Source organism: Williamsia muralis, assembly GCF_051487485.1.
Classification (GTDB): Bacteria; Actinomycetota; Actinomycetes; order Mycobacteriales; family Mycobacteriaceae; genus Williamsia; species Williamsia muralis_B.
Genome location: NZ_JAHVCV010000011.1, coordinates 112,867 through 161,267, shown reverse-complemented (window position 1 = coordinate 161,267; position 48,401 = coordinate 112,867). Strand labels below are relative to the sequence as shown.

The 48,401-nt window shown below is 63.0% G+C and carries 44 protein-coding genes (1 of these 44 running past the window's edge); 19 read left to right on the top strand and 25 right to left on the bottom strand.

Annotation, left to right across the window (positions count from 1 at the left end; translation table 11 throughout):
• Positions 1-203 precede the first annotated feature (203 nt).
• The 7 genes from KXR83_RS24330 to KXR83_RS24300 all read right to left on the bottom strand — a co-directional run bounded on the left by KXR83_RS24330 (position 204) and on the right by KXR83_RS24300 (position 9,193).
• Positions 204-1,097: a MucR family transcriptional regulator gene (locus KXR83_RS24330; protein WP_437427054.1), complete on the bottom strand. Its 894-nt coding sequence runs from the start codon at positions 1,095-1,097 to the stop codon at positions 204-206.
• A gap of 426 nt (positions 1,098-1,523) precedes the next feature.
• Positions 1,524-2,072, bottom strand: a complete 549-nt coding sequence (locus KXR83_RS24325) for an RNA polymerase sigma factor (RefSeq protein ID WP_116916771.1) — start codon at positions 2,070-2,072, stop codon at positions 1,524-1,526.
• 82 nt (positions 2,073-2,154) lie between these two features.
• A complete protein-coding gene (locus KXR83_RS24320) occupies positions 2,155-2,529 on the bottom strand; it encodes a hypothetical protein (protein ID WP_051406454.1) in 375 nt (124 codons plus the stop codon).
• Positions 2,530-2,660: 131 nt separating this feature from the next.
• The gene (locus KXR83_RS24315; RefSeq protein WP_023957065.1) at positions 2,661-3,422 is read right to left on the bottom strand and encodes a hypothetical protein; all 762 of its coding nucleotides are present in this window, start codon (positions 3,420-3,422) and stop codon (positions 2,661-2,663) included.
• 634 nt (positions 3,423-4,056) lie between these two features.
• The gene (locus KXR83_RS24310) at positions 4,057-5,811 is read right to left on the bottom strand and encodes an Hsp70 family protein (RefSeq protein ID WP_023957063.1); all 1,755 of its coding nucleotides are present in this window, start codon (positions 5,809-5,811) and stop codon (positions 4,057-4,059) included.
• 113 nt (positions 5,812-5,924) lie between these two features.
• A complete protein-coding gene (locus KXR83_RS24305; RefSeq protein WP_023957061.1) occupies positions 5,925-7,340 on the bottom strand; it encodes a GTPase in 1,416 nt (471 codons plus the stop codon).
• Positions 7,337-9,193, bottom strand: coding sequence for a dynamin family protein (locus tag KXR83_RS24300; RefSeq protein WP_116916770.1), 1,857 nt, complete (start codon positions 9,191-9,193; stop codon positions 7,337-7,339). The genes KXR83_RS24305 and KXR83_RS24300 overlap by 4 nt, the downstream gene beginning before the upstream one ends.
• 266 nt (positions 9,194-9,459) lie before the next feature.
• Here KXR83_RS24300 and KXR83_RS24295 point away from each other — a divergent pair, with 266 nt between their 5' ends.
• The 6 genes from KXR83_RS24295 to KXR83_RS24270 all read left to right on the top strand — a co-directional run bounded on the left by KXR83_RS24295 (position 9,460) and on the right by KXR83_RS24270 (position 14,802).
• Positions 9,460-10,725 carry a DUF7373 family lipoprotein gene (locus KXR83_RS24295; RefSeq protein ID WP_023957057.1) on the top strand — a complete coding sequence of 422 codons (1,266 nt, stop codon included), beginning with the start codon at positions 9,460-9,462 and terminating at the stop codon, positions 10,723-10,725.
• Positions 10,726-10,738: 13 nt separating this feature from the next.
• Positions 10,739-11,137: a hypothetical protein gene (locus KXR83_RS24290; RefSeq protein WP_023957055.1), complete on the top strand. Its 399-nt coding sequence runs from the start codon at positions 10,739-10,741 to the stop codon at positions 11,135-11,137.
• Positions 11,134-11,334, top strand: coding sequence for a hypothetical protein (locus tag KXR83_RS24285; RefSeq protein WP_023957053.1), 201 nt, complete (start codon positions 11,134-11,136; stop codon positions 11,332-11,334). Before KXR83_RS24290 ends, KXR83_RS24285 begins: the two co-directional genes overlap by 4 nt.
• Positions 11,335-11,424: 90 nt before the next feature.
• Positions 11,425-11,586: a hypothetical protein gene (locus tag KXR83_RS24280; RefSeq protein ID WP_437427053.1), complete on the top strand. Its 162-nt coding sequence runs from the start codon at positions 11,425-11,427 to the stop codon at positions 11,584-11,586.
• A 764-nt stretch (positions 11,587-12,350) separates the two neighbouring features.
• Positions 12,351-13,829, top strand: a complete 1,479-nt coding sequence (locus KXR83_RS24275) for a flavin-containing monooxygenase (RefSeq protein WP_437427063.1) — start codon at positions 12,351-12,353, stop codon at positions 13,827-13,829.
• Between the two features lie 424 nt (positions 13,830-14,253).
• Positions 14,254-14,802 (top strand): MepB family protein, encoded by a 549-nt coding sequence (locus tag KXR83_RS24270; RefSeq protein ID WP_437427052.1) that lies wholly within the window; start codon positions 14,254-14,256, stop codon positions 14,800-14,802.
• Positions 14,803-14,841: 39 nt separating this feature from the next.
• Here the strand turns inward: KXR83_RS24270 and KXR83_RS24265 are convergent, their stop codons facing one another.
• A complete protein-coding gene (locus tag KXR83_RS24265) occupies positions 14,842-15,525 on the bottom strand; it encodes a TetR/AcrR family transcriptional regulator (protein WP_437427051.1) in 684 nt (227 codons plus the stop codon).
• A gap of 100 nt (positions 15,526-15,625) precedes the next feature.
• Between KXR83_RS24265 and KXR83_RS24260 the strand changes: the two genes are divergently transcribed.
• On the top strand, positions 15,626-17,227 hold the full coding sequence (locus tag KXR83_RS24260; RefSeq protein ID WP_437427050.1) for an MFS transporter: 1,602 nt from the start codon (positions 15,626-15,628) through the stop codon (positions 17,225-17,227).
• Positions 17,228-17,346: 119 nt separating this feature from the next.
• Here KXR83_RS24260 and KXR83_RS24255 read toward each other — a convergent pair whose 3' ends face one another.
• From KXR83_RS24255 to KXR83_RS24225, 7 genes are all read right to left on the bottom strand, one after another.
• Positions 17,347-17,829 carry a DUF4188 domain-containing protein gene (locus KXR83_RS24255; protein WP_437427049.1) on the bottom strand — a complete coding sequence of 161 codons (483 nt, stop codon included), beginning with the start codon at positions 17,827-17,829 and terminating at the stop codon, positions 17,347-17,349.
• A 155-nt stretch (positions 17,830-17,984) separates the two neighbouring features.
• On the bottom strand, positions 17,985-19,025 hold the full coding sequence (corA, locus tag KXR83_RS24250; protein WP_437427048.1) for a magnesium/cobalt transporter CorA: 1,041 nt from the start codon (positions 19,023-19,025) through the stop codon (positions 17,985-17,987).
• Positions 19,026-19,190: 165 nt separating this feature from the next.
• Complete coding sequence (locus KXR83_RS24245) at positions 19,191-19,811, bottom strand: response regulator transcription factor (protein ID WP_437427047.1); 621 nt, start codon at positions 19,809-19,811, stop codon at positions 19,191-19,193.
• Complete coding sequence (locus tag KXR83_RS24240) at positions 19,808-20,965, bottom strand: sensor histidine kinase (RefSeq protein ID WP_437427046.1); 1,158 nt, start codon at positions 20,963-20,965, stop codon at positions 19,808-19,810. The genes KXR83_RS24245 and KXR83_RS24240 overlap by 4 nt, the downstream gene beginning before the upstream one ends.
• Entirely contained in the window at positions 20,962-21,780 is an 819-nt protein-coding gene (locus tag KXR83_RS24235; protein ID WP_437427045.1) for an ABC transporter permease, read from the bottom strand. The genes KXR83_RS24240 and KXR83_RS24235 overlap by 4 nt, the downstream gene beginning before the upstream one ends.
• Positions 21,777-22,718, bottom strand: coding sequence for an ABC transporter ATP-binding protein (locus tag KXR83_RS24230; RefSeq protein WP_437427044.1), 942 nt, complete (start codon positions 22,716-22,718; stop codon positions 21,777-21,779). Before KXR83_RS24230 ends, KXR83_RS24235 begins: the two co-directional genes overlap by 4 nt.
• On the bottom strand, positions 22,715-23,026 hold the full coding sequence (locus KXR83_RS24225; protein ID WP_437427043.1) for a hypothetical protein: 312 nt from the start codon (positions 23,024-23,026) through the stop codon (positions 22,715-22,717). Before KXR83_RS24225 ends, KXR83_RS24230 begins: the two co-directional genes overlap by 4 nt.
• Positions 23,027-23,264: 238 nt before the next feature.
• Between KXR83_RS24225 and KXR83_RS24220 the strand changes: the two genes are divergently transcribed.
• Positions 23,265-23,654, top strand: a complete 390-nt coding sequence (locus tag KXR83_RS24220) for a hypothetical protein (protein WP_437427042.1) — start codon at positions 23,265-23,267, stop codon at positions 23,652-23,654.
• Positions 23,655-23,771: 117 nt separating this feature from the next.
• On the opposite strand, the gene KXR83_RS24215 is transcribed toward KXR83_RS24220, so the two are convergent.
• Entirely contained in the window at positions 23,772-24,959 is a 1,188-nt protein-coding gene (locus KXR83_RS24215) for a serine hydrolase domain-containing protein (protein ID WP_437427062.1), read from the bottom strand.
• A gap of 228 nt (positions 24,960-25,187) precedes the next feature.
• Between KXR83_RS24215 and KXR83_RS24210 the strand changes: the two genes are divergently transcribed.
• Positions 25,188-25,625 (top strand): hypothetical protein, encoded by a 438-nt coding sequence (locus tag KXR83_RS24210; RefSeq protein ID WP_437427041.1) that lies wholly within the window; start codon positions 25,188-25,190, stop codon positions 25,623-25,625.
• 220 nt (positions 25,626-25,845) lie between these two features.
• On the opposite strand, the gene KXR83_RS24205 is transcribed toward KXR83_RS24210, so the two are convergent.
• The 8 genes from KXR83_RS24205 to KXR83_RS24170 form a co-directional block, all read right to left on the bottom strand.
• Positions 25,846-26,628 (bottom strand): SDR family oxidoreductase, encoded by a 783-nt coding sequence (locus KXR83_RS24205; protein WP_437427040.1) that lies wholly within the window; start codon positions 26,626-26,628, stop codon positions 25,846-25,848.
• A 61-nt stretch (positions 26,629-26,689) separates the two neighbouring features.
• Positions 26,690-27,499 carry a hypothetical protein gene (locus KXR83_RS24200; RefSeq protein ID WP_437427039.1) on the bottom strand — a complete coding sequence of 270 codons (810 nt, stop codon included), beginning with the start codon at positions 27,497-27,499 and terminating at the stop codon, positions 26,690-26,692.
• Positions 27,496-28,461, bottom strand: coding sequence for an LLM class flavin-dependent oxidoreductase (locus tag KXR83_RS24195; RefSeq protein ID WP_437427038.1), 966 nt, complete (start codon positions 28,459-28,461; stop codon positions 27,496-27,498). The genes KXR83_RS24200 and KXR83_RS24195 overlap by 4 nt, the downstream gene beginning before the upstream one ends.
• Before the next feature lie 3 nt (positions 28,462-28,464).
• Positions 28,465-29,241: an ester cyclase gene (locus tag KXR83_RS24190; protein WP_437427037.1), complete on the bottom strand. Its 777-nt coding sequence runs from the start codon at positions 29,239-29,241 to the stop codon at positions 28,465-28,467.
• Positions 29,242-29,337: 96 nt separating this feature from the next.
• Complete coding sequence (locus KXR83_RS24185; protein WP_437427036.1) at positions 29,338-30,981, bottom strand: AMP-binding protein; 1,644 nt, start codon at positions 30,979-30,981, stop codon at positions 29,338-29,340.
• A gap of 194 nt (positions 30,982-31,175) precedes the next feature.
• The gene (locus KXR83_RS24180; protein WP_437427035.1) at positions 31,176-31,400 is read right to left on the bottom strand and encodes a hypothetical protein; all 225 of its coding nucleotides are present in this window, start codon (positions 31,398-31,400) and stop codon (positions 31,176-31,178) included.
• Between the two features lie 121 nt (positions 31,401-31,521).
• Positions 31,522-32,385, bottom strand: a complete 864-nt coding sequence (locus KXR83_RS24175) for a nuclear transport factor 2 family protein (RefSeq protein ID WP_437427034.1) — start codon at positions 32,383-32,385, stop codon at positions 31,522-31,524.
• A complete protein-coding gene (locus tag KXR83_RS24170; RefSeq protein ID WP_437427033.1) occupies positions 32,382-33,350 on the bottom strand; it encodes a zinc-binding dehydrogenase in 969 nt (322 codons plus the stop codon). The genes KXR83_RS24175 and KXR83_RS24170 overlap by 4 nt, the downstream gene beginning before the upstream one ends.
• A gap of 579 nt (positions 33,351-33,929) precedes the next feature.
• Between KXR83_RS24170 and KXR83_RS24165 the strand changes: the two genes are divergently transcribed.
• The 10 genes from KXR83_RS24165 to KXR83_RS24120 all read left to right on the top strand — a co-directional run bounded on the left by KXR83_RS24165 (position 33,930) and on the right by KXR83_RS24120 (position 48,295).
• Positions 33,930-34,850: a helix-turn-helix domain-containing protein gene (locus KXR83_RS24165; protein WP_437427032.1), complete on the top strand. Its 921-nt coding sequence runs from the start codon at positions 33,930-33,932 to the stop codon at positions 34,848-34,850.
• 171 nt (positions 34,851-35,021) lie between these two features.
• Entirely contained in the window at positions 35,022-36,473 is a 1,452-nt protein-coding gene (locus KXR83_RS24160) for an aldehyde dehydrogenase (RefSeq protein ID WP_437427031.1), read from the top strand.
• 60 nt (positions 36,474-36,533) lie between these two features.
• On the top strand, positions 36,534-37,463 hold the full coding sequence (locus tag KXR83_RS24155) for an alpha/beta hydrolase (protein ID WP_437427030.1): 930 nt from the start codon (positions 36,534-36,536) through the stop codon (positions 37,461-37,463).
• Between the two features lie 77 nt (positions 37,464-37,540).
• Complete coding sequence (locus KXR83_RS24150) at positions 37,541-39,160, top strand: flavin-containing monooxygenase (RefSeq protein ID WP_437427029.1); 1,620 nt, start codon at positions 37,541-37,543, stop codon at positions 39,158-39,160.
• Positions 39,161-39,278: 118 nt separating this feature from the next.
• Positions 39,279-40,397, top strand: coding sequence for an NDMA-dependent alcohol dehydrogenase (locus tag KXR83_RS24145; RefSeq protein ID WP_437427028.1), 1,119 nt, complete (start codon positions 39,279-39,281; stop codon positions 40,395-40,397).
• 87 nt (positions 40,398-40,484) lie between these two features.
• A complete protein-coding gene (locus KXR83_RS24140) occupies positions 40,485-41,969 on the top strand; it encodes an acyl-CoA dehydrogenase family protein (RefSeq protein ID WP_437427027.1) in 1,485 nt (494 codons plus the stop codon).
• A 36-nt stretch (positions 41,970-42,005) separates the two neighbouring features.
• Positions 42,006-42,581: an acyl-CoA dehydrogenase family protein gene (locus KXR83_RS24135; protein ID WP_437427026.1), complete on the top strand. Its 576-nt coding sequence runs from the start codon at positions 42,006-42,008 to the stop codon at positions 42,579-42,581.
• A gap of 55 nt (positions 42,582-42,636) precedes the next feature.
• The gene (locus KXR83_RS24130) at positions 42,637-44,772 is read left to right on the top strand and encodes an acetate--CoA ligase family protein (protein ID WP_437427025.1); all 2,136 of its coding nucleotides are present in this window, start codon (positions 42,637-42,639) and stop codon (positions 44,770-44,772) included.
• On the top strand, positions 44,772-45,926 hold the full coding sequence (locus KXR83_RS24125; protein ID WP_437427024.1) for a nitronate monooxygenase: 1,155 nt from the start codon (positions 44,772-44,774) through the stop codon (positions 45,924-45,926). The genes KXR83_RS24130 and KXR83_RS24125 overlap by 1 nt, the downstream gene beginning before the upstream one ends.
• The gene (locus tag KXR83_RS24120) at positions 45,923-48,295 is read left to right on the top strand and encodes an acetyl-CoA acetyltransferase (protein ID WP_437427023.1); all 2,373 of its coding nucleotides are present in this window, start codon (positions 45,923-45,925) and stop codon (positions 48,293-48,295) included. The genes KXR83_RS24125 and KXR83_RS24120 overlap by 4 nt, the downstream gene beginning before the upstream one ends.
• A gap of 60 nt (positions 48,296-48,355) precedes the next feature.
• Here the strand turns inward: KXR83_RS24120 and KXR83_RS24115 are convergent, their stop codons facing one another.
• Positions 48,356-48,401, bottom strand: partial view of a class I adenylate-forming enzyme family protein gene (locus KXR83_RS24115; protein WP_437427022.1) — the 3' portion only. Its footprint extends 1,589 nt past the window's final position; the window shows 46 of its 1,635 coding nt (coding positions 1,590-1,635); the start codon falls outside the window, past its right edge; its stop codon occupies positions 48,356-48,358.

Genomic DNA, 48,401 nt, shown 5'->3' with positions numbered 1-48,401 from the left:
CCGCACCAGCTCAGCTGCCGCCGCCTCCTCGGCCGACGGTGGTGTCGATTTCTTCTTCGTCACATCATCTAGTGTCGTCATCACGGCACCCTTCCCGCTGAGCATTCACCCAGCGTGTCGGGCCAAAACACCGATTAAGAAACAGTCCCGGCGAGAGGCTTGATTTGAGGTCTCTACGCGGCACCGGGGTCGACGTCGGCAGTTTAAAGGGCGCAGGGCGGCGAACCCCGGACTTTGCGCTGCGGTGACGATCGTGGTGATAGCCCCTGAGCTGCTTTGATTCGTTCGGTGGCCCCGGTGCGATGGGCGCGGTCGGCGTAGGTTGCGTGGGTGTTGCTGGCGATTAGCCCCACTGAGCGGTCGATGCCGTGGGTCGTTTTGTAGTCCTCGGTGGTGAGGTCGTGGGTGGCGAGATGGCTGGCGGTGAGTTGGCGCATTCGAGCGCCGCATTCATGGCAGGCGACCGTCTCGCCGTCGTCGTCGAGGATCCCGTATAGGCCGTGGCCAGACCTGGTGGCGATGGGAGGAGTTGTCGTGGCGATCGTGCGCTTGCGTGCGCGTGTATGTACGGGGCACAGCCCGGTGTGCCACGGCCGGTTTGCGCAGTCGGGTACTGCGCAACGCACGAGTCGGCGTGGGTCGGTCGGATCGGTAACGGAGGCTAAGTGGTTGAGAACTTCGGTGGCCGAGATAACTCCGGTGCACGCGTCGGCGATCTCGTCGAGAACTGCGCGGACGGCGACCTGTAGTTGCTGCGCCGAAAGTCTCTGATTCCATCGGTCTGATAGCAGCGCGCTGCTTGCCTGATTTCTGTCGAGCCCGGCTTGAACGGCGAACTCCACCAGCATTTGTCGGATATCGATGTGGCGGACAGAGTGACGGGCTGCGGCGTTTGCGACGGTGTCGAGGAGGGTGTCGTGCTCGATCCCCGCCGAGAGGCAAGTGTGTAGTGCTGCGGCCACGTATTCCAGATCGGGCGGGTTTTGGCGGCTGTTGATGAGGCCGGCGATCGCAGCTGGAATCGTTTGTACGGGTAAGCCATTAACTAGGGCATTGTGGTGCCAGTCCAAATGATGGGTGGACTCGATCACCAGCACTCCGTTGTGACTTTTGCGGGCCTGTTTGGACATGAGGAGCTCGGGTCGGGTCTGCTGGGCTGCGGCGATGCCCAGCACGGTTAGGGCGGTGGAGTGTGCGACCACTGCATCGGGCCGGGACTGTCTGCGACGGTCGCGTGCCCACTGGGTGGGGCCAAGTGCTAGCCACCCGGCGCGGGCCATAATCACCGGATCATCATGGGGGTGGGTATCTCGGGCCCCGTCGTGGGCGAGGTACACCCCGCGCAGCACGGTGGTCAGTGTCCCGCGGTGGTGAAATTGGGCGATGTCCTGGCGATTGATCCCGAGGCGATGGCACTGTCCGGTGGTAATCAACGCCCACTGGTCTTGCGAGGCCTCACACAGCGCGCGGAATTTGACCTCTCGAGGATTCATCGCGTTGCGCTCGCCGCCGTCAGGAATCTGTTACCGGTCGGACGTGGCCGCGAGCTGTGCCAGTAGTTGGGTGCGGGCTCGGTTGAGCCGGGATTTGACGGTCGCGATACCGATGCCTTGGTGTTCGGCGATGTCGACGTAGCTCAGGTCGCCGAACTCGCGCAGCACCAACGCGGCCCGAAAGTCCTCAGGTAGAGCGGCGAGGGCGACGCGAAGTGCGTCGCGGTTAGCGATGTTGTCATCGAACCGCGGGGCTCCGGTGTCGTCGATGAGGGTGGGTTGGTCGGGGTCGTTGAAGTCGACGAGCTGGGTTTGCGCTTTGCGTCGGCGCACGATCATCAGTGAACTGTTGGCGGCGATGCGGTGGATCCAGGTGCCGAAGCGGGCTTCGCCACGGAAGCGGTCGAGGTTTTGCCACGCCGAGACCAGGGTGTCTTGGAGGGCGTCTTCGGCTTCTTGGTGATCGCCGACGATGTGCAGACACACTCCCCAGATTCGTCGGCGGTAGAGCCCGACTAGCTCGGCGAATGCGTGCTCGTCACCCCCGCGCGCCTGCATAAGCAGCACTGATTCATCCACTTGAGTCCCCCGACTTCCCACCCGATCAACTGCGGCGATGGTAGCGACACCCCCCTGCGCGCCGCGGTGTGGGTGCGTGTTTCTACAGATCGATCGCGTCGGTGTCCGCCGCGTTGTGGTGGTGTTGTCCGGCGTCTCCGAGCGAATTGTGGTCTAGCACGGGTAGATCGGCGTCGTCACTCTCAGCCGCACTGTCGAGGTCAGTGTCATGGGATTGGTCGGTGTTTGGGTTGCTACCGGGCTGGTCCTCGGCAACGACCTCGACGGCGAAAGCCTCTTCGTCGTCGGGCACCACGGGTTGATCGTCCATGATCGGGACAGTATCGGCACCGGAGGACCGGGTTGCTGGGTCGAGTGCTGCCGTAATCGCAGCGTCCCAGACGGCGTCGGGAGCGTCGAGGAGTTTGTCATCGGGGCTTAGGCCCAGCGACGCCAGGATCGACTCGTCCTCGGCCATCACGTGCTCCTCATCTATGCATGCCGTGCGGTGGGTGTGCGGCAGGGCGTTAGATGCTGACTGCGCCGGAAATGTTCCCGCCACTGTAAGAGTTTGTCATCCGGACTGCTGGGCCCTGGCCGTGCCCGCGGTTAGCTGTTGATGTCGTCAGCGGCGGTGTCGGGTGCGGGGGCGGCGTAGTCGGCGATGTCGCCCAGGTCGGTGTCGCTGGTCACGGTATCCGCGACACCGTCGAGGTCCTCATCGGAGGCGGAGACGTCGAGCTGTCCATCACCGTCGGTGTCGACGAGCATGTCGTTGGTGACACTGTCGCCGTCGGTGTCGCGGACCACGGTGTCAGCTTGTCCGTTTTGGTCGGTGTCGTACATTGCTACGTCCGGGCTACCGTCTCCGTCGGTGTCGATGAGGGCTTCGACCACCGCACCGTCTTCGATGACCTCGGTGCGGGTTAGATCCCCGTCGGCGTTCAGGTAGGCCGCTTGGTTGACGTAGCCGTCGTCGTCGGTGTCCGTAGCCACGCGCACCGATCCGTCCGCATCCGGGCGCAAGGCCGTCTCGTAGGTGTCGTTGCCGTCGCGGTCCTCCTCGAGCAGGGTGACGTTGCCGTCGGTGTCGACGTGAGCGATCTGGGAGATACCTTCCTCGCTGACAGCGTGGATGACATCGACCAGGCCATCACCATCGACATCGCGGGGCGAAAAATATCCGGCCTGACCGGGTACCGGCTCGGTCGCGACGTCGGCCGGCGGAACAGCCCCGTTGGCCGGGGTGTCGGTGGGGGTGGGCGCGGGAGTCGGTGTCGGGGCGGTGGGTTCGGTACCCGGAGCGCTGGCCGGCACGTACGTGGCAGTTGCGGGGTCGCCGGTCACAGTTGGCTGGCTGGAGTTCGACATGGTGGGCCCTTTCATCAGATGGCCGAGCGGCTCTCGGGGTTGCTGGAGTCTTTGATGCACTGGCCGGCAACAAATGTTCCGGCGCAGTGCGAACAGACAATTGCGTTCGAGAAATGCAGTCAGGCCTCTACCCCCATGGGTGTGGGTGCGGCCCTATGGGATGGTGATGGTGGTGCCCGGCTCACCCCTCGCCAGCGAGCACCAGAGTCCCCGCCGGGAGAGCGAGGAAAGCTCTCGGAGTACTGCTACGTGCCCCGACGTTGGTGCACTCCGAGTGGTAGGGGCCGGTGCCGGGTAGGGTGCCAGCTCGCCGCAAGCGTTGAGTTCTTTGACGTGCTGCTCGGCTTCGAACTGTTTGCGGGCCCACTGCTCTTGGTAGATCAATTGGGGTGGTTTGACCGTCGAGTTGGGATCCGTAGGTGAAAGTTTCGGCTGAGGCGGAGGCAGCACCGGCCCCTACCATCGAGATTGCGACGGCCGCGCCGACAGCGAACACAACTGGCGACAATTCGTTTCATCAATTCTCTTCTGTGCGGTAAACACTTTCCACAGAAATAGTTTCCCGAAATCGATTTGGGGCGCAACAGTGCTCGATGCAGCCACTGCGTCAGGTGTTCGGCGAAATCGGTGAGGGTTAGTTGATGAGTCCGGTGCGGGTGAGGAAGGTCTTGCCGCCGTCGATGCCCAGCAGTGACGTCATCGACACTCGAACCCCGGTGGTGTTGTTGGCGTAAGTTAGGTGTGACCTTCCGCTTGTCTGGGGTGCTGTAATTGACGCGGCGGCAGTACGATTCGTGTTCTCGACCAATTCGCCTTTGTCGTCGCTCCCGAAACCGTCGCGGAGGCCCAGGACGTCCTGTGCGGCCTCGTTCTTATCGATGCTGACGAAGATGCCAGGGTCGGTCGCGACCCCGGCGATGGCTGGGCTGCCATCTTTGAAGGTGCATTGCAGCTCGAGACCGTTATTCTTGGTCGTTCCGTTCGAGCGGCATCGTTCCAAGTCGTCGGCGATCGCGGCGGGAAGTCCGGCGAAGACTTGTTCCCGGGTGGTGGCCACCGTGATCGTCGTGGCCGGTGTTTGACCAGGACCGGAGGGCTCAGGGTTCGCGGTGTCGGTGGGGGAGTTGCCATTTCGGGTCGTAAGGACGACGGTCAAGACCGCGGCGAGCAGCAGGGCTGCGGCCGTGCCCATCGCCGCACGGACAGCTCTCCGCCTGCCAGGTCGAGTGGGCTCGGCGGATGCGGTTGCCTGGGGAGGCAGAAGGTCGGTGGCGGTGGGGATCACCGACTGCATTTGGGTGTCAGCGTACTGCGCGGTGGCAGAAAACGCTGTCAACGCGCCCTGTGCAACCACGGTTTTCGGGTCATCCAGGGTAGCGATCGGACCGAGTTGGGCGAGTTTGTGATGCACCAACGGGATACGTGAGGTGCCGCCAGTCAGATACAGGGCCGATAGTTGTCCGGGAGCTAGCCCTGCGTCGGCCAGGGTCGCGCGGGTGAGCTCCACCGCCCGATCCAGGCCACGGTCGATCATTTCGTCAAACTCGTCGCGGGTGATCTGCAGAGTGTCGTGAAACCCGCCGCCAGCCACGGTGATGTTGGCCGAGGGGGCTTCGGACAACAGCTCCTTAGCTTTGCGGATCGAGTCGTCAAGGTTCTGGCGCACCCCGACCGGTGCCTGGCGCAGATACGCCAGCAGCGCGGGGTTGCTCGATTGAAGTTGATTTTCGACCCAACGACGGATCATGGCGTCGAAGTTCTTGCCACCCAAACCGTTATCGCCGCGGGCGGCCAAAACATCGAAGGTCCCGTTACCGGTCGCGGCCAACACGGCGATGTCGAGGGTGCCGCCACCGAAGTCAAACACCGCGATCTTCGCACCAGGATCGACCGCGTGGCTGCGGCTGTAATGCTGGGCCGCGGCGCGGGGTTCGGAGATTGTGCTGATCCGTGCGGGGTCGGCGCCGGCGTACACCGCGCCATCACGCAGCACCTGGATTTGGGTGGGGGACCACGCTTCGGGGTGGGTCAGCACAAGATGGGCCGGGGGCTGGCCGGCGTGTGCAGCCCCGGCGCGGGCCAGGACACTACGCAGTACCGCCCCGACCAGGGCATAGGCAGGCAGGCTGTAGGCGTTGACCTCGATCATCGACGGGCCACCGATCAACCGTTTCGGGGACGGCACGAACGAGGCCGGGTTGCGCTCTGCACTGTTGATCGCCACATCACCGACCGCGATCCGGTCGGGGGTGTCGACGAACACTGCCGAGGACATCACGTTGCTCGTATGTGAGAGTGCCAACGTCTCCACCGCACCACTGGTGGCACCCGAGTGCGCCGCCGCAGTGTTGGAGGTGCCGAAATCGATACCGAGCAGCCAGTCAGTCATCCGGGTGTCCTTCTCCGCTCACAAGAACCCCACCGAGGGGGCGGGCCGCAGTCTTGGATGCGCCACCCCAGTAAGAAGTTCCCGCCACGGGTGAACCTCACGGCGCTGGGTGCTCACTGCGCCAGGTCGGTGTAGGTGGCGATCAACGTGATCAGGGCGGCGTCTTCGGCCGAGGTCATCGTCGAGAGCGCTTGGGCGTGGGCGTCGGCGAGCTTGCTCCGGGCAACAGCCCGGACTTGCTCGGCAGAGGCGTTCGGCGGCATACCCAGGCGGGCCGCCGGGGTGGTGCCCTGTAGGAGTCGGCGGAGCTCACCGACGAGCGGGGAGGTGGGGTCGGCCTCGAGCATTCGGTGCAGGTCGCCGAACAAGGCGACCGGGCGCAAGGCGGGGTGGGTGCGGGCCTGGTGGGCGATTGCCCGGATATGGTCGCGGGCGGGGTGGGTGTAGGCGAGTTGATCGAACTGCCCGAGGATCCGGGCGGCTCGTTGCAGGCCGGCGAATTGCGCCAATGAGTTGTGCAGCACCTGGGACAGTGCCGCGATGCCGGAGCGTTTGGTGAGCCAGTGGTTCAGTGGGGCGGCGCCCTGTGCGGCGAGGGTGCGGCCGTTGCTCAGTCCGTACTCGCCCACCAGATCTAGCAGCCGATCGCGCACCGGTGGGGTCAGCGGTGCGGGGTGGTCGGCTTCGAGGAGTTCGATCAGCTCCAACGGCCCGAACCTGGTCAGGGCGGCGATCGATTGGGCGTCGGTTTCGGTGAGTGACCCGGTGCGGCTGGTCTGGGCCATCAGCCCGGAGATCGGGATGACGGTGGTCACGGTGTCGGCGAGCTGACGGGCCAGGACGGCGGCATGGTCGGCGGCGTGGGCGAGCGGATCACGCCGACCCAACGCCCCTTCCCCGAACCCATCGGCCCGTGACAACACCCCGAGGGTGTTGAGGGGGGTGAAGCCAAGTTGTTTGAGGAAGGACACCTCATCGACTCTCGGGGTGGAGTCGAACAAGAACACCGCCGCATCGGCATCGACGGAGGCGGTGCGGGTTTGCTCGAACCCATCGATCAACACCCGCCGGGTCGCGGCCTCGTTTTGGGTGGTCAGCGTGGCCAGGCCGGGGGTGTCAATCAAAGTGAGATCCCGAATTGCGGCCGAGGGCAGCCACCGGTGCAAATAAGCTATCTGCTCGGCCGGCACCGGCAGGTCGCTGACCTGACCGCGACCAACCGCGACGGGGTGGCGGTGCCCGTCCAGGTCGACGACCTCGGCGCGTGAGGGTGCACCGTCTTGGTAGACCGCGACCACTCGAGTGGCTTCCAAAGCGGCGGTTTCGGCGACCGGCGCCCCGATCAGAGCGTTGACCAGAGTGGATTTACCGGCTTTGAGGCGGCCGACGATGACCACCCGGGGCGGGGACCACAAGATGCTGCCGATCCGATTGGCTTCGGCAACAAGGTTTCCGCCCAACCCGGCCAGGGCATGCAAACCCTGATCGAGGACCGCAACAATCGGATCCGGACCCCCAGGAGCACTCATGCGGGTTCACCACCAAAACCAGCCGGTGTGGATGGGCCGGTGAGGCAGGCCAGGAGGGTGTCGGCTTCGGCGATGCGTTTGTCGACGATCGCCGCGTTCTGGGTGAGGCGTTGAACGTTCTTCTCACGGGTGGCCGCGTCGGCGGTCGCGGCGTGTTGGGTGGTGGTGATCTGCTGCTGTAGCTGCTCGATGCTGACACGTAGGTGTTCGCGGTAGCGCAGCACGATCTCGGGGCGGGCCTGGGCCATCGCCTGATCAAGCAATCGGGTGGTGGCGATCTTGGTGGTGCCCAACGTTTCCCGCAGCCAAATCAAAAGGTTCGTCTTCCCCGACCGCATCGCCCGAAACCCCAGGTTGACGCCCACCCACACGGTGCCCACGACCGCCCCGACCCCGATCACCGTGGACAAGCCAATCATCCCTCCGATCACCGACGACCCCATTACGCCCATGGTCAGCATCGACGGATCAAACAGCCCTTGGCGTTTCGATGCGACCTGATGGGCCTCGATTCGCCGATCCGATAACGCGTCGAGGATTTGATCGCGGATCTCGCCCCACACGATGGGCGAGTCCAGCCGGGGTGCGACCACCTCGTCGTGGAGAGCGGTGAGGTACCCGGCCAGGGTGTCGGCCATGGCCAGTTGAAGGTCGGTGAGCATGTCGGCGGCGAATTTTTGCGGATGCCGCCGCAGCACCTCCATGCCCTGCTTATTGATGCGGGTGGTCCAGCGGTCGCGGATCTCATCGAGCCGCCGGTCCAAGTCTTCTATGGCGCGGCCGCGTATCATCGTCAGATCCCGCGTCAGATACTGCTCCCACTGGCGCTGATGGTCTTTGAGCTCACCCAACCGGTCGAGTTCAGCGGTCAGGTCCGGAACACTCGCCCCCCGCCCTTCGACGACAGCGAGCTCGGCGGTGATCTGAGCGTGGACGGTGCGCAAACCTTCGACGGTGGTGCGCAGCGCATCGCGGGCCGGGAGATGCGCGGCCACGTGGAGCCGTGCTCTTATCTCGGTACGCAAGGCGGTAATGCCGCACAAATGTTCGGTGTGCTCACGCTGTGGGCCGGGCGGCATCTCGGCGGCGATGACCGCCCGCACACTGGAGACCCCCAGCACCGTGACCTCGCGGTGCAAATGTTCACGCAGCAGCCGCTGGTTATCGGCGACGACGGCCTTCCACCGGCGAATGTTCTTGTCGGTCTTGGTCACTGCCACGATCAGGGCGTCGACCGACGACCCCGCGTCTTTGATGAATGCCATCTCCGGAGCCGTCAACGGAGTGGAAGCATCGCACACCATCACTACCACGCACGCCTGCCGGGCGGAGGACACCGCCAGCTGCGCCGACGCCGGATCCAACCCCCCGACACCGGGGGTGTCAACGACGGTGACCTCGCCCAAGGCGCTGCCGGTGATCGGCAGAACCGCCCGCGTCGGCAACGACTCGACCTGCGGATCGACCACGTGCCGGCCATCGACCGTGGCCCAGTCGACTAGCTCTGCCGCATTCACCTGGCGGGTGTGGTCGGCAAACAACAGGTGCACCTGCCCTGGTGGATTCTCAGCGGTTGACGGAGTCACGGCGACGGGGATGGTGGAGGTGACATCAACGCCCACTGGCGTTAAATCCCGGCGCCCCACCAACGCGTTGACCAGCGAACTCTTGCCGCGTTTGACCTCACCGACCACCACCACCGACCGCACCTGCCGATCGTCGGACAGTTTTCGTTCGGCCAGCTCAGCGATCGCATCCAGTTTGTAGGCGCGCAGCACCTTGGCTGCCGCGGCAATGAACTCGGCAGGGGGGCGGTGGGTCGGTGCCTCAGACGGCGTTGCTGCCCTACTCATAAGCGTCCCCCATGCTTCCCGTTCGGGTCCCCACCAGAACGTCGCCGGCCCCGCGGCGGCAACGGTGGAACCCTAACGCAGCCCGACGGTGGTCCCCGCCAGCGCAGTGGTCCCGCCTTAGAGGGCAGAAAGTCACAGCCCGACCCGGTCGTCGGTGACGTGGCTCACCGCAAGGTGGGGAACCTTTCGGCCACGTCGGTGCATCAGATACCTCGACGCCCTGGCATGACCGGGCTTTGCATGACCCCGAAAGGAACCACCACCTCATGGCGACGACACAACGGGTGCTGCCGATGGCGGCCGCAGTCTTGGCCGCTGGCCTGCTCCTGGGTGCGTGCAGCACCGAAACCTCCGGGACTTCGGTGGCAGCGGCAAGCAGCACGCCCGCCGCACCGCAGGTGGACAAGGCGGCGCTGAACCCCGGGACTTATCCCACGACGCCGGCCGCCCCTTACGGGACAGCCACCACCGATACCATCCTCGAGATCGAGGGTCAGCGCCTCGCTGAGTTTGTGGTCGTTCCGTTCGAGGTCGACCCAGAGCTGACCGAGGTGAAAATGCCCACCCAGGTGCTACGCACCTACAAAAATCTGTCGATGACCCTGGGGGAGGGACAGATCAATGTGCCGGCAAACAAAGAGATGCTCTACGGTTTCGTCTCCACCGCCGCCACCGCGACCGCCACAGCCAAAGAAGTAGGCCGCTCGCTGGTGCAGATGGTGTTGCGGTACAAGGACTCCGGCCAAGCCACTGCAGCCGCGCAGCAGATGCACGATTCGCTGATCGACGAACCCGATCCGGCACTGAAAGAAAAGGCTGAAAGGATCGACGTCCTACCCAAGACCCTGGTCTCAACCGGCGACACCGCTGAGGGTGGGGTGTCGGTCAACGCGTTCACTGCACACGGCGACTACGTCCTCTACACCTGGGCATCAGCGCCGGCCGCCGGCAGGGGCTGGACCGCACAGTCTGTCGCCACTGCCCTCAAGTTGCAGGAGCCGTTGATCGACAAGTTCCCGGCCACCCCAACCAGGGAGCAAAACGGCGGTACGGCGGCGCCGCTACCGCAGGTCGATCAAGACAGCATTCTGATCTACGCCATCCCCGAGGAAGACCCCGACGCCCAGGGTGGCAGCGACATGGCCGTCTACGGTCCCCGCGGGATGACCCACCGCTCCACCAACCCGCCGTTGACCTACAAAACGCTCACCGATGCCGGTGCCCTGCACAACGCCAGCTACAAAACCACCGTCTACCGGGCCGCCACCACCGTCGACGCCCAAAAGATCGTGGATGTGTTCATCGGGGACCTGATCAGCTCCGACGGCTTCACCCCCGCACCGTCCCCGCCTGGGCTGCCCAACGCCAGCTGCGCCACCAAAGACACCGCTGACGGCACAAAGGACTACTGCATGGTCGTCAACGGCCGCTACGTCGGCGAAGCATCTGGCATAGACAACAAAACCGATGTCGACCGACTCATCTCAGCGCAATACCTGACCCTCGATCACGCCGACCAAGACGCCGAATAGAGTGGCCGGGAGTATGGCGAGCGCACTGCACTACCGGCCATCGCAGGTCAGCGCCGAGCTTCAGCACACCACCCTCGCGGTGGCCTGGAAAGCAGCCGACATTTACGCCCTCGAACCGGCCAGCACCGACGCCATCGCCGAGGCCGGCACCGCTCTTACTGGCGATACGGCCCAGATTGCACTGTTGGTGGCGGTCGTTAACGATGCCGCCTGCCACCTGGCCAACGACCGGATCCGGGCGTCTGCGCGGCCGGCCGACCCTACCCGCTGGGCGAATTGGCAAGCATCAGTGGGTGAACTGTGGCCGATCCTTGCCGACGCCGCCTACTTCACCTACCGGCATGACATACCCGTCACCAATAGACCCGGAAGGTACGAAACCGCTCCGCCGACGTCGTCGGCCAGCCAGTGACGACCGAGAAGGATCCGCCCGCCGCCGAGCCCGCCCATTCCGTCGACCCAGGCCAAATCGAGCCGACGCGCATCGGCCACCAACGCCACCCGGCACGCCTCCGTATCGTCGGGGGAGACCTGGTTGTGTTATTGGCACTCACCGCCATTGCAGGCCTGGCGATCGGCCTCGTCACGCTGATTGAACACCTCGGCTAGGTGTGCCAGAAGTTGACCGCGACCTGAATTGAGTCCGATCCGTCGCCGTGGATCCATCTCTGGCCGAAAATACGACAACGACCGGAAGCAGTGGTCGGCCTAGCCGCAGCCGGTTGCCGGTTCGACAACGAACCCGACGAGTTCTTGGAGATCGCACCAGCACGCGCGGCGAACAGAGCAACCCGCGACGAACTCGTCGCCCGCGGCGACGTCCTTACCGCCGACGGCGGAACGCCCGAGGAATTTCACTGACTGGACCGGCAGTCCGCTCGCGATTGACAGACGGCCACAGTGGCCGATTCTGGCCCCAATCACGTCGAGGTGTTGGCGAGGTCGCACCGGCTTCACAAACGGCGACGGCTTCCGGTCGACAGCGACATCCACCGGTGAGTCGTCGGCAGAGGAAACTCCCGAACGTTTGTGCGATGAGCATCCACGGTCCGGTCCGGTCCGGTGCGGTGGATCCGAGGATTGCTCTGGCGCGGTACCAAACCAATTCACCCATCACTTACCCATCACTTTGAGCTGGATTCCCAGAGACGGACTTGGTTGGCTCTGGACACTGCAACCGCATCCTTGCTGCTCAGCAGTACAGGCGTGGACTGCAGTAGACAAGTAACGATGTACGAAGCGAGATCAAGAGGTTAGGGGTTCGAATCCCTTCGGGCGCACCACAGATACGGCCCACACCATCGCACTCGCGGGGGTGTGGGCCGTTTCTTTTGCCGAGTGGGCCGAACGTCGGACGGTCCCAGGTGTAGGTAATCATTTGTGCAACAGCAGATTTAAAGCCTGCGACCGAGGCGACGGCGCGACCACCTGACCAGCGGCCATCTTCGGCAACCACCGCCGCTTCTGCTCTGATTCCAGAGCCACGATTGACGTGACATCCACGAGCGTAACATTGGGCAATGGCAGTAATGTGGCTCGTCAACGGCTGATGGAGGGGCGGCGAGTGTGTCCCTGACCAAGCACCACGTACCTGAAAACGAGAGGCCTGAATCGTGCCCGAGACGCTGCGTCCGCACTACGAGATCGTCATTGTCGGCGGTGGTTTTTCCGGTTTGGGGACCGCGATCGCACTCAAGGAGGCCGGTTTCCACGACCTGCTCATCGTCGATGACGCCGATGGCCCCGGCGGCACCTGGCAGTGGAACACCTATCCGGGTGTGGCGGTCGACATCCCGTCGTTCAGCTACCAGTTTTCCTTCGCTCAGCGATCGACCTGGTCACGTAGCTACGCACCTGGCCGTGAGCTACGTATGTACGCCGAGCAGATCGTCGACGAATACAACCTCACACCCCACCTGCAGTTCTCCACCCGCGTTAATAAGGCCACGTTCGACGCGCAGTCCGCGCACTGGTTGATCTCGACCAGTGGGGAAGATGTCACCGCGCGCTGGCTGATCCACGCCGGTGGACCGCTGAGCCAGCCAAAACTGCCCGACATCGACGGCATCGACACCTTCGAGGGCGCGACGATGCACACAAGCCGATGGGACCACGAGGTGTCCGTGGCGGGTAAACGGGTCGGGATCATCGGTACCGGAGCGACAGCCGTGCAGGTGATCCCCGAGATCGCAACCGATGTCGAGCATTTGACGGTCTTTCAACGCACCCCCATCTGGTGTCTACCGAAACCGGACTTCCCCCTCGGTCGCCTCGGACGCGCAGGTTTGAAGAAAGTCCCCGGTGTCAGGCAGGGCGCCCGCCTGGCGAGCCAGGCGTTCGTCGAGGCGACGTTCCCGGTGCTGGCGCACTTTCATCGATGGATTCCCGGCACCGCCGCCCTCGAAGTTGCCGCCCGCAAGTATGTCGCCATGCAGGTCCTCGATCCGACCACGCGGAGCAAGCTCACGCCGACCTACGCCCTCGGGTGCAAACGGCCGAGCTTTCACAACTCGTATCTGTCAACGTTCAACCGCGACAACGTCGCCCTGGAAACCACGTCGATCGAGGCGATCACCCCGAACGGGATCCGGACAACCGACGGCGCCGAACACGAACTCGACGTACTCATCCTGGCAACGGGTTTCAAGGTCACCGACAAGGATGCGCTACCGACCTATCAGCTCACCTCGGACGACGGCACCGACTTGGCCGAGCACTGGGATGCCGAGCGGTTCCATTCCTATCAGGGCGTCACGACGGCGGGCTTCCCGAACTTCTTCACCGTCTTTGGCCCATACGGCTACAACGGTGCCTCGTTCTTCACGCTGGTCGAGAACAGTGCGGCCCACATCGTGCGGGTACTCGATGAAGCTCGCCGCCGCCAAGCCGCGTCGGCCGAAGTGACCGCGACCGCGCAGGAAAAGTACATGACCTCGATACTGGCGCGCCGCCCGCTGCAGGTGTTCACCAACCCGACCTGCGCGGGCGCGAATAGTTACTACTTCACGAAGAACGGTGATGTGCCCTTCCGGGCATCGACCACACTCGAAGCAGCCTGGCAGAGCCGGCGGTTCTCCCTTGCCGACTACATCTTCGCCGAGTAGGAGTGCCGATGCAGGACTCCAGATCAAGGGTTAGGGGTTCGAATCCATTCGGGCGCAACACAGTTACGGCCCACACCATCGCAATCGCGGGTGTGGGCCGTTTCTCTTGCCGAGTGGGTACCTCGTGAGGGAGAGTTCTGCGCTAAAACCAGTTAGCGCGGTTCGAGTTCCAGACGGGTAGAGCCGATAGTCTCTGTTTCTGTCGGGCTGGGGACACCGAGTCTTCGGGTCGGCGCTGAAGCGGTCTGGCCCTGTCGGCGACCCGCATCGCTCATCCTCTGCTGGCTGGCGGCGGACGAAACCTGCAGAAGCGCGACTGAATCGTCTGTCGGCCGATCTGCCCTCGGTTCACAGGATCGGTATCGCCCGAATGACTGTCGGACCGCTCGCAACGTCGATGAGCGGGCGATGGGAGACTGACGCCATGACTGTGCCCGAGGTGCAACCCGCGTCGACGCACTGGCCGGCGAACTCGCTTCCGCCTGACCTTCTCGCCGCAAAGACCTTGATCTATGACGTTGCCGCAATGGCATGTTCGCATCCCGTGCCGGAGGTCGAAGGCGCGGGATATGGCGCCCACGAGGTCACCGTGGCAGACCGCGCGATCAGATTCCGGGTGGCCAAGACAACTCCGAAGAAGCCCGGACATTTCGTCACCCTGTGGACCAGGACTGCGCACGGACCCATCGCACCATTCGATATGACCGACGATGTCGACCTGTATGTGATCAGCACCCGTGCTACGGATGGATTTGGCCAATTCGTCTTTCCGCGAAGGCTACTCGGTGCCCACGGAGTTCTGTCGACGAACTCTGTGGGTGGCAAGCGCGGCTTCCGTGTGTATCCGCCTTGGGTCAGTGTGCACAGTCGCCAAGCTACGCTGACCCAGGCGTGGCAGATCGAGTTCTTCCTGGAGGTGCCCGCAGATGGTGCCGTCGACACCGCGACGGCCAGAAGTTTGTACGGGCAGTAGCCGCTCCGACTTCACCGCCTCAGCCGCACAGTAGGTGCGCTACTGCTGTGACCACCACAGCATGGCCCGGTCGGCACTTGATTCAGCGTGGGCGCGTTTGTCGCCCATACCGACGAAGTGGTTGACGGCCATGGGCCGCAACACCATCGATACCGGGTCGGCGAAATGGGCGAAGTGCCCGGCCATCTCGAGAGTGACGAAACCGTGTACGGCACTCCATAACTCGGCGGCGATCTGGCTGCTGTCGTTGACCGAGACTCGACCTGATTGCGCCAATTTCTCGCAGGCGTCCACCAGCACTGCGTAAGCGGACGCGAATCCGCTGGCGGTCTTGTTCTCGGGGGATCCGACGTAGCGATAGGTGCCTCGCGTGGACAAGCCGAACATCATGTCGTAGAGGTGGGCGTTGCTTTGGGCCACGCTACGAGTGGACAGCGCAATGGCGAACAACTGCACCCCGGGGTCCGCGTCGGCCTGGGATGCCGCCTTCATGGCTGCTGCCAAGTCTGCATATCCGTGGGCCACCACATCCTGTAGGAGTTCCTTCAACCCGCCGAAATGGTGGTAGACGGCGATGGTGGAGACGCCGGCGGCGTCGGTGATCGTCCGGACTTTCAACTGCTCAGGGCCGAACTCGGCCAGCAGATCCACGGTCGACCGGATCAGACGTTCACGCACCGAGTCGGTGGGCTCGGATGGGTGTCGCTCCTGTGCGCTTGCCACCAGGACATGGTTTCACACCGTCGGCGATGGCCCTCTCAGCTGAGCGACCTCGGGATCGGCCTCAGAGTCAATCCTGCTGCCGCCGTGCTATAACTTCATTATGCTGACCCTGCGCCAGTCCTCGACCAGGTCTGTCAACAAAACCGCCGTACTGATCACACTGTGCTTGGCGGTGTTCGTCGTGAACGTATCGACGACGATCATCAACATCGCCCTGCCGACACTGGCCACCGAGATCGGTGCGTCGACTCGGGATCTGCTGTGGATCGTCGACGCCTTCAACCTCGCGTTCGCGGCACTGGTGCTGGCGGGCGGCTCGTTGAGTGATCGCTTCGGTCGCCGGCCGATGCTGCTCATCGGCCTGGGGGTGTTCCTGATCGCGTCGATGGTAGGTGCGCTGAGCAGCGATTCCACCACCCTCATCGTGTGGCGAGCGGTGGCCGGTGTGGCTGCGGCGATGGTGTACCCGGTGACGCTGTCGATCTTGGCCAACGTCTTCACCGAGCGCTCCGAACGGGTCAAGGCGCTCGGTTTGTGGGGCGCTGCGACCGGCCTGTCCGTCGCGGTGGGGCCGGTAGTGGGAGGCGCGCTGCTCGAATCGTTCTGGTGGGGTTCGATTTTGGTGTTCAACGGCGCGGCCGCAGCGGTCACGCTGCTGTTCGCTCTTCGGTTCGTACCCGATTCGCGCGACCCGGCCACCCCTCCACTCGACTACGTGGGTCTGGTGTTGTCGACCGTTGCGCTCGGGACGCTGGTCTACTCGATCATCGAAGCGCCCGATCGTGGATGGGGGTCGGCTCCGACCCTGATCGGATTCGCAATCGCCGCAATCATTCTGGTCGTCTTCGTGCTGCATGAAATCCGCGTGGAGCATCCGATGCTCGACGTGCGATTGTTCACCAACCTGCGTTTCACCGCGGCGAGCGGTGCAGTCACCAGCGCGTTCTTTGCGCTCTTCGGCTTCATCTTCTTGGTGACACAGTACTTTCAGTCTGTACGCGACTACGGGGCGCTCGAGACCGGTGTGCGGATGTTGCCCGTTGCCGGGTCGATCGCGGTCGCGTCGGTGCTCGGTCCGCGTCTTGCGGTCCTCATCGGATCGAAGGTGGTCGTCGCGCTGGGTCTGGTGTCGCTCAGCGCGGCCTTCGGGTGGGCGTCGACACTGTCCATCGACACCGGCTACTGGACCATCGTCGGTCAGATGGTGTTGCTGGGTGCTGGTATCGGATTGACGAGTACGCCTGCGACAGAAGCGATCATGGGTGTTGTGTCGCCGGAGAAGGCGGGCATGGGCTCGGCGGTCAACGACGCCACCCGCGAATTGGGTGGGACGCTGGGTGTCGCGGTGATCGGGTCGGTGGCGCTTTCGGTGTACCGCGACCACCTGCACACCGAGTCGCTTCCAGAGCCGCTACAGGAACCGGCACGAGAGTCGGTGGGAGCGGCCCTCGCAGCCTCCGAACAGGCCGCAGCGACGCTCGGACAACTCGGCATCGACGTGGGAGCCCGGCTGGCCGACGCTGCCCGGCTGAGTTTTGTGGATGGCTTCACCACCGGCTGCGTGGTCGCGGGCGTGGTGACGGCGGTGGCGGCAGTGCTCACCCTGATCTACCTGCCTGCCCATCCTGTTGCGCCGGTCGGTGGCGACACCGACGACAACAACGCGAAGGTGCCGGGGGACACGTCAGTAGTCGACAGGTAGCCGAGGTGGCTGTCGGGATCGACTATCCCGCACCGTGTTTCCTGCGCCGCGAGAGCGCTGTTGACAGCGCCGGACGGGCGGCCGTGTGGTCACGGTTGATGATGACCGTGGATTCGACGTTACCGAGTGATCTTGCGTGAGCCGAGGCGTTGGCTGGCGCGCATGGTGTCCTTGGTGATCGGTACCTGGCCGAGGGCTTTGGCAAGGCCAATCGGTGGCATGTCGCCGTAGATGGTCTCGCTGGCAGCGACCTCATAGGTTTCGTGCCAGATACCAACGGCGGCAACGGCCTTCCGCTCGCGTCGAAAGAACGCCTTCTGTGCCGGTCGGTGCAGTAGCGCCACATCTGCTGCGTACGCGTACAACGACTCGGTGTCCCGCCAGTACTGGATGGACGTCCCTCCGTCCTTACCGAACACCGTGCGATAGCCGAGCAGACCCGACTCCGGGTCACTCGAGAGTTCTTTCACCATGCGGTACTGCCCGACAAGAACAGGCAGCCATGCATCAACCCGCCAGATCTTGTTCATGCGCATACCGAGGAGAAACACGACCACGTTGTCGCCAGACGTACGATCGTGGGTCGTTTTAACAACCGTCATTTCACGCTCCAATCTCAACAGTCGAACCCGATACCGTCGACTATAACTTCGTTACACCTGGTGTGCGGAAGATTTGGAGACTTGGGGTGTGTGCAAAAAGAGTCTCTGCCCGCGTCCGAGAGCACCGCAGTCCGAATTGAGCGAGATCGGCTCGGTCACAGCCACTTTTGGCGTTTGAAGATGACGTAGAGGCCAATGGCCATGAGGATCATGGCGGCGACGGCGGCGGGGTAGCCGTATCGCCAGGACAGTTCGGGCATGTGGGTGAAGTTCATTCCGTAGATCGTGCCGACCAGGGTCGGGGCGAACAGGATTGCACCCCAGGATGAGATCTTTTTGACTTGCTCGTTCTGGGAGATGCTGACTTCGGTCATGGCGCGGATCTCATCGTTTTGTCGTTGTGCCACCAAGGTTGTTTGCACGGCCAATGCGTTTTGCAGGTTGGCGCGGAAGGTGTCTGCTTGTTCGGTGATCTGAATAGTGTGGTCGAGGACGTCGCGCAGGTAGCGCTGGAGCTCGATGTCGACTTTGTACTTGTCCGATCCGCGTTCGAGTTGCCCGATCATTTTCACCAGCGGGTGAGTGGCTCGTTGAAAAGCAATCACTTCCCGGGACAGGTCGTAGATGCGGCGGGAGACGTCCGGGTCTCCGTCGAAGAGCTGGTTCTCGATTTCGTCGATGTCGTTTTCCAATCCCGCCACGACGGGATCGTAGTCGTCGACCATGCGGTCGAGGATGGCGTAGAGCACCGCTTCGGTACCCAGCCGCAGGAGGTCGGGGTCCTCTTGCATGCGGGTTCGGACCCGCCCGATGTTGGGTGATTCGGCGTGGCGGACGGTGACGACGAAGTCCGGGCCGACGAACACGTGGATTTCACCGAACTCCACGGTCTCGGTGTCGTCGAGATACCGGGCGGGATGGAGCACGACGAACAATTGGTCGTCGTAGCGTTCGAGTTTGGGACGTTGATGCGCGGTGACTGCATCTTCTACGGCCAGGGGATGCAGGCCGAACTCGTCAGCGACGGAGGTCATTTCAGAATCGTCGGGTCGGTAGAGCCCGATCCAGGCCATGCCGCCGCGCTCGCGCATGACCTCATAGGTCAGGTCGAGGCTGGGTGGGTTGTCGGTCCGCACACCATCGACGTACACCGCGTTATCAACGATCGCCACAACAGCACACTCTAACGGCTTCATCGCTCGCCGAGTGGAGACCGCCGATGCCGCTGACAGAAGACGTCGCCCGCCGCAACGGCGCCATTTTCATGCGCTGCGTCAGAGCGGTGTTTCGCTTCTTGCCGTGGCTGTCGGCTTCGCGGCGATACCGACCTTCGAGAGCGTAGGGCCGATGGTCGTTTCGGGTTAGATCCACCCGTACTTGCGTGCTTTGAGCGCTGCTTCATATCGGTTCGAGGCGGCTAGCTTCGCCATGGCTGTGGACAGGTAGTTGCGGGTGGTCCCCACGGATAAGTGGGCGCGGACCGCGATTTCTTCGGTGGAGGCGCCGTCGAGGGCGAACTCGAGGACGTCTGCCTCGCGTGCGGTGAGCACCGTGTTGCCGGTGCTGATGGCGTCGGCGGCCAATTGTGGGTCGACGTGTCGGCCGCCGTTGTTGATGGTGCGGATTACGTCGGCGAGTGTTGCTGCTGAGGTTGTCTTGGGTAGGAAACCGCGGACCCCGGTGGTGAGAGCGCGTTTGAGGTATCCGGGCCGACCGTGGCTGGTGACGATGAGGATGCCGGCGCCGGGGGTGAGCGTGAGAATCTCAGCGGCGGTGTCGATTCCGTCAATGCCGGGCATTTGTAGGTCGATGACGGCCACGGCGGGTTGATCGCCGTCTGTGATTCGGCGGCGCCACAGGGCCAGGAGTTGTTCGCCTGACTCGACACTCCCGACGACGTCGAGGTCGTCTTCGAGGTCGAGCATGGCGGCCATGGCGGTCCGGATGAGCGTTTCGTCGTCCGCCAGCAGGACTGGAATCACGTTTTCTCCCATTGTATTTCGAGGCTGAATGCGTTGTCGGATGCTGACGCGTTGAGTGTTGCGCCGACCTGGGCGAGACGTTCGGACAGGCCTTGGAGTCCGGTGTGTCCGTCGGTGTTGCGGATGGAATCCTCGGTTGCGCCATTGTTGTGCAGCGTCATCCCCGCTGCGCCGATGGAGAGGGTCGCCGAGGTGGCAGAAGAGTGTCGGACGATGTTGGTGGCGCCTTCGCGCACCACCCACGCGGCGACTTCGTGAAACTGCGGGGGCACCGTCTCGGGGTCGCCCTCGACGATCAGTGTGCATCCGGCTGCGGCCAGTAGCGAGCGAGCGCCGGCAACTTCGCCGTCGAGGTTGATACCGCGGTAACCGCGGACCAAGTGCCGCATCTGGTCCATCGACTCCACGGCCAAACCCTTCACCTCGTCCATCTCGAGAGCGGCCCGGTCGGCGGCGCCGGCCCGTAAAAGTGTCGCCGCGAGTTCACTTTTGACCGCAATCGCCGAGAATCCGCGGCCGACGACATCGTGGAGATCGCGCGCGAAACGCAGCCGCTCCTCGGCCACCTGTAGACGTGCCTCGACGTCCTTGGCGCGTTCGAGTTCGTCGACCACTTGCAGACCCCAGAGAGTCAGCAGTGTTGTGCCGACGATGAACGCGGCGATGACAAACGTGATGGACGCCAATTGGGCTATCTCTGTCGGGGACTGGCCGAAGGCGGCTCCGGTCGCAACACTGATGCCGACTACTACCCACCACCTGCGGTGGAGGAACGGAACGATCGACAGCGACGCCAGCACAGTGGCGAAGATGCCCGTCGTGCGTGCTGCATCGAGATCAGACTGGGCGGTCGAGATGTTGGCGGCGACCGCGGCGGCGGCCCACACCGCAACCAGCATCACTGCGGCCAGCGGCAGGGCCCAGCGGCGGATGACGAAGGTCCTCGCTATGGCGACTGCGGGTTGTGCTTGTACTGCGAAGATGGCGGCGAGCCCGGAAACGATCATTCCCGCCGACGCCCACGGTGCGCCAGGAATGGCGGTCGCCGAGACGACCGCCACACCAGCGACGGCTACCTGCAGGGTGAGCTGGGTATAGAGCCGGAACTTCGCCGGCCCGGAGAGCTCATGCCACCAGGGGGCCATTCGGTTCATCCGCGGTCGTCCCAGCGAAAGCTTGTTGCGACTATTGCCAACGCCAGGGCCGTCCATACACCCAGTGTGGCAAGGGGTTGGGTCATCTCTGTGAAGGTGCCTGTGAAATCGAGTGCCGGGTCGGTTTCTGCTGCGGTTGCCGGCAAGCCCGATGCGCCGAGTGAGATCAGATCAGACAGTGCCGCGAACGGGGTCCAGGAGACCGCGTCGGCGAGTTTGTCGGGGAGGGTGTCGCGGATCGATGCCAAGCCGATCATCGCGAGCATCATCACCGGGAGTGAGGTGATCTGTGCTGCTTCGGCGTTTTTGGTGACCGCGCTCGTCGCCAGGCCAAGGAGGGAGAAGATGACTATCCCGGCGACGAGTGCCATACCTAGCGCGATCGGGTTGACTGGTGCGGGAGCGCCGAATGCGTAGATCACCCCACCGACGACGGCTGCCCCCACCAGGGTGAGTAGCGCGCCGGGTACCGCGGGCGCGGTTTGGATCTGCCAGTCCGACGCCTCGCCGGTGCGGAGTCGTTTGAGCACTCCTTCGCCGCGGCGCGTGGTGATCATGGACAACACCGAGTAATAGGTCACGAACAAAAACGCCATCAATGCGAACATTTCCAGACCCGTGGTGGCGACCTCGGTGGTGGCGCCGGTGTCGTTACGGGCGATGAAGAACGTGACCAGCGGAAGGGCTACCGGAAACACCGTTCCCATCACCACCAGCGTCTTGTTGCGAAGGAACTGTTTGTACTCGGCCTTGGCGAGAGAGGCCAGCGGGCGCCGACCGAAACCGACTGTTGAGGTGGTGGCGTGCGTGGTCATCGTGGTGCTCCGATCATGTCGGGGATGGACGCCGAGGGGTCGGCGGGGTCGGCGGCAACGTCGAGGAACACTGATTCGAGCGTGGCAGCTCGTGCCTCGAGGCCGTTGAGGTGCAGGCCATGGGCGGCGGCCCAGGCCAACACCATCGACAAGTGGTTCTGTAGGTTGTGGGTGTCGACGGTGACCTTGGCCCGGGCATCGACGTTGGCGCCGGCCAGCGGCGGCAACGCCAGCCCGGGATGATCGAAGACGATCCGGGCTGGGTGTTCATCGACGATGTCGCGCAACGTTCCCCTGCGGGCGATCTGGCCTTTGTGCATGATCGCAATCCGATCCGCCAATGCCTCGGCCTCGTCGAGATAGTGGGTGGTCAGTACCATCGTCACTCCGGAGGCCTTCAGGTCGGCAAGCAATTGCCATGTCGCGCGGCGACTTTCGGGATCGAGGCCGGTGGTTGGTTCATCGAGGAACAGCAGTCGGGGTTGTCCGACCAACGCGCACGCCAGGTCTACCCGGCGCTTCTCGCCACCGGAGAGTGCCCCGACCCGGACGTGGGCCCGGTCGGTCAGGTTGACCTGTTCCAGGACGACTTCGGCGGTGGTCGGATTGCTGCAGGTTCCCCGCCACATCGCGAGAGTTTCGGCGATGGTGAGCTCGGCGGGCAGACCGCCGGACTGCAGCATGATGCCCATGTGGGGGCGGACCAGCGCGCGGTCCTTACGAGGATCGAGGCCAAAGACCTCGACATCGCCGGCTGAGGGAGCCGATAGGCCTTCCAGCAAGTCGAAGGTTGATGTTTTCCCGGCACCGTTGGTACCCAGAAGAGCAAAGACTTCTCCCTCGGCGACGTCCAGATCTATGCCCTTGACGGCCTCGAAGGCATCGTTGCCATGACCGTAGGTCCGCCGCAAACCGCGTGCAGTGATGACGTTGCTCATCGCTGACCCCACTTCCGGGTGCCCACGGTCCAGCGGCCGGCGAAGACCGCAGCGATGACGACCGCGGCAACGGTCGCACCGATCGCCCCAGGCTGGGTGACCACGAGAATGGCAACGGCCACAAGAACGGTGGCCACGATGACGGCCACTTCGCGTCTTTGTGTCGGTGCGGGACCAATTCGCACGGCGTCTGTGGCCAGGTTGGCCAGTGGTGATTCGTTCGGTGTGTTGTTCATGGCAACAACATTGGCGCAGTTCAGGCTCTGCCAGTAGTGCGCGCCATCATCGGTATCGGCACGCTTTGTCACCTGCGGTCGATGACAAAAGTCATAGAAGCCTGGCCACCTCGTGAAAGCGCGGACGACTGGTCGACGAGTCCGGGGACTGCACGTCCATGGCCATCAGACTTACGACGTGCAGTGTGCGAGAACGGATCCGATGACCTTCGGTGTCAAAAGACGTCCCGTCAGTAGCGCATTGCGTTCGAAATCTACTCATAGCGGACATCGCAACCCAGAAGACAAGAGTGAGTCTTACTCTGGTCCGATGCACACGTGGCTTCGGCGTTGGAGACAACGGCGCCAACTCAACAAGCTCGGCCCACGCGCCGACATCGCAAGCTTGGCTCGATCCTCGGTTCCATCCGATGTAATTCGCACGGAGGCGGTTCAGGATTTTCTCTGGCAGGTCGAGATCAAGCGTCGACTGACAGAAGCCCCGGGCACCCAGAAGCAGGTTGCGCGCGACCTCGGTATCCCAGTCGGGCTGTTGAACCGGCTCGCTCGCCGCCCGTTCAGCATGACGATCATGGTGACCACAGCCGCCGAACCGGTCACGGTAACCCTGGAACGCTCCGAACTCGAAGACTCTCTGGGTGGCGCCGCCGCATTGGATGAGGCAATCGTGATCTGCACCCGTTACGACTCCGAGAACTGACTCAGCAGACCAGCCGTTGTCTCAGCGCCGAAGCGCCTGGATGTCGAGTACTGCCGGCCGGCCCCCGGGAGAGTCGCTCGATGTCTGCGCTCGTACGATTTGGTCGCCTGGAACGCGTCAAGCCGCTGGCGGTGGGTTGTCTGGCTGGAGGAGCGTACCGATGGCGGTGCCGATCGGTACGGCGTTGTTGGCGTCGGAATTGGCCGTTGGTCCCAGCGTGGCGTAGACGATGATCGTCATCTTCGATTCGTTGTCATACAGAACTACGCCGTTGTATCCACCGAACGACGGGTTCATGAAAAGCCAGTTGTTCAGATGGGCGGTGCCGAATGCAAAGAACTTCTGCGTGGTCAGGGGGCCCAGGCCGGCGGTCGAGGGCGCCATCATTTCTTTGAATGTGTTGTCCGACAGCAGTTCACCGGAAGCCAGTGCGCGAACCCAACGAGCGAGATCTGACACAGTCGAGTTGGTGTTGCCGCTATGGAGGAATGCTGTTGGGTTCCAAAATGCAGAGTCCTCGAAGACCCCACGTTCGTTGGTGTAGCCGTGCAGAATCGGTTCGGCTATCTGGGGTGTCATCATCACGCTGCTCTCGCGCATTTCGAGGGGCGTGAAGACGCGCTCTTGCAAGAGTTCGCCCAGCGTCTTGCCCGAAGCCTTCTCGAGCACGACGCCGAGGAGGCAAAGATCACTGTGCGAGTATGCGAAGTTCGTTCCTGGCTCGAACAATGGCGGGCGAGCGTTGGCAAGGTCGAGAATCTCCTGTGAGGTGAAGCCTTTGATCGGATTGGCGTAGAAGGTCTTCAGGAACTCAGGATTCGTCACGTAGTCGGAAATGCCCGATGTGCTGTTGGCGAGCATTCGTGGGGTGATCGTGTCGGCGCGCGGAAAATCGGGCACCCACTTGGCGATCGGCTCATCGAGGCCCAGTGTTCCGGCGTCGCTGAGTTGCAGCAGGACTGTCGACAGCATCGGCTCCATCGGCTGGCCGACTCGCAATTGCATGCCGGCCGTGGCAGGCACGCCGATCGGCGACTCGCCGGCTGCGTCGACGATTACCTCTTCGTCGCCGCGCCACACTCCGTAGACCGCGCCGCTCAAATCGAGTTCGGCGAGTTTGGTGCGAACGATGTTCACGATTGCGCCGACGTCTGCGGTAGCGCCTGTCGAGCTCGGTTGTGCCGTGGTCTGGTCATCGCCGCTGGATTTGTCCGATCCGCACGAGAGACTCGTGGCCGCGAGGACAGCAATGAATGCGGTGGCCGCACCTCGATGGAGCCGCCTTGACACAGTCATGAGCTTGATCCCTTCGTGCGCGAAGCCGAGTGGGAGTCGATGCTGATCGAAGTGTCAGCTCCGAGGGTGTGAGTTTAACTTCTAGCCACGTTCCGTACGTAGCTTTCGTCGGAGAACAGAACTTGTGACCGTGTAGCTCCATGACACTGCCCGTTTTCAAAGACCCCTCTTTAATTTCTGCGCCGAATCATCTACCGTTCGTTCGACCGCGCTTTCATGCCACAGAGGGGTTGACGTATGGGCCAGGTACCGAGTCGCGAGGCGCGTCTTGCGCATGCAAGCGTGCACGCCGAATTATGGAATGCCGGTAAGCGAGAGGAGTGGGTTGCCTCGTGGCGCACCATCGTTCCGGGTGCTGTTCGCATGTTCGATCCGGTGGGGACAGAAGAGAAAACGGGTTTTGACACCGCCACCACTCACGCATTCGATCTCTTTCAAAAACTGCTGCGCATCAAGATGATCACGGTGCAGGTCAACGGCAACGAGATGGCGTGGGTGTGTGAGAACCATTTCGACGCCGGGGGCAAAACTCTGACCACCCACAGCATCGAGACGTTCGCGTGGGATGACGACGGAGACCTGCTCATCAAGACGTACTACCCCATGCCCGAAAGTGTGGGTACCGACAGTGATCCGTATGCTCATCTCCTCGAGGGTGAGTCTCCGCTGAAGTAACTGCAGCACAGACGAATCGCCGCCCAAAATGATTCTGTCGGGTACGTGACATACGCCCGGTGGAACGACCACGGCGAGTAGGAACGAAACCGATTCCGAGCTCGCGCAGCAGCGGGAGGATTGTGTCCTCGACGTCGCGAGGCCCGAGCGAGTACTCGGTCCCGACTCTGGTCCGTTCGGAGGTTCCGGCTGAGGGCATCCGCGCTTGTGTGATGCGACGTCAACCGAATACGTGCGCACCACGTATCAGCGCATCCGCGCCGCTGTCGATGAACATGACCTGGCCAGTCATGTTCGTGTTCTCTTCGCTGACAAGCCACACGAGTAGATCGGCGACTGCGGAAGGTTCAGCAGGCCTGCCGGTGAGGGGCATCGGCACCGCCTTCAAGAGTTGCTCCCACCGTTCTTTGTCCTTTCTCATCGGAACGGTCATGGGAGAGGACACGACCCCTGGGCCCACCGCGTTGAGTGGTATGCCTGCGCCTGCCCAACTGCTCGAAATCGATTCCTTACGAACCCATTCCGAGATTGCACGTTTTGTCGACGCGTAGACGGAGGCAGCGTACTCGGTTGATGCAAGTTGATCGGCGATCGCTGTGGCGGACGGTTCGTCGCCGTCGGACAGCGCATCGAGCAATTTGGCATTGCACGCCATGAGGGCGGCGAATGACGACACCACGACCGCGCGCGGGGCATCGGAACCGCTGAGAAGGGGGCGCAATGACTCCAGAGTGGAAATTGCCCCGAAGTAGTTGACCTTCACCGCGAGCGATGTTCGTTCCGCGACACCCGCTACTGCAACGATGGCGTCGATGCGGCCCCCAGTGAGGGCCGAGACTTCACCTGCGATCGCGTCACGTCCAGAGCGACGTGCCAAGTCGATTTCGACATCGGCGTCATGGAGATCTACGCCGACCACTCGGTGTCCTCGACCCTCCAGGGCCGATCGTGTGGCCAGTCCGATCCCGGAGGCAGATCCGGTCACGACGTAGGTGCGGGTCATTGGTGGACCCCTCCTTCACAGGGAACCGGCCGGGCAGCAGTGCCGGCGTGAGTTCTTGGTGTCACTGCGACTCATCCCAGTAATTAGTGAGTCCGACGGGCAGTTCGTCCAACGCCATTCGCGGCTCTAGACGAGTCGCCAGATCTCTGATGGTTCCAGGCGTCCACTCAGCGTCATCTGACTGCATGAAGACGAGTTCGGCACCCCAGACTTGCCGGTCTGAGCGGAGCGTCGACGCTGCGGAGTTGTCGAAGCCCGTCAAACTTCGGATGGCGCCGCGGGTCAAATTGTCTGCGGCAGTGCCGAACCGAGCCCTCATCTCCTCCCAATGCACTCGTAGGCCCTCGCTGCGGTCCTCGACATCGGCGAAGTACGGGATGGCGGTCTGGAGGGCGGCAGCCTGGCCGCCCGGACCACTGACGAATACAGGCAACCTGAGCTGGTGGGGAGTCGGTGTGACACGCACGGTCGTCCAGGAGACCCCCGAATTGGCCTCGAGCAATGCTGGAGTGGGCCAGCGTCCGTTGGTGGTGGCGACGGGTCGAGCTCGGGCTGCGGCTGTCACTATGCCGGCAGTTTCCGCCAAGACGTCGCTGTCGTCACCCCGAAGGATCAGCACGAGGCGACCACTGAGCACTTGGTCAGCCACAGCGGCCTTCTCGGCGAGATGTATCGGGTGGCCTCCTACGGACACCTCGACAGCTACGAAACCCACCCGTTGACGGGACGCCAGTGAAGCGGCGAGGACGAGACCGTCTACCGGGTGTTCGCCCTCGCGAATCAGGATGCCCGCAACCCCGATCTCGTCCGCCTGAGACCAGATGGACTGATCTGTATGGGCAAACCGTTTTGTGGACATGCCTATTCTCACGATGCGGTCCTCAGATTGTGCACGACCTGTTGCGAGAGGTCGTGCATTACACGGCGGTAGTCTTCGGGAGCGGTGTCGCTGCGGATCTGGAGGACGAATGTATCGACCCCGGCATCTTTGAGCTCTAGCAGCCGGTCCAGTACGTACTGCGGCGATCCGATGATGGCCGAGTCGCGGGTGCGGGCTGATTGGCGATCGAGGAGATCAGGCCTGGAGAACATCGGCGATCCGTCGACCATGTACCAGGCGCCGGCGTACTCCCGATAATGCCGAATCAGGCGATCTGCGACGTCGTTCGAACTCGTATTCTCGTCAGTGATCCACGTGTCGATCAGCATTCCCGTACGTCCGGGAAGAAGCCCATGAGACTGTGCTTCGTCGGCCGCCAGGTCGATGCGGCGGCGAACCTCGCGGGTACTCAGCGTGTTCGGTAGCAGCAAGGAGAGTCCGCGACTACCCGCGCGCCGTATTGCCGCCTCTGCTATGCCGCCAACGAATATCGGGATGTCCTCGGTGGCATCATCGGCCAGCAGCGTGTCGAGATGCTGGCTCATTCGTCGGCCGCGTTGTTGTCGAGCTATCCCAACGCCGTCGTATTCCTCATCTCGGTACCCAAGTCCGACACCGAAGTCCAGGCGTGCTCCGTGGAGTTGGCGCAGCGACGAGAGTTCGCGTCCCACCTCGATCGGATCGTGCATGGGAAGCAAGTGCATTGCGGTGCCGACTCGCAGAACGCTCGTGGCGGAGAGGATTGCTGAGGCGGCCACGAGTGGCTGTGGGCACCAGCCGTCGTACCAGAAGTGGTGCTCCGCCAACCAAAAACTGTCGAATCCGAGTGCTTCTGCGAGCGTCGCGTCGGCGAGCATCTGTTGGTATAGCGACTGCCAGGGTGCGGGCGCGTAGACGGTCGAGCGCATGGTCCACAGGCCGAGCCCTACCTGAATATCGTTGCCTTGAGACATCGTTCAGCCATCCTTCAGTTGTCGCTGGACGGCGACACGATTGCTCACTCCGTGAATGTCGGCGAGGATGCCGCTGTGGACGGAGGCGAACGCGCCTGCGTAGGTCTCGACCGGAGTGCCGACCTTGTGATCAAAGTCCGCGAATCCGCCGGTGTAGCGCCCGCGAACGGTGATGTTGAAGGCGAGGCGTCCGCTTCCGATCACGACCGCGTTGAGTGAGGTTGATTCGACGTCGATCTGCGGCTGGACCGCTGATGCCTGGCCAGGATCGAAGTCCGCGCCGATGGGAGGCCAGTGAGTCAGGCGCGACCTCCACTGGTCCAGAGCATCGCCTTCGTCTCCATGCGCGGCGGACGCGTGGGCGGTCCATGGGTCAATTGCCGGCGGTCCGAGAGGGTCGGGTGTGCCGGTCGCGATCTGGTGCCGACGCCCCAAGTGATCTTGTTCCACCCAACACTCTGCCAGGCGACCGTGCTCCGCTCGATAGATCGCAACGCCCGTCCAGGCGGCCAGGTGGTGCGGTTCGCGAAGGGATGCACCATGTTCGCTGAACAAGACGGCGGTGTGGTCCTCCTCGGCGATCAGATCGTGGATGGTGTAGCCGAGGTTCGGAAACTGGGCGAACTGGTGACGTACTGCCGGCAGGTAGTGGTCGTCCCGACCGACCAAGGTGTTCGTGCCCATGTGGAGCGTGTAGTCCGACGACATGATCTCTCGAGGCACTTCGAAGTCGTGGCTGTTGACGAATGCGTACACATACTTCCGCATGGTTTCGAGCATTCCGTGCCTCCTACCTGGTTGTTGCGCCCCGAGTGGACGCTTTCAGCGTTCGCTTTTCGACAACAGCCTTTGTCCAGCTGTAGGTGATTGCACGACTCAGTCGGTCGGCGTGGAGGTCTGTGACCGCACAGGCGGTGCAACGACGATGCCTGCATCGGCGAGTTCGCGGGCAAGCGCGTCCCGGAGTTCAAATTTCTTGATCTTCGTGCCCGACATCGGCCATTCGGACACAGTCCGCATGTAACGCGGAATCTTGTAGGTGGCAATGGATCCGACGCAGAACTCTTGCAATTCAGGAGTGGTCAAAGACTGACCGCTGTTGAGTTCGACAAACGCTGCTGCCACCTCGCCGTACTTCTCGTCGGGTACCCCCACTATCTGCACGACGCGGATGGCCTCGTGACGCGACAGGAAGTCTTCGATCTCGATGGCCGCAGCATTCTCGCCGCCGATCTTCAACATGTCCTTCAGCCGGCCACCGAACCGCACGATGCCGTCCGAGTCGACGCTGGCTCGGTCACCGGAGTGGAAGAATCCGTCGGCATCGAACGCCGCAGCCGTCTGCACCGGATCTTTGCAATAGCCTTCGAAGCACGAGTACCCACGGAAGCACAACTCTCCCATGGTCCCTCGAGGAACCTCATCACCGGTCTCGGGGTCGACGATCTTGACCTCCATGCCTTCGACGACCCGTCCGAGTGTCGAAATGCGAACCTCCAGCGGATCGTCGGGATGGCCCATGGTCAAGTTTGTCGCGCATTCAGTCGATCCATATGAAGTGACCTGTTTTGCCCAGGGCATGCGGGTCTCGTACTGGGCCATTCGTTCGGGTGTGGCTATGTTCTGGATGAGTCGTACATGCGACAGATCGGTCGTGTCGAAGTCGCGGTGGTTGAGAATGGACAACCAGATCGCCTCGAAGGATGGGTAGAGAACTGTGCACTTCTCTGCCGCAATTACCCGCAGCGCGTCTCCGGCATCGAAATGGCCTGCGTGGCAGTAGGTTGCACCCGCACTGAAAGCTCCGAACATGGGAACAATGCCGCCGCAGTGGAAGAGGGGCAGGGGATCCCAGAGGGCGTCGTCTGGGGTCAGCAGGAGGCGCGTCTTCGCGATCTTCTCGCCTTGACGACTGATCGCCTCGTGAGTGAGTAAGCAGCCTTTGGGACGTGCCGTAGTGCCCGATGTGTACATCAACAGGGCAACGTCGCGAACGCGGACGCGACTCTGCCGCACTTTCACGGCTTCGGTGGTGACGTTGTCACCCGCCCGGTCAAAAGCGTCACGGTCGAGGGAGCTCTGATCGCGGTATGAGAAGTTCACGATGTCGCGAAGGGGGCTGCCGGATGGCCGCCCAGCGTCACGCGTGGCGCTTCGTAGCACTTCGGCCACCAGCGCAGGAAAGTCTGTGCCCTGGTCGTCGCGGCTGGTGAGTAGCACGGTCAGATCCGCATGGTCAATCACATAGCCGGCCTCCTGCAGTTTGAAACGGCCGTTGATCGGCACACTGATCGCGCCGATTTTGGCGCTGGCGACCAGGGCCACGATGAAGTCGAGGCAATTCGGCATGAGGATGCCGACCTTGTCTCCGGCGTTGACGCCCAGGCCGATCAGGCTCGCTGCAAATCTGTCTGTGCGCGCAGACAGTTCGGGATAGGAAAGCCGCTCTCCGTCAATGACGGTGGCAATTCCGGTGTTGCGATCTGCTTGCCGGTCAACGACATCACCCAACGTGCTCACACTTGTCCACATACGTGATCCCCTCGACGCGCGATCGTCAACCTACCAAACGACTGGCAGTTTAGCGTGAATATGTTGATCCAGGCAAGCGGCGAATAGCTGTACTGCGGCAACGAAACACCCAATGCGCCGATCGAAAGACCACCTGCCAGGAAATGAATAAAGCAGTGCCGCAATGGTATCCGCCTTCCGGTTCAGCGATCGTCGCTGATCATCGGCGTGTTGCGTTGGCATGCAACCGCTCTGGCGATCTGGGTACGTGACTCCGGGTCGTGTTCATGTCCTACCAATCGGAAGGCGTTGTCGACGAGCACGAGGTAACGCGCTCTGGACACTCCGTAACGGATGAAGATGTCGGAGGCTTCCGCGCCGCCGAACGGCGCCCATATGAGGAGGTGCTCCAACAGGTCGCGCGCCATCCTGGGCGACAGGTCGCAAGGGTGGCGATCTGCGGACGAGTGCCCATCTCGTGCGGGCGGGTCGCTGGCGTGCGTCACATGAAACTCCGGCCGATGGTTCGGAACGGTCGCAGTGCAGGGCCTACCAGCCGTGCATCAGCCTTCGCTCGACGTTCAGGCGATCGGTGACAGCTCGGACGGAGACGGTCTGGCCAACCACCGTGGCCAGGCCGGCCACGTACAGTGCAGTGGGTTTTCCTCGGAAGTTGTCCAGCGACCCGAGCCCGCCCGCATATCGGCCGCGGATCACGGCGTGAAACGCTGCGCGTGGTCCCGCAGTGAACATGTCGAGGATCGTGACACCGCGTTCTCCCAGCAGTGGGCGACGTGGCAGGGTTGTGGCCTCGTTGTCGAGCGAGCCGATCGAGGAGTCGAGAATGCCGCCAGCGATGATCCAGTCGCGGACCAACTGATCGGTGTCCGCATCCGGTTCTTGAGGGTCTACGGTCCACGGGTCGAATGCGGGTGACTCCATGAGGTCGGGAACCCCAGAGCGTGACTGCTCGCGACGTGCGTAATAGTCCTGCTCGACACGGCAATCGGTGAGCTTCTCGCCGTTCCAGTTGTAGAGACTGACTCCGCCCCAGACCGACTCACGTCCGGTCAACGTCGACCGTCCGTATTCGCTGAAGTGCATCGCCACGCGCTCGGTGCCCAGCACCACGTCGTGGACGGAGATGCCGAGACCGGGAAACTGAAGGAACTGCTTCGCAGTGGCCGGGATGTATTCGTCCTCGCGGCCTTTCATCACGTGGTCGCCCATGCGCAGCGTGTAGTCCTCGGCCATCAGCCGCCTGCACTCGTCGAAGTCGTGACAGTTGGTGTAGGCGTGCGTGTATCGGCGCATCAACGAGGGCAGATTCTGCATCGGGCCTGTTGCGGCCGGGGGCAACACCAACGCCGAACCCGTTGTGGCAGCGGTGTTCATCACGGGCAGGCGTGTCATGGCGTCATCACCACCTTGCCGAAGGCGTTCCCGGATTCCAGACGCGCGAAAGCGTCGACTGCCCTGTCCATCGAATGTATCGAGTCGATGAACGGGCGAACATCACGGTTGTAGCAATAGGCAACCAGGTCGACGAGCTCGTCGACCCGGCCCATCGCAGATCCCAGGATCGAAATATGGTGAAAGAAGATGCGAGACAGATCGGTCTTCGCCAGGGCGCCAGAGGTTCCGCCGGCGACAACAACCACACCACCGGTCCGCACTGAATTGACCGAGTGGGCAAAGGTCGCCGAACCCACCGTGTCCATCACCACGTCAACGCGTTCAGGTAGTCTCTCGCCGCTTGGGAATCCGGCGTCGGCGCCCAGCGCGATGGCCTTCTGTATCTTCTCGTCGCTGCGCCCGGTCACCCAGATGCGCAGCCCTGCGGCGCGTCCGAGCGCAATTATTGCTGTGGCAACGCCACCGCTGGCGCCCTGCACGAGCACCGACTGTCCTGGCCGTACCTGGGCACGAACGAACAACATGCGGTATGCCGTCAGCCACGCCGTGGGCAGACAGGCTGCGTCCTCAAAGCTGATCGCCGCCGGTTTGGGCACGAGGTTGCGCTCGGGGACCACCACTCGCTCGGTCAAACCGCCTTGCAGCGCGTCTGCCAGCATGGCGCGGCCTGGATCGAAAAGCTCGCTGCCCCGGCCCTTGTGGGGGTCGGCAATCAATGAGTGCACGATGACGTCTCGTCCGTCGTCCGTGACGCCGGCGATGTCTGAACCCAAGACCATCGGAAGCCTGTCTTCAGACAGGCCAACACCACGAAGCGACCACAGGTCGTGATGGTTGAGGGAGCAGGCCCGAACGTTGACGACGACTTGGCCGGGACCAGGTGTCGGCTCTGGGATGTCGATGATCTTGATGCCGGAGATCGGATCGTCTGCGGAGATCCCGGCGGCAACAACGGCTCGCATTGTGACGGCCCTTTCGTAGGTGACGCTGAGGGTTGGAGCCCCGGGGGAGCGTCGGGCGCCGCCGGTGAACGCAAAGTACCATACGATCGTTTGGTGGGTAGAGGGAATTCGTGATCCCGGTGCGAGCGCGCAAAACCGGACGCTGGAACCATCTGCCCGCCCGAACCTGCAGGAAGTCGGGGGTCAACACCGCAGCAACCTGGATCGGAACACTGATGTAGTCAGTTTGGGGTGCGTCTGTTCAAGCTAACTCGGTGATGTGGGCAAACCGTCTGGGTGGTCGTGGACAGGGCTGGTCGGATTGCGTCAAAACGGACCCAGATCACGTCCGCTGTGGTCTACTGACTAACGGTCGTATGGTGGATTCGACGAAGAATCCGCGTTACACCGTGCCAGTACGTCGTCGACGTCTGGGCAGTGTTCTGGGCGTCATGTCGAGACGCCCTGCCACACGCGAGGGATGGTAACTATGGCGGCAACGGAGCCTGCTGGCTGCACGCTCAGCGGCGTGTCCGACGGTGTCGGCGATGAGTTCGCCACCGGACCCACGTGTCGGAGGTCGGCTCAACCGTGAAGTCGGTGGCCACCACTGCAGAACACTGGCGCGATCTCGTCAGCGGCACCACGGTGCCGATCGAGCTGGAGGTAGCCGCCGGATCGAGCTTCCATGGTTCGCTCCGTTCGTTCGTAGCAGCAGACATTGCCGTAGTACGCACTTCATCGGTCGCGCAGACCGTGACGAGGACATCGCGCGGCTGTCGCAGAACCCCGGCTGCGATGGTGAAGGTACTCGTACAGCATCATGGCCAAGCGGTCATCGAACAGCTGGGTCGCTCCGCCATCGTGGGGAACCGGTCGCTGGTCGTCTATGACACCTCGCATCCCTACACCTTGAAGCAGACAACAGATTTCAAAGCAGATGCCATTCTGGTGCCGCGCGAGCTGTTGCCGATCACCGCAGGGATGATCGCCAGAGTTCAACAGCAACCCATCAATCTGCGCCGCGGGGTCGGGGCGATGTTCGAGTCCCATCTGAACACGCTGCACGACCAACTCGACGAGTGTTCGGTCACAACGGCCGCCCGGTGCGTGAACCTGCTCGTGGACATGCTCTCGGCGGCGCTGTACGAGGAACCCGACCATGCGGTGTCAGCGACGGCGCTCCGGAGACTGGCCATCGAATGGATCGACGCACACCTCTCGGACTCCGATATCGACCCGGCCCACGTCGCCGCCGCGATCGGGGTGTCGGTGCGCTACCTGCATCAAATCTTCGAGGGAACGGGTGTGGGTGTCGCGGGATACATCCGGCGGGAGCGGCTGCAGCGTATCCGGATGGACCTGACCGATCCGCGGTATGCGGGGCAGACGATCGCAATGATCGGGAGCACATGGGGTATTCCCGACCAGGCGCACCTGTCCCGTCTGTGCCGTAAGGAGTTCGATCGCACGCCGGGCGAGCTTCGCCGCGAAGCGGCTGCTGCCGGCTCCTCGCTCTGACGCCCCAGCCCTCGGCGGCGAGCTTCTCGGCAACTCGTTTGCCACATGATTCAACTGTGCTCGCATGATCAAAAGTAGTGCGCTGCGGTCCAAGACCAACGTGACCTGTGCCACTTAACCTTTCACATGAGATGCCGGACTCATTCGGCACAAGGTGTGGAGGAGTGAAAGATGTCCGCTTCAGTGCAGACGGCAATCCGTGACTACGACAAGTTCTTCATCGGCGGCGAATGGGTGACACCCAGCGGCGGTGGGCGGATCGACGTGATTTCCCCGAGCACCGAGGAGAGAATCGCGCAGGTTCCAGACCCGACCACGTCGGACATCGATTCGGCGGTTGCCAGCGCCCGACGCGCTTTCGACGGCCCGTGGCGGCGCACGACCCCAGCCGAACGAGGCGCAGTACTCAGCCGGCTCGCCGACGAGATCGAGAAGCGGATTCCTCAGTTCGCCGACGTCTTCGCCGCCGAGATCGGAGCTCCGATCGCGGTGGGTGAGAACTTCCACGGCAAGGCTGTGGCGATGCTCCGCCAGTTCGCCGCATTTCACGAACAGGTTGATTTCTCGGAGGAGCGCGAGGACGCCGACGGAACCTTCCGGATCATCCGCGAACCGGTTGGTGTTGTGGGCGCGATCATTCCGTGGAACGGGGCCGTTGCTGCGGCTGCATTCAAGTTGGGTCCCGCGCTGGCCGCGGGCTGCACGGTCGTCTTGAAGCCCGCGCCTGAGGGGCCACTGACCAGCTACATGTTGGCTGAATGCATCGAGGCGGCCGGAGTGCCGAGCGGGGTGGTCAACATTGTGCCCGGCGGGCGGGAGGTCGGCGAGCACCTGGTCACCCACAAAGAAATCGACAAGATCGCTTTCACCGGGAGTACAGCTGCGGGTAAGCGGATCGCCAGCCTGTGCGGAGAGCGAATCGCACGGGTCACCCTCGAACTGGGTGGAAAGTCGGCTGCCATCGTGGGGGAGGATGCCAGGCTGGAAGATGTCCTGCCGACCCTCTTGCCCGCGGGCATCGGGCACACGGGACAGGTGTGCGCCGCGATCACCCGCGTCGTCGTACCTCGCTCACGAGCGAGCGAGTTCGCCGAGGCGATGGCGGCGGGCCTGAGCCAGGTAGTGGTCGGCGACCCGTATGACGCGCAAACCATGCTGGGCCCGCTCGCTGCCGAACGCCAGCGTGATCGCGTGGAGGAGTACATCGCTCTGGGCAAGAGTGAGGGAGCGGTGATCGCCGTCGGCGGCGGCCGCCCTGCGGGGCTCGATCGCGGTTGGTACGTGGAGCCAACGCTTTTCACAGACGTCGACAACGGCATGCGAATTGCTCAGGAGGAGATCTTCGGACCGGTGATTTCTCTCATCTCCTATGACGGTATCGACGATGCGATCCGAATCGCCAACGATTCTCCCTATGGTCTATCCGGCGCCGTCTACACCAATGATCGCGACGTCGCGGAAAAGGTTGTGCGAGAAGTCCGTACGGGCCAGATCTACGTCAACGAGGCCGGCATGTGTGTCACGCAGCCCTTCGGCGGTTTCAAACAGTCGGGGCTCGGCCGCGAGGGTGGGCTGGAAGGGTTGTCCGGCTACCTGGAGACAAAAACTGTGAAGTTCAACTGATCTCACCCAATCACCCCACTCACCATCCGGTGATCACCAGATGGAACGAAAGGCGAGTCAATGCCTCTTGACGCTGCAACATCGACGCTGCTGGCGCAGATGGCTGAATCCGGCCAGCCCCCACTTCACGAGATGGATCTCGAGCAGGCCCGTGGTCTCACCGCCGGGCTCAAAGAGATGTACGGCCCGGGTCCGGCGATGGTCAGCGACGAGCGCACGACGGCAGACCTCGGCGACCGAACGATCCCGATCCAGTTCCTTGTACCCAACGACAGCCCGCGTGGGTTGATCGTCTACTACCATGGCGGCGGTTGGACCATCGGCACCATCGACGAGTTCGAAACGCTCGGTAGGCAACTCGCAGAGCGTACGGGCTGTGTTGTGGCACTCGTCGACTACCGGCTCGCGCCGGAGGCTCCGTATCCGGCGGCGGTTGACGATGCGTGGGATGCGTTGTCCTGGATTGCCGACAACATGGAAAAAGTTGCCGGAAAGCGGGTTCCATTGATCGTCGCCGGTGACAGCGCCGGCGGGAATCTTGCCGCGGTGGTCTCGCAGAAGGCGCGGGCCGGCGGGCCCGAGATATCGCTGCAGGTTCTGGTCTATCCGGTCACGGACAACGATTTCGAGACCGCCTCATACCGCGACCCGGAGAATCAGCTGATGCTCAGCCGGGAAACGATGCTCTGGTTCTGGGATCACTATGCGCCAGAGGAGGTCCGGAAGAGTGCAGACGCATCGCCGGCCCGAGCGGATGATCTGAGTGGGTTGCCGCCGGCTGTTCTCGTCACCGGTGAACACGACGTGTTGCTCGACGAAGGTCTGGCCTACGGCAAAGCACTCGAGACTGCGGGGGTGCCGGTGTCGCATCGGCATTTCCTCGGTCAGATGCACGGCTTTTTCACCATGGTCAATTTGCTCCCGGGCAGCGCCGAGGCTCTCGATTTTGTTGCCGCGGAGATCGACAGCGCCCTGTCGACCCGGCCCTAGAAGATTCAGCAACCCGTTGCCCCGTGGTGGGTTGATTTGCCCGGGGCGCCGTTGCTACTGCAGACAAGGAGTTTTCGATGTCAGAAACGAAAGAACAGCCGGCTGAGGTAGGGGCGGTGATCGTCGGTGCCGGGCTGTCCGGACTGTACATGCTGCACAAGCTCCGGCAACTGGGGATATCTGCCCGGGTGTTCGAGACTGCCCCCGACGTAGGTGGAACCTGGTACTGGAACAAGTACCCAGGGGCGCGATGCGACGTCCAGAGCATGCACTACTCGTATTCGTTCGACAAAGAGTTGGAGCAGCAATGGCAGTGGACCGAGAAGTTCCCGGGCCAGCCGGAATTGCTCCAATACATCCAGCATGTCGCAGATCGCCACGATCTCCGCAAGGACATCACCTTCAACACGCGTGTGACGACAGCGAAGTACGACGAGGAAGCACAACGCTGGAGGGTGCACACCGAGCAGGGTGAGGACGTCGTCGCCCGGTTCTTCCTCATGGCGGTTGGTTGCCTCTCGCGACCGAAGGTCTTGGAGATACCCGGCCTGGAGAAGTTCGAGGGAGACACCTTCCACACCGCGAGTTGGCCTGAGGAGGGGGTGGACTTCAGCGGGCGTCGTGTTGCCGTCATCGGAACCGGATCATCTGGGATTCAGGCCATTCCGCTGATTGCTGAGCAGGCCGCCGCGCTCAAGGTCTTTCAGCGCACGCCCAATTTCTGTCTGCCGACGTTCAATGGTCCGATCGATCAGGAACTCGTGGCGACGATCAAGGCGAACTACGAACAGACACGCGACGACGATCGGAACTCAGGCTTCGGTGTAGCAGTCGAAGTAGGTGAGGAGTCCGCGTTCGCCGACAGTGACGAGGAGCGGCGAGCGAAGTACCAGGATCGGTGGAATCAGGGGAACCTCACGGGGATCCTGCAGGCCTACAGCGACGTTCTCATCGACCCGGCGGCAAACGACACGGCTGCGGAGTTCGTCCGCGAGCAGATCCGACGGATCGTGACCGACCCGGAGACCGCGCGAAAGCTGTCCCCGAAGGGTTACCCGTTCGGAACCAAGCGCCCCTGTCTGGGGACGGGCTATTACGAAACCTACAACCGCGACAACGTGCAACTCATCGACGTCCGTGAGACTCCTCTCGTTGAGATCACCGAACGCGGTGTTCGTACATCAGAAGGTGAGTTCGAGGTCGATTCGCTGGTTTTGGCGACCGGGTTCGACGCCATGACCGGCAGTTTTCTGGCAATCGACGTCCGTGGTCGAGGAGGCGTGAGTCTTCGGGAGAAGTGGGCCGACGGCCCGACGAGCTACCTCGGACTCGGAGTGCCCGGCTTCCCGAACATGTTCACGATTACCGGTCCGGGTAGTCCGTCGGTCTTGAGCAACATGCTCGTCTCGATCGAGCAGCACGTCGAATGGTTGGCGGATCTGTTTGTCCACATGCGCCGACAGAATCTCGCCGTGGTCGAACCCACCGATGTGGCGGCAAAGGAATGGGATGACCACGTCAAGGAGTGTTCGGAGGCCACCCTTTACGGGATCACCGAGTCCTGGTACATGGGCGCCAATGTGCCGGGCAAGCCCCGTGTCTTCATGCCCTATTCGGGTGGCGTCAACACATACCGCGACAAGTGCATTCAGGTCGCCGCGGACGGATACGAGGGCTTCGAACTACAACCTGCGTGAACCCGCGTGACCGTTCGGCTCACGCGCCAGCCGACGAAGCCATCCGAGCTTGTCGGTCACCAACCACATGAATCGCGATGACTCTCATACGCGGTCACCTCTAGCAAGGAGAATCAGGATGAAAACCAAAGGTGCGCTTCTCTGGGAGCCCGGTACCAATTCAGGATGGAGTGTCGAGGAGATCGAGCTCGATTCACCAAAGCCTGACGAGGTGCTGATCAAGCTCGCGGCATCGGGATTGTGTCACTCCGACGCCCACCTTGACACCGGTGACATCCCGCTGCCGTTCGCCCCGGTCCTCGGCGGGCACGAAGGGTCGGGTGTCATCCAGGAGGTCGGCAGCGAAGTTCATGGCCTGGAGGTCGGCGACCACGTGGTCACCACGTTCCTGCCGGCGTGCGGCAAGTGCAAATGGTGCTCGAAGGGAATGAGCAACCTGTGCGACGTCGGCGCGGGCGTCCTGGGTGGCAAGGCTCCCGATGGCACGAACCGGATCCACGCGAAAGGCAAACCCGTGGGCGCGATGTCGTTCCTCGGAACGTTCTCGCCATATGTGGTCGCACCGGTGACCGCGGTCATCAAGATCGACAAGGACATCCCTCTGCAGACCGCTGCTCTGATCGGGTGCGGGGTGCCGACGGGTTGGGGTTCTGCGGTGTACGCCGCAGGAACCGAGGTCGGGGACACCGTTGTCGTGGTGGGTACCGGTGGTGTCGGGATCAACGCCGTGCAGGGTGCACGGGCTGCCGGCGCGGGCACGATCGTGGCAGTCGATCCGGTGGCGTTCAAGCGGGACATGGCCGAGAAGCTCGGCGCAACTCATGCGGTGCCGGACTTCGATGCGGCAATCGAGCTGGTTCGTTCGCTGACCAACGGGGTGATGGCCGACCGGGTGATCCTCTCGGCCGGTGTGGGTTACGGAAAACTCGTCGGTCCCTGTGGCGTACTCACCCGGAAAGGCGGCGTCCTGGTGATCAACTCGGCCGCACCCGCGATGCAGGAACAGGTCGACCTGAACCTGCTCGATTTCGTGATGTCCAGCAAGCGGCTGCAGGGCTCGCTGTACGGCACATGTAACGCGCGGGTCGACGTTCCGAAACTGCTGGCCCTGTACAAGCGTGGCGAGCTCTACCTCGACGAATTGGTCACCAAGACATATGCATTGGAAGACATCAACCAAGGATTCGCCGACATGGAAGCCGGAACCAATCTCAGGGGCGTGATCGTCTACGACTGACCGGTGAGCGTCCGGCCCCACGGCACGACCGCGGGGCCCGGACGAACCCCGGCCGAATCAACAAAGCCATTGGGCAGCGAGGGCAAGATGGTTGACAAAGAGCTGAGCGACTTCAAAACGATGGTCGCCGGCGTTCTGGCAGACCAGTGGGGTACCGCGACCTCCGCAGAGTCTGGTGATCTGGGCAAACTATGGCATGTTGCGGCGCAACAGGGTTGGTACGAGCTGGCCTCGTCGAATGCGGTGGGGGCGATTGTCGCCGCGATGCAGGAACTCGGCGCAGTAGCGTGCCCGCTGCCGTTGTTCGACGGATTTGTGGCGGTTCGTCTGCTCACAGGCAAAGACGAAGTGATCGCAGACATCGAAAGTGGTGCGCTCCGAGTTCTGGTGGCACATCAGGCGGATGTCTCCGCGACCGAGGCCTCGTACCTCGAGGGTGCGGCGGACGCATCGCATGTACTGACAATCACGTCAGACCCTGGACGAGCTGATCTGAGGCCGATCACGTCGGTGGAACCGATGCCCGGCTTGGCGCAGCCGGCGTGGTCGAACGTACAGCTGGGTGAACCGTTGTTTTCGGTCGAGGTCGACCAGAGCCATCTGAACGAAGCGATGAGCTTGATGCGGCTGGGACTTGCCGTGCGGGCCATGGCGGCGGCACGGCGGGCTCACGAGATGGCGGTCGAGCATGCAAAGGTTCGTCATCAGTTCGGTAGGCCGATCGGGGGCTTCGGAGCCGTACAACAACGTACTGCCTCGTGCCACATAGATCTCCGCGCCGGCGACCACCTGCTGGCGGAAGCGTGGCGCGGCTGCGAAGCCGGGGCGGTTGATGCTGGGCTCAGCGTCGCGATCTTCACCGAGCACGCATGCTCGGCAGCACCGCGGGTTCAGTTCGGCGCGCATCACACGCTGGCTGCGACGGGCTACTTCGAGGAACACGAGGCCCCGTGGTTGTTTCGTCGGGTGCACGCGGACATCGTTCGGCTGGCGTTGTATCCGTCGACGGATGGGGATGTGGCCGACCAGCTCGTGGAACTCAACGTTTCATTGCCTGCCTTCGCGACGACTGCGGTGGGAGAGGAATTCCGCGGCGTGGTTCGAGAGTTCCTCGCTGACAACCCATCACACATGGGCCAGCTGATCTTGGCCGACGATCACGAACTCACCGCAAAGGTGGCCGAGCGGGGATGGCTGGGGTTCGCCTGGCCGCCCGAACACGGCGGACGCGAGGCGACGATCGCCGAGCAGGTGATCCTCAACGAGGAGGCGACGTACCATGGGGCCGGCCTCGTCAAAGCTCTCAGTTCGGTCACATTGCTCGGCAATTCCATCTTGTGGCATGGCAGCCCGGAGCAAAAGCACAAGTTCCTTCCGCTTGTCCGCCAAGGACAGATGCGATTCTGTCTGGGCTACAGCGAGCCTGAGGCGGGATCTGACCTCGCGTCGATGAAGACCAGCGCCGTGCGTGATGGTGACCATTGGGTGATCAACGGTCAGAAGCTGTGGACCACAGGCGGTGACACCGCGGACTGGGTATGGCTGGCGGTTCGGACCGACCCGCACGCGTAACCACGCCATGCCGGTATCACCATCTTCCTGGTTCCCATGGACACCCCGGGAATCACGGTTCAGCAGCACCGGGCACTGTCGGGCGAAATCTCGTGCTCGGTGTTCTACGACGACGTCCGAATACCGGATTCGGCCAGGGTCGGGGAGGTGAACGGCGGGTGGGCCGTGATCACCGACGCGTTGGCGGGAGAGCGGATCACCATGGGTGGCATCGCAGCTGCGCTCCATCGCCAACTCGACGACTTGCTCGATCTGGTACGAACCGATGTCGCAGGCACCGTGGGACAACGCGGTTCGGCCCGTAGAAAGCGACTCGCCACGGTCGCCGTCGCCATCCAAGCGACCCGAGCACTGGTTGTCGCAGCAATCGGTGCCACCGGTGATGGCAACGGTGGCGGGCGCCTCGAGGCCCCGATGGCGGGCGTGCTCGGCGGAGAGACCGCTGAGGAGTTCGGTGAAGCGGCACTCGACATCCTCGGCCCCCGAGGCGCTTTGGCGGATACGGGTCAGTTCGAGTACGCACTGCGCCTGTCGGTGATGTACGTCGTCGGCGGCGGTACCAACGATGTGCAACGCGGAATCATCGCTCGGCTGGTAGGTCTTCCTCGATGACCAGGCATTACGCAAAACTGTCGAACCGAATCGTGCTACAAGACAGGAACATCGAATGACGATTGAAATATCACCGCAACGATTGAAGTCTCTGTTTCGCCCACAGGCCGTCGCCTTCGTCGGTGCGTCGGACAAATCAGGTTTCTCCCGTAATGCCTACGCGAACATGGTGGAGTTCGCCTACGACAAACAGACTTTTCTGGTCAACAAACGTGGGGTCGACACGCACGGCACGCCGACGGTGACGAGCTGCCTCCACATCGAGGAACCGGTGGACACGGCGTTCATGATGGTGCCGCAGGCGGCAACACTCGATGCGTTGTCAGACGCGGCAGCCGCGGGAATACGCAACGCGGTCATCTTGTCCGCAGGCTACGGCGAGGCCGGTGAGGCGGGAACTAACGCCCAACGCGAGCTCGTCGATCACGCGGCATCGCTGGACATGTTGCTACTCGGTCCGAATCATCTCGGTTTCGCGAACTTCGTGGACCAGATACCGGTGACCTCGATCCCGGGGCTGCCTCATGAATCAGGTCCGGTGGCTCTGCTGTCTCAGAGTGGGGCCAGCTCCCAGGCCATGGCGGACTTCGCGTCTCTGTCGGGAGTCGGTCTGTCCTACATGGTGACTTTGGGCAATGAGGCGATGGTCACGGCCGGCCACGTGCTCGATTTCTTGGTCGAGGACGACACCACTCGGGCTGTTGCGATCTTCATGGAGACGATCCGCCATCCAGAGGTCTTCCGGGCGGCTGCGCGCCGTGCTGCGGAAGCGGGTAAGGCCGTGGTTGTCCTGAAAGCCGGTAGCAGTGAACTGTCGGCCCGCACTGCCGCTGCCCACACCGGGGCTCTCGTCGGCGATGATCGCGTGACCGATGCGATCTTCCGGGATCTCGGGGTCATCAGGGTCGACTCGATCGAGGACATGTTGCTCACGGCCGGCGCCGCGGCCTACCTCGGCCCGCTCGCGAAGCCGGGTATCGGCGTGGTGTCCATATCGGGCGGCGCGTGCGACATCCTGGCGGACAGAGCTGAGGACCTCGGTGCTGATATTCCCGAGATAGCTGCTGAGACAACTGAACTCCTGGCCGAGATCATGCCCGACTACGGCACTGTTCAGAACCCCCTTGACGTCACCGGTGCTGCTGTCGGTGACCCGACGATCTTCACCCGATCCATCGAGGCGATGTCCACAGATCCATCGGTTGGTGTGGTGATCGCGGTCAACTCCTTGCCGTGGCGGCCATCGACCGAGCCGTGGGCCGAACAGTGGCTGGCCGATGCGATCGGCGCGGGTATTGCCCGCTCCACCAAACCGGTCATCTACGTGAACCAGGTCTCACAGCCGATCACCGACCGTACGAAAGACGTTCTTGCGCAGGCGGGTATCCCGTACGTGTTGGCAGGACTGCGGCAATCCATGGTCGCCCTGGGCCACATCGGACGGTGGTCGGCCGCGGGACGAGACAAGATCAACCGATCCGCAGACAAACCGCGGGAACTGATCGTGCCCGAGCTGAGTCTCCGGCGTGGCACATGGTCGGAAGACACGACGAGACGACTGCTTGCCGACAGCGGGATCCCGCTGGTGCCGGCCCGCCTGGTGTCCTCGGTGGCTGATGCTGTCGAGGCCGCCACCGACCTCGCAGGTCCGGTGGCGATCAAGGTCTCGTCACCACAGATCCTGCACAAGAGCGACATCGGCGGCGTGCGGCTGAATGTGTTCGGAGACAAAGCCGTTGCCGAAGCCTTCGATGCTGTGGTGGGTGCGGGAGCGCAGGTCGACGGGGCGACGATCGAAGGGGCCTTGGTCTCGCCGATGCGTCCCCAGGCAATCGAACTCCTCGTCGGGGTGGTGCGCGATGAACAGTGGGGACTGATCTTGGCGGTGGCTCTCGGTGGCATCTTTGTCGAGGTCCTGGACGACTCCGTTCTGGCGCCGTTGCCGGTCAGTGTGGAGCAAGCGGCCGGGATGCTGACACGACTGCGCGGCGCAGCGCTGCTGACCGGAGCGCGCGGTACGACGCCGGCAGACCTGGAGACCGTCGCCGACGTCATCTCCCGATTCGGGGATCTCGCCGTTGGCCTCGGTGACGACCTCGAATCCATGGAAATCAATCCCCTGCGCATCGAAGGGTCCGTTGTGGAAGCCCTGGATGCTGTGATCACCTGGACTAAAAAGGATGCTCTGTGATGCGTACCCCCCTCACCGACCTGCTCGCGATCTCCCATCCGCTTGTCGGATTCAACCGCTCACCCGGCGTTGTGGCGGAAGTGACGAACGCAGGTGGCCTCGGGGTTCTGGCGGCCACCGCCTACACTCCCGAAGAGCTTGACGCTCAACTGACTTGGATCGAGCAGCAGGTGGACGGTCGCCCGTACGGCGTCGATCTCCTGGTGCCGGAAAAGGTGGCAGCAGGGGACCCCGCGGACCTGATCGCCAGTTTGCGAGCCCAGATACCTGCCGAGCACCATGCCTTCGTGGCCGACCTCCTCGACAAGTACGGCATTCCGGCGCTGGGAGACGCCACTCTCGCCGCTGGTGGTGCTCGGGACGAGATCATGGCGAGCATCAACTCCGAAGGCGCCGATGCTCTACTCGAGGTGGCTTTCTCCCACCCGATCGCGCTGATAGCCAACGCCCTGGGAACACCGCCCCCGCACCTGGTGACGCAAGCGAAGAAGGCCGACATAGTGGTGGCGGCACTGGTCGGGCAGGCCAAACACGCGGTGCGGCAGATCGAGGCCGGCGTTGATGTGTTGATAGCCCAGGGGACCGAGGCCGGAGGCCACACCGGCACTATTTCGACCACGGTGCTGACACCCGAGATCGTCGATCTCGCAGGCCATATGCCGGTGCTGGCTGCAGGCGGTATCGCGTCAGGCCGCCAGATGGCGGCGGCCCTTGCCCTCGGGGCAGCGGGTGTGTGGTGCGGATCGGTGTGGCTCAGCAGCAACGAGGACATCACGCCGCTGGCGGTCAAAGGGAAGTTTCTGGCTGCGTCGAGTGCTGATACCCTGCGATCACCGCTTCGCACCGGCAAGCCGGCACGCCAGCTACGCAGCAGTTACCACGACGAGTGGGATCAGCCCGGTAGTCCATCGCCGCTTCCGATGCCGCTGCAGCCCATGCTCGTCAACGAGGCATGGAATCGGATCGACGCCGCAGCGGAGGAGGGCAACGAGGGTGCCCGTGCACTCGAGTCGTTCTTCATCGGTCAGGTGGTGGGTTCATTCGGGCAACTGCGTCCTGCTCGGGAGATCGCCGCCGAGATGATCTCATCGTGTGAGCGCCGGCTCGCAGAACTCGGAGCTCTCGTCTCGGCAGAATCGACAACAGCACGATGACACGGTCGTCCGAACTCGATCCGCATACGCCGGTCTTTGTCGGTGCGGGACAGGCGTCCCAGCGTTTGGAGGGCTCGCAGGAGCCCCCGATGTCGGCGGTCGACCTGGCAGCTGAAGCTGCCCGGCAGGCCATCTCCGACTGTGGTGCTGATCCTCGCGCGGTCGTCGCCGCCATCGACACCGTCGCCGGGGTTCGACAATTCGAGAACTCGACGCCCGATGCGGTGGCACCGCTGGGCAGGTCCAACAACTACCCGCGATCGGTCGCCGGACGTATCGGTGCCGACCCGAGGCGGGCGATCCTGGAGGTCTCCGGCGGGCAATCGCCGCAGCACTTGGCGACCGAATTGGCGGCAACCATCGCGGCGGGACACTGCGAGGTCGCTCTCCTGTTCGGCGCCGAGGCAATCTCCACCGAGAGAGCTTTTGCGCGAGCGGAGGACAAACCCGATTTCAACGAGCTCGCCGGTGGAGATCTGGAAGACCGCGGTTATGGTCTGAAGGGTTTGATGTCTGCTGATCTGGCACGTCATGGACTCACGGGTGCGCCTGCCCAGTACGCGTTGTTCGAGAATGCGCGGCGAGCGCGGTCAGGACAGACCCGATCGGAGTACGCATCGGAGATCGGTCGACTCTTCGCACCTTTCACCGCGGTCGCGGCGAACAACCCCCACGCGGCGGCACCTACGCAGCGCAGCGCAGATGAACTCGTCACTCCCACCGACCGCAACCGTCTCATCGCAGACCCGTACACCAGGTTCGTCGTCGCACGTGATCAGGTGAACCAGGGTGCGGCAGTTCTCCTCATGTCGGTGGCCGCTGCGCGTGAACTCGGTGTGCCGGAGAGCAAGTGGGTGTTTCTACACGGCCACGCAGACCTTGTGGAACAGCGGCTCGTCGAGCGCCCGGACCTGAGCGCGGCCCCGGCGGCGGTCCTCGCGGTGCGCAGCGCGCTCGATCTGGCCGGAGTCGAGCTCGATGATCTTTCGACGCTCGATCTCTACAGTTGCTTCCCGATTGCGGTGTTCGCGCTCTGCGATGGACTCGGGCTCGCAACAGACGATCCGCGAGGACTCACCGTCACCGGAGGGCTGCCCTTCTTCGGCGGCGCCGGCAACAACTACTCCATGCATGCGATCGCCGAGACGGTGGTTCGCCTGCGGGACATGCCTAATGGGTACGGACTCGTAGGCGCCAACGGCGGTTTGTTGAGCAAGTATTCGGCCGGCATCTATTCGACGAGGCCGGTGAGGTGGAAAGACGGGCACAGCGCTCAGCTGCAATCCGACATCGATACGTCGCCGACCGTCACGCACGCAGAGAGCGCTGACGGATGGGCAACGCTGGAGACGTACACGATCACCCACAGCAGAACTGGCAAGACGGGGATCGTCGTGGGCCGTCTGGAGTCCGATGGCCGGAGGTTCGTGGCGAACGTCGTCGATGATGATCCGGACATGTTCCACTTGCTCGATGATGAGAAACCCTTCGGCGCCAGGGTGTTCGTGCGTTCGACGAATCGCGGTAACCGCGTGACGACGACAAAATCCCGTATGTCGGAGCTCCTTGCGCGGAAATCACCGCGGTTGCGCACTGACTACGAACACATCGAGGTGACACGGGTCGGCCATCTGCTCGAGATCGTGATCAACCGACCTCATGTGCGCAACAGTCTCCATCCTCCGACGAACGACGAGCTCGAAGAAGCCTTCGACGCCTTCTTCGCCGATTCGGATCTGTGGGTCGCGATCATCACCGGAGCGGGAACGAAGGCATTCTCCGCTGGGAACGATTTGGTGTATTCGGCGACGGGTGGCGAAATGTGGGTGCCCAGAACCGGATTCGGTGGGCTGACGTCGCGTTCTGGGATGAACAAGCCCGTGATCGCTGCGGTCAACGGTTTTGCGATGGGTGGCGGTTTCGAGATCGCGCTGGCGTGTCATCTTGTGGTCGCGGACGAAGCGGCGGTGTTTGCCCTCAGTGAGGTGAAGGTGGGGCTGGTCGCCGGAGCAGGTGGGCTCGTGCGCCTGCCGCGGTGTGTGCCGGAAAAGGTGGCAACAGAGATGATTCTGACCGGAAAGCGCATCGACGCATCGACGGCGTTGCAGCACGGTGTTGTCAATCGTGTCGTAGAGGCTGGTCGGGCGCTCGAAGGCGCGCGCGAACTGGCGGCGGAGTTGCTTTCGGTCTCTCCCACCTCGGTGCGTACGTCGTTGGAGATCATGACGCAGACGCAGGGTATCGCGGACACGGTGGCAGCGGCCGGCCAACCGTCGTCGGCCATCGACGACCTGCTGGTGAGTGAGGACATGCGCGAGGGGATGGTTGCGTTCGCCGAAAAGCGTTCGCCGCGTTGGATGAATCGGTAGGTAGAGGCCGAGCGAGACACGGCGGACAGGGCTACGGAGTTGACCGCCGCGTCGTCGGCCTCAGGAGATCGGTGACGGAGTCGAGTCGCTCAGTTGGTCCAGCAAG

What these genes read in the sequence shown, in the direction of transcription:
- KXR83_RS24320 (WP_051406454.1), bottom strand. Translation starts at nt 2,529, where the DNA reads ATGGCCGAGGACGAGTCGATCCTGGCGTCGCTGGGCCTAAGCCCCGAT.
- KXR83_RS24315 (WP_023957065.1), bottom strand. Translation starts at nt 3,422, where the DNA reads ATGTCGAACTCCAGCCAGCCAACTGTGACCGGCGACCCCGCAACTGCC.
- KXR83_RS24310 (WP_023957063.1), bottom strand. Translation starts at nt 5,811, where the DNA reads ATGACTGACTGGCTGCTCGGTATCGATTTCGGCACCTCCAACACTGCG.
- KXR83_RS24305 (WP_023957061.1), bottom strand. Translation starts at nt 7,340, where the DNA reads ATGAGTGCTCCTGGGGGTCCGGATCCGATTGTTGCGGTCCTCGATCAG.
- KXR83_RS24300 (WP_116916770.1), bottom strand. Translation starts at nt 9,193, where the DNA reads ATGAGTAGGGCAGCAACGCCGTCTGAGGCACCGACCCACCGCCCCCCT.
- KXR83_RS24295 (WP_023957057.1), top strand. Translation starts at nt 9,460, where the DNA reads ATGGCGACGACACAACGGGTGCTGCCGATGGCGGCCGCAGTCTTGGCC.
- KXR83_RS24290 (WP_023957055.1), top strand. Translation starts at nt 10,739, where the DNA reads ATGGCGAGCGCACTGCACTACCGGCCATCGCAGGTCAGCGCCGAGCTT.
- KXR83_RS24270 (WP_437427052.1), top strand. Translation starts at nt 14,254, where the DNA reads ATGACTGTGCCCGAGGTGCAACCCGCGTCGACGCACTGGCCGGCGAAC.
- KXR83_RS24260 (WP_437427050.1), top strand. Translation starts at nt 15,626, where the DNA reads ATGCTGACCCTGCGCCAGTCCTCGACCAGGTCTGTCAACAAAACCGCC.
- KXR83_RS24255 (WP_437427049.1), bottom strand. Translation starts at nt 17,829, where the DNA reads ATGACGGTTGTTAAAACGACCCACGATCGTACGTCTGGCGACAACGTG.
- corA (WP_437427048.1), bottom strand. Translation starts at nt 19,025, where the DNA reads ATGAAGCCGTTAGAGTGTGCTGTTGTGGCGATCGTTGATAACGCGGTG.
- KXR83_RS24240 (WP_437427046.1), bottom strand. Translation starts at nt 20,965, where the DNA reads ATGAACCGAATGGCCCCCTGGTGGCATGAGCTCTCCGGGCCGGCGAAG.
- KXR83_RS24235 (WP_437427045.1), bottom strand. Translation starts at nt 21,780, where the DNA reads ATGACCACGCACGCCACCACCTCAACAGTCGGTTTCGGTCGGCGCCCG.
- KXR83_RS24230 (WP_437427044.1), bottom strand. Translation starts at nt 22,718, where the DNA reads ATGAGCAACGTCATCACTGCACGCGGTTTGCGGCGGACCTACGGTCAT.
- KXR83_RS24220 (WP_437427042.1), top strand. Translation starts at nt 23,265, where the DNA reads ATGCACACGTGGCTTCGGCGTTGGAGACAACGGCGCCAACTCAACAAG.
- KXR83_RS24210 (WP_437427041.1), top strand. Translation starts at nt 25,188, where the DNA reads ATGGGCCAGGTACCGAGTCGCGAGGCGCGTCTTGCGCATGCAAGCGTG.
- KXR83_RS24205 (WP_437427040.1), bottom strand. Translation starts at nt 26,628, where the DNA reads ATGACCCGCACCTACGTCGTGACCGGATCTGCCTCCGGGATCGGACTG.
- KXR83_RS24195 (WP_437427038.1), bottom strand. Translation starts at nt 28,461, where the DNA reads ATGTCTCAAGGCAACGATATTCAGGTAGGGCTCGGCCTGTGGACCATG.
- KXR83_RS24190 (WP_437427037.1), bottom strand. Translation starts at nt 29,241, where the DNA reads ATGCTCGAAACCATGCGGAAGTATGTGTACGCATTCGTCAACAGCCAC.
- KXR83_RS24180 (WP_437427035.1), bottom strand. Translation starts at nt 31,400, where the DNA reads ATGGCGCGCGACCTGTTGGAGCACCTCCTCATATGGGCGCCGTTCGGC.
- KXR83_RS24175 (WP_437427034.1), bottom strand. Translation starts at nt 32,385, where the DNA reads ATGACACGCCTGCCCGTGATGAACACCGCTGCCACAACGGGTTCGGCG.
- KXR83_RS24170 (WP_437427033.1), bottom strand. Translation starts at nt 33,350, where the DNA reads ATGCGAGCCGTTGTTGCCGCCGGGATCTCCGCAGACGATCCGATCTCC.
- KXR83_RS24160 (WP_437427031.1), top strand. Translation starts at nt 35,022, where the DNA reads ATGTCCGCTTCAGTGCAGACGGCAATCCGTGACTACGACAAGTTCTTC.
- KXR83_RS24155 (WP_437427030.1), top strand. Translation starts at nt 36,534, where the DNA reads ATGCCTCTTGACGCTGCAACATCGACGCTGCTGGCGCAGATGGCTGAA.
- KXR83_RS24150 (WP_437427029.1), top strand. Translation starts at nt 37,541, where the DNA reads ATGTCAGAAACGAAAGAACAGCCGGCTGAGGTAGGGGCGGTGATCGTC.
- KXR83_RS24145 (WP_437427028.1), top strand. Translation starts at nt 39,279, where the DNA reads ATGAAAACCAAAGGTGCGCTTCTCTGGGAGCCCGGTACCAATTCAGGA.
- KXR83_RS24140 (WP_437427027.1), top strand. Translation starts at nt 40,485, where the DNA reads ATGGTTGACAAAGAGCTGAGCGACTTCAAAACGATGGTCGCCGGCGTT.
- KXR83_RS24135 (WP_437427026.1), top strand. Translation starts at nt 42,006, where the DNA reads ATGGACACCCCGGGAATCACGGTTCAGCAGCACCGGGCACTGTCGGGC.
- KXR83_RS24130 (WP_437427025.1), top strand. Translation starts at nt 42,637, where the DNA reads ATGACGATTGAAATATCACCGCAACGATTGAAGTCTCTGTTTCGCCCA.
- KXR83_RS24125 (WP_437427024.1), top strand. Translation starts at nt 44,772, where the DNA reads ATGCGTACCCCCCTCACCGACCTGCTCGCGATCTCCCATCCGCTTGTC.
- KXR83_RS24120 (WP_437427023.1), top strand. Translation starts at nt 45,923, where the DNA reads ATGACACGGTCGTCCGAACTCGATCCGCATACGCCGGTCTTTGTCGGT.